Raw genomic sequence first — 57671 nt, forward strand, 5'->3', positions numbered from 1 at the left:
ACTCCCGTCTCGAGTGACGACTCATGGCAACCCTCCTCCATCTCCCTGGATTCGGGTTACACCTAAAACGGCGCGACGGGTTACATCCTTAAATGTCTCGACAGCCTCTCATCAGTTACATTTAACATGTCTCCATACGCAGGCTTGCGCGCAAAATCAGATTGGGCGTAGGATGCATGTCGGCCAGCAGGCCCGTCGCGAGCGGGGAGAATCGAATGAACAGACGGAATGCCGACAACCATGGAGTGATGCGCCTGGCGCTGGCTCTCATGTTCATCGCCGTTTTCATTCCGAGTCAGAGCGGGACGCTTGAGGCCCAGCAGTGGCCGTACTACGGCGGCGATCCGGGAGGCTCGAAATACTCGCCGCTCAAGCAGGTGAACCGGGAAAACGTCAGCAGGCTGCGCTTAGCCTGGGCTTACCATACCGGCGACGTCAGCGACGGGACAGGGAACCCGGTCCGGTCATCGTTTGAATGCACGCCGCTGGTGATCGGCGGCATTATGTACATCACCACGCCCTTTGCGCGCGTGATTGCACTTGAAGCGGAAACCGGCAGGCAGTTGTGGGCGTTCGATCCCAAGCTCGATAAGGAGAAGCCGTACAACCTTTTCATCAACCGCGGCGCGGCCATCTGGCAGCACGGCGATGACAAGCGTCTGTTTTTTGGCACGCTCGACGGCCGGCTTTTTGCGCTCGACGCCGGCACCGGCAAGCCCATTTCGGGTTTCGGCCAGGGAGGCTACATCGACCTGAGAAAAGGAACCGCGGATGATTTCCCTGACCGCTTGTCCGGCCTCTCGTCACCGCCGCTCGTCTATAAAGACCTGGTGATTGCCGGGTCGATCGTTTCCGACTCCGAACCGCAAGGCCCCAGCGGCGACGTGCGGGCGTTTGATGTCCACAGCGGAAAGCTGGTGTGGCGCTTCCATATGATTCAGCGGCCCGGCGAAGCTGGCCGGGAAACATGGCCGGGCCCCGCCTGGAAGCAGCGCGGCGGCGGCAACGCATGGTCAATGCTGAGTTGCGACGTGAAACGGGGGATCCTTTTCGTCCCTGGCACATCCCCTTCGTACGACTACTATGGCGGCGACCGCAAAGGAAAGGACCTGTTCGGCAACTCTCTGATCGCCCTCGACGCCGCCACTGGAAAATTGTTATGGTATTACCAGCTTGTGCATCATGACATATGGGATTATGACCTTCCAGCACAGCCCGTGCTGGTTACGGCACACCGTGACGGGCAGGAAATTCCGGCTGTCGCACAGGTCACCAAAATGGGTTTTGTATTCCTGTTCAACCGCGTTACAGGTAAACCTCTGTTCAAGATTGAAGAGCGCAAAGTCATGGCAAGCGCCATTCCCGGTGAGCAGACCTGGCCCACGCAGCCTTTTCCATTGCTGCCCGCGCCCGTCATCCGTCAGACGTTTTCTCCCGATGAATTGACCGACCTCACGCCCGAATCGCGCGCCGAATGCGAAAGGGTGATGGGCGATGCCGGCCCCGGGGGGCTCTATCATCCGTGGGGGTTGAAGAACACGATTATTTTCCCCGGCACCAACGGCGGGAGCAACTGGGGCGGAGCGTCATTTGACCCTGCCACCGAGACGCTCTACGTCAATGCCATGGCAGAGGGAGAAATCGGCAAGATGAAGAAGGCGCGAGCGGGATCAGCCATCGCTTATCGGCTGGCGGGCGGGCGCTTCCAGGATTCCAACCGCAATTTCTGCGAAAAGCCGCCCTGGGGCCTGCTGACGGCCATCGACTTGAACAGCGGTAAATTCCGCTGGCAGGAGCGCCTGGGCGTGGTGGATGCGCTGCTGGCCAAGGGGGTTCCGCCGACCGGCTCCGCGAACCTGGGCGGCTCCATTGTTACGGCGGGAGGCCTGCTCTTCATCGCGGCGACCAATGACGGACGATTTCGCGCCTTCGACAAGGATACCGGCAAGGAATTGTGGGAGACGCGCCTTCCCGCCAGCGGCTTTGCAACTCCCATGACTTTTCAGGGCGAGAAAACGGGCAGGCAGTTTATCGTGATTGCGGCAGGTGGCGGCAACAAGTACGACGCGCATTTCGCCGATGCACTGGTGGCCTATGCGCTGCCTTAATCACACTTGTCGAATGGTCTGATGGCACGAAACGCTCGAAACCGGGTGCGGATGCGGACGCGTTGTACCGTCGCGTTCTTCCTGGTTGCAGCGGTTGCTGAGGCTACCTCGGCAGGTGGCGCGCAGGCCGGACGTAATGCTCCTGGGCCGGTGTTGCAACCCATCCCTTTTAGCCACAAGCTGCATTGCGAAAAGAACATCCCTTGCGTGCTCTGCCACACGACGGCCACTACGGGCGAAACCGCCGGCCTGCCCACGGCGGAGGTCTGCATGGCCTGCCATCAATCTGTCGCCGCCGGAAGCCCAGCCATCCGCAAAGTCGCGAGCTACGCCCGGCAGCACAAACCGGTTCCCTGGGTGCGCGTTTACAAGATCCGGGACTTTGTATTCTTCAGCCACCAACGCCACGCCAGCGCGCGAGTAGGTTGCGCGGCATGCCACGGCAAAGTGTGTGAAAGTGACGTGCTGAAGCAGGAAATAAAATTGTCGATGATGTTCTGCGTCGGCTGCCACAAAACCGAAAAGGCAACGGTGAACTGCGATGCCTGCCACACGCTTTCCATGTGACATAAAGCGGTGCGAAAGGCACAAACATCTGCCCGCAGCGTCACAAGGGCTTCCGTGGCCGACCTACCGAAGGTTCTTGTAGCGCCGCCGTCTCGGCGGCATTTATCGAGGCCGGTCCCGCTTGGCGGGATCGGTGCTACGCGAAAACGTCACTATATTTTGCAATCCTCATTAAATCTTCATCTTCAGTAATCGCGCTGCGTTCTCGTAATAAACCTTGCGCAGAATGCTGTCGGGCAGGCCGATTCCGTAGATCTGCCAGCGGCCCTGCGGCGGCTTCGGCGCGGGAGCGTAATCGAAATATTCGTCCTCGGTTTCAAAGAACCGGCAGTATATCTGATAGAGCTTGTCGCCGAAAATCTGTTGAGGAGTGACGTCGCCGAAAGGCGGCGGCACGGCGTCGGTACCGAATATGATGCGGTCCTGATACTTGTCAAAAAACTTGCGGGAATTGCGCGGCTGGCGGCCCAGTTCGTTGATGCGCGCCGCCGTTTCCACGTGCACGTTGGGAAGCCGGTCGAGCAGCGCCGCGACTTCTGCAAGGTTCCCGGCGAGGCTCGCGACGTGGAGCGCCACAAATTGCGTCTGCGGATGGCGGGCGAAGACGCGGGTCCGCGCGTCCAGCAGTTCCCGCTTGCTGGGAAAGTCCTTGCCGTAAAAAGACCAGTCGGGGTGATTGTTCAGTTCTTCGTAGCGCTCGTTGAAGCGATTGGTGGGCAGGAAGAAGGCGTCGGGATCGGCGGTATGCATTACCACGGGCATCCCGAGGCTTCCGCAGGCTTCCCACATGGGATCAAAGCGCCGGTCGTCGATCTTGACCAGCGGACCCGAGGTGACGTTCTGACGCAAATAGAGGCCCAGGGTCTTAAGGACCTTCAATCCTCTGGCGCCGGCCTGGTGGGCCTTTTCAATGGCATCGGCCTGGAATTTCGGATAACCCGGTTGATTTGTTTTCGGGTACCACGGCTCGGTGAAAACGAGGAAGCGGTCCGGGTGCGGAGTGTGAAATTTCCGGACGGCATCCACCAGTCCCTGCCCGAATCCGCCGGTGACGTCCACAAGAGTGTGGATGTTGCAGCGGTCCATCACGGCGAGCAGATTGGCGGGCTCAGCCAGAAAGTGCAGCTTCTCGCTCATGGGCACGCCGTTGGTATTGACCGCGGCAAACGAAAGGTGCGTGTGAATATCGATCACCGGGAACTTGGCCCGCTCGACGTCAGTGGCCGGAACGGTCAACATGCTTTTCGGCTGAAACTCGCTGAGATAAATCTGCGAACCTTTGCCATGGGCGGGCTGTGACGTGTGAGATTGCGCGGCGCGGGCCGGAATTCCGGGCCTGCCCACCAGCGTGGCCCCCATCATTCCAAGCCATTGTCTTCGATCCATAATGCCTGTGGTCTCTCCTATGGTGTAGAATTCCGCTTCCAGAGTAATCTGAAGATTACTCTTGCCCAAGTCGCACGTCAACGAAGTAGTTGGTAAGCATCCGTAAACCCGGCAGGCCGTTTTCGATGCTCCATGCCGCACGGCCGAATGCCCCGCACTTCGCGCACAGGAGATGCTCTAATGACTCGCCACAGATCGCTTCCGCTCATCGCGCTGTTGCTGGCTGAAATTCTTTTCGTGCTGACCGCCGCCAACGCCCAACGTACAAACGGCACGTTGCAGGCGTGGGACGTGGGCCCTGACATGCGTCTCACTCCCGCCAGCGTGCAAACCGAGAGAGGCCCCGAGGCGAGCGCCGAAGCTTTCCGGAACGAAATCGTCTCCATGCAACTTGCCGTTCGCGCCGGTCAGACGCTCGGACCGTTCAAAGTAACTTGCGAAGCTTCGGACGACGCCGGCCCGAAGGCGCTTCCGTGCGGCTGGATGGAGATTCGCTATCCCGGGTACGTGCCGGTGGTCGAGCGCGGCGAACTGATGGCGGACCCGCTGCTCACCTCGCCACCTGCGGAAATCAAATCGAACTGGACACAGGGAATCTGGCTCACCATTTCCGTTCCTGCGGATGCCAATCCGGGTGATTACAAGGGCGCGCTCAAGGTCGAAGCGGGCGGCGAGAGCAAGCAGATTGACCTGTCCCTCCGCGTGCTCGATTTCACTCTGCCCGGCATGAAGAAGGGCGATTTTTATCTCAATATCTGGCAGGACCCGGCCGCCGTGGCGCGCGTCGCCAAGGTGCCCCTATGGTCGCCTGAGCACTGGAAACTGCTGGAAGCGTACACCCAGGACCTCGCCGCCCACGGGCAGTGGTCCATCTCCACCAGCATCGTCTATGATCCGTGGCGTTCGCAGACCGGCTTCGTCTATCCCTCCATGGTGGAGTGGCGTTTCCCGGGAGAATACCAGGCGGGGCAGGCGTCGAAATTTCGGTTCGACTTTTCCGTCTTTGACCGCTACGTGGAAATGATGATGAAGGCAGGCATCGACAAGTCCATCCAGTGCTTCTCGATGGTGGACGGCCCGGGCCCAACCTCGCTTTGCAACATTGGATACATTGACACCACCACCGGCAAGTTGCGAGTGTGTCCCACCCACGTTGGCGATGCGGCATACAAGGACGCCTGGGGAGCTTTTCTGCCGGCGCTGGTGAATCATCTCAGGCAGCATGGCTGGCTTGATCGAACCTACATCGGCTTCGACGAAAAGCCGCAAGCCATCATGAAAGGAATCTTCAGCGTCCTCAAGGCCAACGCGCCCGAACTCAAGATAGCGCTGGCGGGCGGAAGCTCGAGCGAGGAATCCGCCACGGCCGGCGACCTGATCCTTCATTACGGAGCGCTCTCGCGGCGCGATGCCGTCCGCAAGCTGCTGGAAGAGAGGCGCGGCGTGGGGCCAACCGCTTTCTACACGTCGTGCGACACGGCCTCGCCGAACACCTTCATCTACTCGCCGCAATGGGAATCCCGCCTGTTGCCGTGGATCACGTTCCAGCGCGGGCTTGCGGGCTATACGCGGTGGGCCTATCAGTCGTGGCCGGATGACGTATGGCAGCATCCTGAAAGCCGCTGGCATTCCGGCGACAGCTTCCTCGTTTATCCGGGTAAGAACGGCCCCATTGACAGCACACGCTGGGAGCTGCTGCGCCAGGGAATCGAAGATTACGACGCTCTAGCGATACTGAAACAGAAAATTGCAGATTTGCGCCAGACTTCAGGCCATTCCGAAGAGGCAGCAAGGCTGGAAGAACGCATGATGGGAGCAATCCGCGGGGCAGTCTACCTGAACAGGTGCCAGGGCGTCGCCAGCCCCGGGCTTTCGCGGCTCGAAGTCGATGCTCTTTTAAGCGAGTCTGAAGGGAGACAAAGCATGAATTATACGAGCAACGCCCGGATCACTTCAAAATTTTCGCCCGAAGATTTTGTCCCCGACGGCAATCTCGATAAACAGGCGTGGAAGACGGTCGATTGGGTGGTGATGGACCATGATGCGTCCGGCCAGAAGCATTACCCGCAGTCCGCAACCGAAATCGCCACGCTGTGGACGCCGTATTACGTCTACTTCGCCTATCGCTGCAAATACGAAACTCTGAATATCTACAAGGACGCGAACCCGGCGGCCGAAAAGTGGGGACTCTGGAACCGCGATGTGGTGGAGGTTTTCATCAACGCCCAGCCCGAGCGCGTGAACCATTACTACGAGTTTGAGGTGTCACCCAACAACCTCTGGATCGACCTCGAGATCAACAAGGACCACTCGCCTTTCAACGACGCCAACTGGGACTCCGGTTATGACCACGCCACGCGCGTCGATGCCGAGCGCCACATCTGGACCTGCGAGTTGCGCATTCCTGTTGCAGCACTGGGAGCAAAGGGAATCGTTGCCGGTGCGGAGTGGCGCCTCAACCTGTTCCGTGCTGACGGGCAGGGGGAAGACCACCAAAGACGCTTCCTCTCCTGGAGCAGTATTCCGGGGGGCGGCACCTTCCACGTCCCAACGCGGTTTGGCATCATTCAATTTGTTAAATAGGGATGCTGGACGTGGAGACGCCCCGCCGGGGGTGTCTCCACAAAGTCTATGCCCAGCAGACGTGGTGTTGGTCAATGTCCAGGTGGCCGACGAGCCTTTTGGTCAGCGGCTCAGTAGAGGGCGACATCTGCTGCCGGATGCGGTCCATCACTTCTTCGTCCAGCCGCGTAAAGCGGCGCAGCAGCGACGCGTTGTGATCAATGTCCTCTACCTTCGGCATCCCAATCACTCCGGTAGTGACCGGCAGGCTCACCGAATAGCTGAGCAGTTCATTGATATTGGTCTTGCCGGGGCCGTCGCCCAGCAGAAATTCCTGCCCCGTGATCTTCATGGCAATGATGCCCAACTTCTTTTTCTGCGCCGCCGGCAGCGCCGTTGCTTCGAATTTCCCATTGCGCGCCGCATTCAATGCCATCTGCACGCAATCCAACGGATGCCGCTCGATCGCTTTGGTCATGGTGGGGCCGTCGGTGTGGCTGGTCATTCCAATAAAGCGGGTCATCTTCTGCTCTTTGGCCTCGATCAGGCCCTTCATAGCGCCGTTGGGAGACTCAATCTGTGCCAGGTCATCCGCAAAACCCAGGCTGTGGATGTGCACCAGGTCCACATGGTCCATGTCGAGGCGCTTGAGGCTGATTTCCAAATCTCGCATGAAGCCGTCGCGGGTCCGTTGCTCGATTTTCGTGGCCAGAAAGATTCCCTTGCGCCGCGTCTTCAGGACCTTGCCAATGCGCCGCTCGCTTTCACCAGCGGGGCTGCCATAGGCGTGGGCCGTGTCAACATAGGTGATCCCCAGATCAAGAGCGCGGTTCAGCGCCGCCAACGACGCCTCTTCGTCCTTGTACATGCCAAAGCGGCTGCCGCCGCCGAAAGCCAGGATTGAAACGCTTTCACCCGTCTGTCCGAGCATCCGGTGAGGGAGGCGCTCAACCGTAGCGCCTTCCGCCGTTCCGTGGAGGCCTGTCAGCATTCCTACGCCCGCTGCGCTGCCAATTGCAAGGCCTTCGAGGAATTTCCTGCGGGAAACATCCTTGCTCATAGTCTGCTCCTTTGCCGGAAAAATTTGCCTTCGGGAACCGCGAAGGCGAATCGGGTCCGCTGATCGTTCTCTCTGCCCCTATTGACCGCAGTTTACCTTAAGATTTTGGCATTTGCGATAGGAATTTCCAGATTATGCCGCATAATGCTGTGGCTCCTGAACTGCCTCATTCTGAGGTCAATCAGCAGGGCTGATCGCAGACATTACAAATCAATTTCTGCTCCACCCTACCATACTCTTTACTTGCCTTTGGGAGTGGCGACGGCGATAACCGAAATCTGTTCAGCGCCCGGCACACCCGTCTCGAAATTCTGCTGCAAGGTCGTGCGGGCCGGGAACATTCCCTGGAAGAATGTTTTGTAAAGGCCATTCATCTGGCCGTAGTCCGGCATTTCGCGCAGGTAGATCGTTGACCACACCACATTCGAGAAATCCATATCGGCTTCCTCCAAGCCGTCCAGCAGGTTCCTCATTGACTGCCGAAGTTGTAAATCGAATTCGCCGGTAACCAGACCCTGGCCCGGAATAAATCCATCCTTGGCGGAGAGATAAAGCGTATTGCCGTAAAGGATGCCCGGACTCGCCGTCGGACTCGGAGGCATATTGCGCGGCTTCACCGCCTTGCGCTTCGCGAGGTCTGCGCCGGCGATACAACTGAAAACGATGTGCCCACCTTCCGGAAGGCCCACAACGTTGATGGTGCCCCGACCGGGAGTATTGCCAAATTCAAAAGTGCTGGCGTAAACCTTGTTCATCGCACCATAAGCCTGCCTGCCGCCAGCCTCCATGTATGGATTGACCCACACAACATTCTGATAGCTCATGTTGGCTGCCTTCAGAACCTCGCCAACATTGTCGAGGGCCTGCTTGACTTCACCCGCAAAGTCCGAGGGACGATTGCCCGTCACCAGATTGCCGTCTCCCTGCGCTGACATGTAGAGGACATCTCCTGCGAGGATCGCCGGAGGATCGAGGTGCGGGCCGCGCTTCCATCCGGACGGCCAGATCTCACGCCGCTCCTGCGTGTCCGCAACGGCGATGCAATTGACTTCCACCTTTTGCCCGACAGGCAGCGCGGCAACTTGCAGGATGGTCCTCGCCGGAGGGTTCGCGCCGATGGTGTTCCAATAGGCCTGGTTCATGGCCGACAGGTTGCCCATGTCGGTGAGGTAGACGTTCAGCCACACGATATTTCCAAAGTCCATTCCCGCTCCGCGCAGCACATTCTGCAGGTTCTGAAGCGCCTGGCGGAACTGGCCGGGAAAATCCTCCGGCACGTGGCCCGCAGCGTCTAAAGAACCCTGGCCGGAAACGTACAGGGTGCCACCTGCCAGGACGGCGGGAGTGTAGGGCAGATTGTTGGACTTGTATCCGGCAGGATAAATGGTCTTCAGCACCTGATCCTGAGCAAAAAGTGAATGGTTAAAACCATGGGCAAAAAACAGGAGCAGCAGGACGCAGCTTCGCTTCAACAAGTTTCTCATTCGACGCTCCTCGTTCCAACTACAGTTGGGGAAATGAACTGCCAGCAAACTCCGGACGTGTACACGCGGGCGCTGCCGGACGGCCACCGTGGATCATTCATTGCTTATAAAGGCGCAAAAATGGTGGGCGATACAGGACTCGAACCTGTGGCTTCCACCGTGTGAAGGTGGCACTCTACCGCTGAGTTAATCGCCCGTGGTTATTCAAAATAGCAGATTTCGCCGCTGGGGTCTAGGGCGGCCCCATGAGGAGATAAGCAGCACGCCGTGGGGGCTTGACCTACAGGCTTTCCATGGAAAGTTGAGTTGCTATGATTAAGCACAGCGTGTCATACTATGAATTGAATGTATAATATCTATCATGTACACTTTTAGATCAAGCCAAGAAAAAAGCCCGCCGAGCTGCGACGGGCTTGACGCGACGGGAGTTGTTCCTGGCTCACATCAGCAGCGACTCTGCATCTACTGCTTCCCCAACGGGAGGCGACACCCGCTTGCGCAGCATATCGTTCGTGATGATGATTGACGGTATAACCTGGTCCCCGTACCTCCTCTCGGCACGCTGCACGAGGTCTTGGACGAGGCTGTGAAGCTTCGGTGACAGTTGGGCCGTTTGTCCGTAGAAGTTCTTTGAGCGATGCTTTTGATACTCTATGATGTGCCGGGTGCGATTGTACAGCAGGCCGTGGATCGTCGCTTCAGCCTCGCCATCCTTCATGGTGAGCGAGAATGAGATGCGGCCGCCCCTCTCTTTTGGAATTGTGAAGTCTTTCAGCAACAGTTCCATATCTTGATCCTCCGAAGTATCTGCGAATGACTTACACTTCAAGAATACATCATTGATATGGAACTGTCAAGAACTGTGTAATAACTTTACATAATATTCATTCTGCTGACTGTGACGGCCACAACGTCCGCGGGAAGCGAATTGTCCGTGTCTGGCGTTTTACGCCAGGCGGGGCAGGCACGGTGTAAACTTCCTCTAGGCCCCTCGATATTTAGAATTTCTCAAGAAGCGGGCGATCGCGGTCGAAGTTCATTGATGAGTATGGAAGAGACCCCGGCCAATCCAACAGTCGCCGAGTCAACGGAGCTGCTCTCCCGCGTGCGCGAGTCCGTTCAAAGTGTGATCCGCGGCAAGAATGAAGTTGTCCAGTTAGCGCTCGTGGCGCTCTTTGCCCGCGGGCACCTGCTGATTGAGGACGTTCCCGGCGTCGGCAAGACCACGCTGGCGCATTCGCTGGCGCGATCGTTTGACTGCTCATTCCAGCGGGTCCAGTTCACGTCTGACATGCTGCCTTCGGACGTTCTGGGCATCAGCATCTACAACCAGCAGACCGAGGCCTTCGAGTTCCGCCCGGGCCCGGTGTTTGCCAACATCGTTCTCGCCGATGAGATCAACCGCACCACGCCCAAGACCCAGAGCGCGCTGCTCGAGGCCATGAACGAATTCCAGGTGACGGTGGACAACCACACCTACCCGCTGCCGCAGCCCTTCATGGTGGTGGCCACGCAGAATCCCGTGGAGCACCACGGGACATACCCCTTGCCCGAGTCGCAGCTTGACCGCTTCCTGATGCGGCTGCGGATCGGCTATCCTTCAGCAGAAAGCGAAAAGGAGATTTTGACGAACTCCGCCCTGGCCGATCCGGTCTCCAAGATCCGTCCCAGCATGACAGACGTAGAGGTGGTGGAAGTCCAGCAGGCGGTGCGGCGGGTCATTGTTGACGACGCGCTCATCCATTATCTTCTGGCCATCGTTGAAAAGACCCGGCGTCATCCCGATCTGGCGCTCGGCGTCAGTCCGCGCGGCTCCATGATGCTGTATCGGGCCGCGCAGGCCATGGCGCTGGTGGAAGGGCGGAATTACTGCATCCCGGACGATTTCAAGCGCCTGGTGCTGCCCGTCTTCGCCCACCGCTCAATGGTGAGCTCCGATTACACTTCCACGCTGAAACGCTCGGACCACGCTGAAACCATTCTAAAGGAAATCGTGGAGAGCGTTGCGGTCCCTCTGTAACGCGGTGCGGGCTGGATGGTGCGGGTTTCAGGAGCCAGTGGACCGGGGAACGGTCCCTTTGGGTCGGCTTAACGCCTTCAGCCTTTTGCCGGAAGCGCGGTGGGCATCTCCTTGCGAGTTTGAACGCCAGCGCTCGGCCAGCTTTTCGGCAGGAACGCCGGTCCTGGCGGAAAGCAGTTGAAGTGAATCCACCTGGTCCAGTCTCACCATCTGAGCTAACTGCTTGATGTTGTTTTTCGATCGCATGCATTCCACCTTAATACGCCTGGCGGCGGCGTGTCAATCGTCAGGGCCATAATATGAACGCTGTGCAGACAAAAAAATCCCGCGGCAGCACAGGGGCAGCCGCGGGCCAAAAGACCATCAGGCAGGCTTTTGCGATTCAACTTGCAAATTGTTTTCCAGCCCGAAGTAGGTAGCTGCAAATCGTGCGTCAATCGCCGCCTTCTGGCGATCGACATTGCTGTTGACGACGCCTTCAAGGGCCACATTCCCGTTATTCACAATGATGTGGATAGGCGGGTTGGCCTGGTTTCCGTAATTGAAGAACGCCGGATCACCGTAAATCCGTCTTGCCACAGCAAGCCGGATGTGGTCATCAAATGAGGACAGCGGCAGCACCTGAATATCATTCTTCAGGTTTGTCACTCCTCGAATGTCGGCAAGAATATTGCCGAGATCAGACTTCTTGTAAGGCTGCGTAACCTGGCCCGCCACCGTCAACTCGTTTCCCTGCGTTGACAGCGTAATGTTGTCAAAGACCGTATAGTACGGGTAGGTCAGGACCTCATGCCGTGCCTTTTTAAGAATCTGCTGCGGACTGACATCGTCGCTCCTCACCTGGATATTGTTCACCACGCTGTTCACGCCATGCTGCTTCCGGGCGGCGCGAACCGCACGCATTTCCTGCCCGTAGCTGTCCACCGCGCCCGTCAGGGTCGCAACCCCGTTTGCGACCTGTACGTTCACTTCGCCGTGCTTGAAAATGCCGGCGTTGTACAAGCGGCCCTGGACGCCTGCGGTGATTTCGGCGCTCGAAGGCCCAACATCAGCCCGGCTGGCAGCAGGCGCGAACAGAAACAGCAGCGCAATCAGCGTGACCGAGCTCCCCATCGTAAATGTCTTCTGCAGAAGCTTTGATTGATACAGACCCCGCGTGGTCATGGTTGGCCACCTCGCTTTCTGTGGTGTACTCCCTATCCACCACACACCCTATTAGACGCAGGGACCTGGCCTGGCGTTTCAGGCTGTGGAATTGGCAGAAATCCTTTACGCACTTTTAACACTGCCGGTCAACTCAACTTGTTGCTGCATTGTGCCGTAGAATAAATCTCAGGTGGGTTGATGGCCGTAGATGTCCAATCCGGCAGGCTTGTACAGGGGCCCCGCCCGCGTCTGCGCAAATGGCTTGCAGGGGCCGGTCCCCCGGCATGGCGACGGTTCCTGGCGGCGCTTCTCGGGCTCCCGCTGGCGCTCTTCCTGGCCTTGTACGCCACCGGTCTCAGCCAGTCCGGGCAGTATAAGATGGCGGCGGCCGTGGCGGCCTTTTCGCTGCTGCTCACCGCACTGGTCGCCGTGCGCGTTGTGCCTGGCCTCGCCTGGCGGACAGCGCTTGAGCACTGGATGCCCGGCGTGGAATATGAATTCACACGCGAAGGCGTTCTTTACCTGGCCATGATCGCGATCATTACCGTGGCGGCCCTGAACACCGGAAACAACCTGTTGTTCATCATCCTTTCCTGCCTGCTTGCCGGCATCCTGGCATCGGGCGTGATGTCCAGAATTGTCCTGCAGGGTCTGGAGCTCGAGCTCAGCCTTCCCGAGCACCTGTTCGCCGAACAGGCTGTCCTTGCCGGGCTGCGGCTGAAAAACCAGAAGCAGGCGTTTCCCACGTTCTCCGTCACTGTTTCGGGGCGCGCCAGCCTCGGCCGCAAGCGGGGCCGGCGTCCGCTGCCATCTCAGCCGGCCATTCTTAACCAGGACGTTTATATTCCTTATCTTCCCCGCCGCTCCGCCGCCAGCCCGGACGTGACGCTCACTTTTCCCAGGCGAGGCAGCTACTCGCAGGAAAGCTTCCGGGTGAGCACACGGTTCCCCTTTGGCTTCGTCCGCAAGACGCGCAGCATTCCCTGCGGCCGGGAGGTGCTGGTGCTGCCGAGCGTTCAGCCCACTGAGAAATTTTTTGAAGTCCTGCCACAGCTCGGGAGTGAACTGGACAATTACCTCAAAGGGCGCAGCCACGACCTCTATGCCATCCGGGATTACCAGCCCAGCGATTCTGCCCGCCACGTTGACTGGAAAGCCACAGCAAGAGTAGGGCAACTGAAGGTCCGGGAATTCACCCGCGAGGATGAGCGCCGGCTGCGGCTGGTGTTTGATCCGTGGGTCCCAGACACCCGCCACGAGACGCTTGAAAGCTTTGAAAATTCCGTTACCCTCTGCGCCTGCATGGCCTGGTACTTCTGCGAAACGGGCGCCCACATGGCCTTCGCAACCGACGGCTTTGAGGCGCCGATGTCTCCCGCAGGCCAGATTCTCTACCCCGTGCTCGAAACGCTGGCTCGCGTCGAGCCCGCCCCGGCGCCAGCCCCTTCTTTCAATCGCCTCTTATCGGGTCCCTCCGCGCAGATGGATTATTTTCAGGTAATCATCACGCACCAGCCGCCGGAATCCGTCCCCGCCAGCCGGCGGCGCTCGTCGCACTTTATCTTTATGGGTCCGCTGTCGTAAGAAGGAATGCGCCGGTCATCGGCAGGCGACTTCGGACAGTCAGCGTCGCCGCTTACAACAGCCTTTGCCTGGCCAGAACGATGGCGCCCAATGCTCCGGCGTTGTCACCCAGCTTGCCTGGCACAATCCTTACCCGGTCACGGTCCGCTGCGCGCAGAAAGTACTCATAGGCCGTTTCGCGAATGGGATCGACGTACGTGCCCTTCAGTCTCTCGGCGATGCCGCCCCCGATCACGACGCATTCCGGGTCCAGCAGGTTCACGGCATTTGAAGCGAGAATGCCCAGGTGGAATTGGGCGCGGTGCAGCACTTCGTTCATCACCGGATCGTTTTTCTTCAAGGCCGCAACAATGATGCTGCTGGTCATGCGCTCCTTGTGCTTTTTCTTCATGATTTTCAGGACGCTGCTCTTGCGGCCGGCCTTGATTGCCGCGCGCACGTCGCGCTCCATCGCCGTGCGGCTTGCCAGCGCTTCCGCGCAGCCTCTCCGCCCGCATCCGCAGAGCGGGCCGTCAACCATCAGAACAGTGTGGCCAATTTCTCCTGCCCCGCCGCGGCTGCCCTCGTAAAGCTTGCCGTCCAGGATGAGCGCGCCGCCGATCCCTGTGCCGACAAAAATGCCCACCACGTTTTTGGCACCGCGCCCCGCGCCCAGCGCGTGCTCGCCCACCAGGCCCACGTTGACATCGTTCTCCACGAAAACCGGAACGCGCAACATCTGGCGAAGCTCCGAGCGCAGCGGGACCCGTCTCCACCCCAGGTTCGGCGCCTCTTCTACAAGGCCGCGGGAACGGTCAATCGGCCCCGGAGCGCCCACGCTGACCGCCCGCACCCGCGACCGGCTGATGCCCGCCTCCTTGAGCGTGCTCTCCACCAGGGCCGCAATCCGGTGAATCAGCCGCGCCGGCCCGCCCGTGGCAATCGTTCGGACCTTCTTCAGCCCCAGAGTTTGGTACTTATCATCCGCCACCAGAGCCCTGAGGCTCGTGCCGCCCAGATCAACTCCCACATAGCAAATCCCGGTTTCTGCCATCGTTCCCCGCCTTTACGGTTTTCCAGCCCCTGCGCAAAAAGTCTACCGCAACTGGGCTGGGCCGCAAAGAGATGTACGTTCTTACCGAAGGTTGCATAATCTAGTGACACCTTGTTTTTGTAGCGCCGCCGTCTCGGCGGCATTTATCGAGGTCGGTCCCGCTTGGCGGGACCGGCGCTACGCGAAAACAGTCACTATATTTTGCAATCCTCAATAGGAGGCACCGGCTCGTCGCATACCGCCGGGTGATCGCTGGCTCCGCACCCGTCACTCCAAGAAGCCCGGCCAGGGCGGGGGCAACGAGGAATCTGCTGTGCCCCTCCCGCCACGGGCTTCCGCTTCGGCAATCCCCGCCGAATTTGCTTGACAAGCACTGGCCTAGCATGGTAGTCTTCCTTCAGTGCCTGCGGGCCGTCAAGTTTTCCTGGGCAAAATGAGACAAATGGGACAGCAAAAACATGTTATTTTGAAAAACAAAGCGGAGAAGCTGCTGAAAACAAAGGGGAAGACTGCATGGATAGCTAAAAACAAACCGGAAAACAAAGCGGAGAAGTTGTTGAAAACACGTGCCTGTGGAAAAAACAAACCGGAACGAACCGAAAAACGAAGCTGGCCATGTCATTGAAAACAAACAGACTTCGAAAATGGGCTCAAGGAGCTGCTTCTCTGCTGCTCTTTCGTCGAGATCGCCTGGGAGTTGCGGGAAGGGCCCCTTGCAGATCTCCATTGATGCGTGCTGTCTAGCCTCTAAGCCTTGCCTGCATCGGCGCGCCGGAATTCGATCTATAATTAGGCTTCTCGATTTTCAAAGCGGCCCTGGGACCTCTGCACGGTATTAGTCGATGCATATTCCCGATGGATATCTCAGCCCTGCGACGTGCGCGGCCCTGTATGGCGGCGCGGCGCCATTCTGGTACCTGGCCCTGCGCAGGACGCGCAAACTCCTGCTGACGCGCCTGGTGCCGATGATTTCCGTCTTCGCGGCGTTTTCCTTTGTGCTCATGATGTTCAATATTCCCATCCCGGGCGGCACCACGGCGCACCCGCTGGGCGTGGGCATCGCCAGCATTGCGCTGGGTCCGTGGGCCTCTATTCTGGCTATTTCGACTGCGCTTTTCATCCAGGCTATTTTCTTTGGCGACGGCGGCGTTACGGCCCTGGGCGCAAATTGCTTCAACATGGCGATTGTGGGATCGCTTGTGGCCTGGCTCGTCTATCGCGCGTTAGCGGGCCGCTCTGCCATCACCTCCTCGCGGCGCGTAGTAGCGGCAGCGCTGGGCGGATATCTGGCCATCAATGGAGCGGCCCTCTGCGCCGCCATCGAACTGGGCATGCAGCCCCATTTCTTCAAGAGCGCCACGGGCGCGCCCCTTTACGCACCCTACCCGCTGGGCATCGCAATTCCGGCCATCATGATCGGCCATCTCACATTTGCCGGGCTCGCGGAACTGGTGGTCACAGGCGGCGTGGTGGCATATCTGCAGCGCGCGAATCCCGCGCTGCTGCGCTTCACCGCCCCTGGCATCCAGATGCCCCGCGCGGATGCGCGGCAGGCGGCGCCAATTATGGGCTGGCGGGCCGCACGTCCGCTCTGGACAGCCGTTGGACTGCTGATGGTGCTGGCGCCGCTGGGGCTGCTGGCAGCGGGCAAAGCGTGGGGCGAATGGGGTGTTCACGACTTCGCGGACCCCGCCGCCCGTCAGCAGATCGCCCGGTCCTCCCGGAACGCCGTGCCCCCGGTCGCGGCCCCCAGCGGCCTGGAGCGTCTCGCCAGGGTCTGGACTGCGCCCTTCCCTGGCTATTCGCCGTCGTTTGTACGCAGCCAGGCATTCGGTTACATTCTCTCAGCTCTATTTGGAACCGGTATGATCATCCTGCTCTTCATTCTGGCCGGAGGGATAGCGCAGAAGTTGCGCCCAGGGCTTGCCCGCGCTCCCGCCAACACGGAAGGAGGCTGAGAAATGCCCGCAAACGCCGGAAAACGGGGTTTCCTGGAGCGTAGCACGTCCAGTTTTGTTGACGCCATGGAACACGCCTTTTACGCCGAAAACACGGCGCGGGAGGACGGTCTGCTCCAGCGCCTTGATCCGCGCGCCAAGCTGCTGGGCATTCTCGCCCTGATTGTGCCCGCCGCGGCAGCTCAAAACTTTGGCGTGATTGTGGGACTTTTTGCAATCGCGGTCGTGCTCGCGGCGCTTTCGCGCGTGCCGTTCGGAGTGCTGCTGAAAAGAGTGTGGGTCCCGGTGCTGCTGTTCACGGGCGTGATCGCTTTGCCGGCTCCGTTTGTCACACCAGGGCGCGCGATCTATCATCTCCCCGCACTCGGATGGAGCGTCACCGCGCAGGGCCTCGCCAGCGCCGGCTATCTGGTGCTGCGGGCGGAAACTGCGGCCAGCTTTTGCGTGCTGCTCGTGCTCACCACGCCCTGGAACCACGTTCTCAAAGCGCTTCGAGTGCTCCATGTGCCGGCGGTGCTGGTCGCCATACTGGGCATGACGTACCGTTACCTTTTCCTCGTGCTCCAAAGCGCGCACGACATGTTTGAATCCCGGCGCAGCCGCATGATCGGCCAACTGACGGGCGGCGAACGGCGGCGCGTAGCCGCTTCGAGCGCCGGCGTGCTGATGTCGAAAACCTTCGACTTGAGCAGCGAGGTTTACCTGGCCATGCAGTCGCGCGGCTATCGAGCCGATGTCGCCACCTTGGATGAGTTCCAGGTCCTCGCTTTCGATTGGGCAATGCTGGGAGCATTTGCCGTGGTTTCAATCACCGCTTTCTGGCTGGGACGATGAGTGAAACAAAAACCAACGGCGCCGGGCAGGCCCCTGTTTATGAGCTCAGGGACGTCACCTATCGCTACCGCGATGTAACAGCGCTGGACCGCCTGGACCTGACGGTGAACGCGGGCCGCCGGGTGGTGCTGCTGGGAGCGAACGGCTCCGGCAAATCAACGCTGTTGCGCATCCTGGACGGACTCTGCTTCCCGGACGAAGGCACGGTGCGCTTCTGCGGCAAGCCGCTTACGGAAGAGAGCATCCAAAAGGACGGTTTCGGGATGGATTTCCGGCGCCGCGTCGGCCTGGTTTTCCAGAACCCGGACGTCCAGCTTTTTTGCCCGACCGTTTTTGACGAAGTAGCTTTTGGACCGCTCCAACTGCGGTGGCCGGCCGATCATGTGCGCAGAAAAATCGCGGAAGGTCTTGAGATGATGGAGATCACCCACCTGAAAGATCGCTCGCCGCACCACCTCTCCATGGGCGAGAAAAAGCGCGTTGCGCTGGCTTCGGTCCTTATTCTGGACCCCGAAATCCTGCTGCTCGATGAGCCTACGGCGGCGCTTGATCCCAGGAGCGCCAGCCAGATGATCGATTTCCTGGTGAAGGTAAAAGGCGGCGGCAAGACGGTGGTCACCACCACTCACGATCTCGACATCATCGAAGACATCGCCGATGAGTGCTTCGTTTTTCACGAAGGACGCATCGCGGCAGAGGGCCCTCCGTCGCGAATCCTGTGCGACGCGCCCCTGCTGAAAAGCACCGGGCTGCTTCATTCACATCTGCACGTGCACAAGTCGGGCGAGGTCCATGCCCATTCGCATCTGCATCGGCACGAACACTGAAAATGTACCTACTCCTTGAACTTCAGGCTTCGCGTGTCTTGCTCGCGCCCGGTCTTTTCGGTCAACGGGCGGTAAAGGTCGGGCCGGCGGGCCTTCAGATAAGCCTGGCCCACACTCGGGGATACCAGCGTGCCATCCAGATCGGCCATCACCATGTCGTCACCCGGCTTCGAAGTCTCCGCCAGAATTCTGCCGTTGGGATCGATGATCATGGCATTGCCGGTGCGGATTTCGTCGTCGTCAACGCCCACGCCATTGCTGAAAATCAGGAAGACGCCATTGTCGTGGGCGCGGGCTGGAAGCCATCGCATCAGCCAGCCCCGGCCTTTAGGGCCGCGGAATTCGTTCTCAATCGCCTCCGGATTCTGCGACCGCTCGTCCCACAGCCGCCGGTCGATGAGTCCCATCAGATGAGGATTGTGCGTGCGGCAACCGCCGGTCTGGTGCGGCGCCAGAAGGACCTCGGCCCCAGCGAGCGCCGTGATCCTGACGTTCTCAACCAGATTGTTGTCATAGCAGGTCAGAATGCCGGCGCGATATCCCTGCGGACTGTCGAATACGGTGTATTCCGATCCGCTCGAAATGTGCTCGCTGACAAATGCGTGGAGCTTGCGATGGCGGCGCGCCGAGCCGTCAGGCATGGCCACGACGTAGGTGTTGTAAAGAGCGCCATCCTCCGCCGCTTCCACGAGTCCCGCGCCCACGGCCATTCCGTGCCGCGCTGACAGGGCCATCAGTTCCTGCGATGATGGTCCGTCGAAAACCGGCTCGGCGAGCGCGACAAGCTGCTGGCGCGAAAGATGACGCAGAAACCAGTAGCCCGTGATGCAACACTCGGGGAACAGGATAAGATCGACCCGCTCGCGCGCCGCCCGCTCAACAAACGCGCGGACCTTCGCCAGGTTCGCCCGCTTGTCACCGGCGGCGTGTTCAAACTGTACTGCTGCGGCACGGATGTTTCGCATGAAAGGCGCTCCTCGGTTGATGGCGGCGCTCGCCGCGCGTCCTGAGTGTCAAGCTGCCAGTCGCGGGCCGACCACGCTCGCCACGGCACAGCCTGATTCACCGGCATTATATCGCAGAGCCGGCGCTCGCACCGTGGACCGCATGCCCGCTCGAAAAAGCTGCGCTCGAATCCGTTGGTTGACTCAAATTCTCTTCAAGTGGCAAGATATCCGGATGAGAACACCGGGGAAAATCGTCTGGTAATGGCCGAAAAGTTGACCAGACGCGATGTGCTGAGAGCCGGCGCGGGGATCTGCCTTCCCCTGCTCGCCAGCCGCATCGAATTTGCGGCCCCGGCCGCTCCGAAAACAGGTCCCATCCAGTTCCGCAACGTCGCCGCCGCCAGCGGAGTGAATTTCACGGTCCAGAACCATCCTACGCCGGAGAAACACCTGATCGAAACGATGCCAGGAGGCGTCGCGCTTTTTGACTATAACGGCGACGGCTTGCCGGACATCTTTTTCACCAACGGCGCATCGCTGCCCTCCATGAAGAAGGATGACCCCAAATACTTCAATCGCCTGTACCGTAACGACGGGGGGATGAAGTTCACCGACGTCACCCAGCAGGCGGGGCTTGAAGGCGCAGGCTATTCGATGGGCGCGGCGGCTGCCGATTACGACAATGACGGCCACACGGACCTTTTTGTCGCAGGAGTTTTCCATAACATCCTTTACCGGAACCGCGGCGACGGCACGTTTGAGGACGCCACCGAACGCGCCGGCATCAAGAGCGACAAATGGGCCGTGGGAGGCGGATGGTTTGATTACGACAATGATGGCTGGCTCGATCTGTTTGTGGTCAATTATTCAAAGTTCTCGCTCGAAAACAGCCGCTTTTGCGGGGACCGCGCCCGCAACCTGAGAACATACTGCCATCCAAAATATTTTGAAGGACTCACCTGCACACTTTACCGGAACCGCCATGACGGCACCTTCGAGGACACCACGGTCCAGGCCGGCTTCGGGAAGCACGTCGGGCGCGGAATGGCTGTCGCCTTTGCAGATTATGACAATGACGGCCACATCGACCTCTACGTTACCAACGACAATATGCCCAACTTCCTTTATCACAATCGCGGCAATGGCACCTTCGAGGAAGTGGGACTTTTTGCCGGCGCCGCGCTGCTCAACAACGGCGAGCCTGTTTCCAACATGGGGGTCGATTTCCGCGATTACAACAACGACGGCCTGCCCGATATTTTTGTCACCGATCTTTCCAACGAAACCTATCCGCTGTTTCGCAACATGGGCAAGGGCATGTTCGAAGACGCAACCTACAGCAGCGGGCTCAGCGTGTTGTCGGCCCCGCGCAGCGGCTGGGGCCTTGGCGTTTTCGACTTTAATAACGATGGCCTGAAGGACCTCTTCACGGCCAATTCCCACGTGGACAACAACGTCGAACTCTTTGAGGCAACCACTTACAAGCAGCCGAACAGCATTTTTGCCAACCTCGGGAACGGCGCGTTTGCCGATCTTTCGCGCGAGGCCGGAAAAGATTTTCAGGTGGCGCAGGCGCATCGCGGCGCGGCCTTCGCAGACCTGAACAGGGACGGCAGGATCGATGTGGTGACGTCCTCTCTCGAAGGACCCGCGGAGGTGTGGGAAAACATCAGCCCCGGCGACAATCACTGGCTGGTGCTGGACCTGGTGGGCCACAAGAGCAACCGCGACGGCATTGGAGCGCGCGTCCGCATCGGGAGCCAGCACAATAGCATGACCAGCGCCGTCGGCTACGCATCATCCAGCCACTTCGGCGTGCATTTCGGGCTGGGGGAAGCCGCGGTGGTGGATGAGATTGAAATTCGGTGGCCAAGCGGAATCGTTCAACGCCTCACGGGTATCAAGGCCAACCAGTTCCTGAAAGTGGACGAACCGTCTGGGTAGGATTGTGTGGCACACCGGACGACCGTACTCATCGGCCTATTTTAGCCCGGTCCGGGTGCAGTGATCTGGACTTCCTGCTGCAGGGTCTGTTGCTCGGCCTGCCGGGCGTTGTGAATCTGCTGGTATTGCTGAAGCATCGCCCGGGCCAGCTCCGACTGGCCGCTCGACTGGTAAGCGCGCGCAAGCTGGTAATGAATGCTGCCGTCCCTGTCAATCGGCAGGGCCGCCCTGAGATGCGGAATGGCCTGTTTCGGGTCGCCCATGGCCAGGTAGGCCTGCGCCAGCGAACTTTGCGTCGGCAGTGATTGGGGATCCATCCGCAATGATATTTCCAGGTAGTGTGCGGCGTCCCTGGGCTGCTTGAGGCTAAGAAGCGTGAAGCCATAAAGGTAATTTAACTCCGGGGATTGTGATCGCTCCTTTAGCAGAGTCTCCAGCAACTGCCTGGCCTCGGTGAAATTCTGTACCTGGAAAAGCGCAAGCACCAGTTGCGTTCCAATATCAGCGTCCTTCCCGGAGAGCTCATAAGCTTTTTGCCATTCCTGAACGGCCCCTGCAGATTGGTTTTCATCGGTTTTGATCTTGGCCAGCAGTTCGTGGAGTTGAGGAGAAGGCGGAAGCCGCCCCAGGTGGCCCAGGGCGTCAACCGCAAGTTTCTGGTAGGCCCTGGTCTTCCAGTAGTAAACCTCCGGCGCGTTGCCTGCCAGCCCGGCCAGTTCCCGATAATTCCCGGCGCGGAAAGCGCACTCGTTTTTTTCGACGGCGCAGTTCGGCTTGCCCAGGTTTTCTTCGCGCCGTTGTTCAGTCTTCGCCCAGTCAGGGTGACCTGATTTCTCATAAACTTCCGCAAGGGAGGCGTGGACGCCCCGCAGCCTGGGGTCCTTGGAGATTGCCTGGCGATATAAATAGAAGGCGCTGCTCAACTGCATGGCCTTGGCGCGGGAATCAGCCACCAATGCCAGCCAGTAGCCTGAGCCGGCCGCAGCCCTTTGGAGACCGTCAAAGCTTTCCTGCGACAACTCCTGGTAGCAAGCGCCCAGCCGGTACCACACCTGCGGGTTCCTCGGGTCTGACTGAGACAATTGCTCGAACTGGGCCGCGGCTCCCTGGAACTTCTTTACCGAGAAAAGTGCTTCCGCAAGGTTGCCCCTGGAGGCCGCGTCGGAGGGGTCCGCGCGCACCGCAATTTCCAAATGCGGGATGGCCCTGGCAGGCTCTCCCAAACTCAGATAGGCGTCGCCGAGGTAGAGGTGGGCGGGCACGCTGCGAGGTTCAAGCCTTAGGGCCCTGGTAAACTCGACGACGGCTTCCTGCTCGCGACCGGCCATATGGCAGGCCACGCCAAGGTTCGTGATCAGCCCGGCGTTGCCGGGCACGGATTTCACCAGCTCGCGATAAATGGGGATGGCTTCCTCATATCGCCCGGATGCCATCAGGTCTCTGGCCTGGTTGGATTGCTCAGCCAGCTTTGCAGACTGCGAAAAGAGAGCAGGACTGAACGCTGTGAGAAAGGCGACCAGTAGCAATAAGCGTCGAATATTGCATGCCATCGCTTCAATTGTAGCAGCCGAGGTTGCCTGTAGCCAGACTCGGGTTCAAGCGAGCTGGCCGATCCATCGGGCATATCACACCGTGCGGAAAAAAACGGGCGGAGACCATTCAGTCCCCGCCCGCTGTCATCAGTGAATCAGGTTAGGCCGCAGCACGTCGCAGGGGAAGTCGATTGAATCGGCCCCTGCGGCATGCTTGCGGCAGTCAAGGTTAGAAGTCTATCTGAGCTCCCAACTGGAAGATCCTTTGTCCAAATGCGGTGGTGATCTGCCCAAAGCTCCCGCCGCAGACATCCGGACCACTCGCGGGGGTAACGATTGAGCAGCTTGTGCTCGGGTTATTCCAGTGAGGAGTGTTGGTGGAGTTCAGCATCTCAGCCCGAATCCGCAAATTAAACTTCTCGGTGAGCTTGAAGTTGCGGAAGAGACTCGCATCAAGTTGCGCCAAACCGGGGCCTCTGAACCACGAGTTGCCCCGTCCGCCGTCTCCGATTCTGACGGTCTCCACGGGGGTGAAGGCCGTCGTGTTAAACCACTGCTGTCTTGGCCCCCTCCCCTTGATCATCTGGAGGTTGCCGGCAAAGTCTGCAACCTGGCTGGTTCCTGGAGTGTTCAGATACTTGCTGGTCTGAGTCGGGTACATCGGGGAGCCGTTAACGCCCGTGATGATGCCGTTGACTGACCAGCCGCCAAGAATTGCACTGGCAGCCCCTGTGGTTGCGAACCTCTGGCCTGCACCGAAGGGCAGAGTATAGATGAACGCCATCTTCAGCACATGCGTGCGGTCGAAGGTGAGCGTGTGCCGGTTCAGCGACTGGCAGCCTTGCGGCATCAGGCTACTGGCCGGGCAGTTGAAGCGCAGGCCGTTCTCCCAGCCCTCGTCATCCATGTATCCGATCACCTTCGAGTAGGTGTAAGCGCCCTGAAGGAAGAGGCCATTGGTGACGTGGCGGTTAATCGAAACCTGCAGTGAGTTGTAGTGAGAATCGAGGTAGCCGTCAAACAGGTAGGTCCCGCTTGATTGCGGACGCCCGAAGGCGGCAAATAGCGGGGACCCTGCGGCACCAAGTCCCAGGGGAGCAGCGTCGGCATCACGTCCGTTGAATTGATGAACCAGGTGATTGCCAACGTAGCCGACGTTCAGGAGCGTGTTAAACGGAAGCTTGCGTTCCACCGTAAAGTTCCAGAACTCCACATAGCCCCTCTTGAACTCGCCCGGGGCCAGGGTTCCGATGGTGACGTTCGTGGGAGGAGTGATGATGCCGCTCGCGAACCCTGTGGGGGCCTGAATGAGCGGAACGCCCTCCGCCAAACCCGAATAACCGTTTACGGCGTTGCTCGTGGCGTTAAAGTTTGAATAGGGCAGGAACGTAGTGACGTTGCTGTTCCCGACCATCTGGTTATCTGCGCCGATCGTGTAAGGCCAGAAACCACGCAGGGGACGCTCAAGCGGCAGCGTGTCATTCGTCATCCCGAATGCGGCGCGAACCACGGTCTTATCGTTAAGCTGGTAAGCAAGTCCGAGTCGGGGAGCAAACAGCTTCTTGCTGCTGGTCACTCCAACTGGCGTGTTGCCGAGGTGCGTGTCATGATTTCCGAGCCCGCCCAGATAGAGCTGGTTGGTCGCGGTGTCATAGACCTCGAATTTACTCACGCCGTCACGGGTAATCAGTGGGAAGTACTCCCAGCGAACTCCGGCATCCACGGTGAGTTTGGGTGTCAGGCGGAAGGTATCGCCGACGTAGAGAGCTTCCTGCCAATCCTTGTTGGTGGCCTTGATGAATTGCTGGCCGTTCTGGACTTCGCTCGCCAGGCCGAGGTTGAATTCCGCAATGTTATTCCAGGGGTTTGAGGTGAAGCCGATCGCTTTGTGGCTGACATCGTAGAACTGCGTTTGAGGACCGATGCCCAGAGCGTCGGCTGCCGTATTCAGGAACGTGTTATCCGCTCCCATCAGCACATTACCACGCGGGCAGCAGACAATTTCCGGCTGCCAGTGGTTCATGTGGTTGTGAGCAGCGTCAAATCCGAACACGATTGAGTGCTTCCCTTTGATCCACGTGGCATTTTCGTCGAGAGTCAACTGCCAGTCGTTCCGCTGCACGGGTTCCCACGATTGGTCGGTGCCCAGGGTTGTGAAGCCACCGTTGAATGTGATTCCGGGCATTCCGGTGTACCTTTCGTCACCCGACGGCGTGTTGCTATTGACCAGACCAAGAACAGACTGGCCGTAGGGCTTGCCGAAGTCCTCTGTCTGGTTTTGCTCGCCCATGCGGGTAAATCCGATGTGGCCGGTCAAGACCAGATTGGACTTTGCGGTCCAGGTGTGCCCGATGGTTACGGTTTGCGCCGTGTCATCAGTAATGCCCGTGCCGCCGCCCTGCCCGGCAATGCCGTAGTCACTTCCGTCGTTCAGAAGCGCCTTCTGGAGAGTATACTTGCCCCAGATGGTCTGCCGGTCGCTGAGGTTATAGTCCACCTTGCCCGTGTAGATGTTTCGATTCCAGTTCGAGTTTCGCAGGCGAATGTCATTCGTCGCTGTGTTTGCGCCAAACGGTTGGCCCAACGTGTTATTCGGAGTGAAGGGCGCCATCAACTGCCAGAAGGCGGTTGCGCCCTGATACATCCGGCTGGCGGGGATGATGTTGCCCTGGAAAGCGCAACGGCCCTGACCGGTTGCAGTGTTTCCGGTGGCCGGGTCAAAAATCATGCCTTCCTGCAAGGGAACCAATGGCCCCGCTCCTGCGCCTGCGGCGTTGCTGGAGCAAACCATGGGCCGGGTCCCGGCGGCATTATAGAGCGGTTGACCTAAGTAGGCAGAAAAGTCTCCGCCTCGCATGTCGAGCGGAGCTATGAGGTTCGAGGCATCTGCAGCATTCTGGCGCTGGAAGAATCCGTCCCAGTTGCCGAAGAAGAACACTTTGTTCTTCATAATCGGCCCGCCAATAGCAGCGCCGTCGTTGTTCTGGATGTTCTTGGGCTTTTTCCCATTCGGTGTATGAACCAGAGCATTCTGGGCATCGAGCGCCGAGTCCGTGTGGAAGCCATAGATGTTGCCATGGAACTGGTTCGTTCCGGACTTGGTGATCACATCGGTGGCAGCTCCGGCGGTAAGACCTTTTTGCACGTTGAAGTTGGACGTCTGGACGTTGACTTCCTGAACGCTAGCCGCCGGAGGGATGATCACCATGTGGTCGGGCAGCCAGAGAAACACGTCCGTGGCTCCATCGACACGCGAGGTGTTGATATGCTGCGGCAACCCGTTGGTATTGATGGCAAGCGAGCGGTCAGGCGTGTCGGCAAGCGAATTGGGATAGCTTCCCGTTATGGCCGACAAAGAAACCACGCCCGGAGAGAGCAGTTCAACGCTCTGGAAGTTGTGGTAAATGTTCAGCGGCAGGTTCTGCACCGCGTAATTCGAGATCGTCGTGTGAACATTGGCCTCTTGCGTTTGAAGGACAGCAGCAGCGCCGGAAACCGTGACCTCTTGGGTGACAGCTCCCACGGCCAACTGGACATTTTGCTGGTTGATCGAACCCACGGTAACGTTGATGCCCGTCTGCTTGACTGGCTTGAAGCCTTGTGCTGTGGCAGTAAGTGTGTAGGTGCCGGCAGGAAGGTCAGTGAAGCGGTAATCGCCGGCAGACGCCGAAGTCGTGTTACGGGTGAAACCCGTGTTGTCGTTGACAATCGTGATTGCAGCTCCAGGCACTACCGCACCCGTCTGGTCGGAAACGGTCCCGGCTACGGAACCATAGAGGATCTGCGCATTCAGACGCTGAGCCGAGCAGAGTCCCAGAACGGATACTGCGACGAGCCATAGAGCGAGTCGAGATACAGCCCGAAATCGCATGTGAAACACCTCCATAATTTGCACGCTTGATGAGGGACCCAAAGAATGACGCAAGGTTCAGCCAGTGATTGCAACCGAGTCAGGCCTAACCACAATCAGCAGTATTACAATGTGAAAAACTCATGTGCTACCGACGGCCATAGAGTCTAACCGGAATTTGAGAAAGGTGTCAACGCTTTTTTTCAGATTTTTCAAAGGTATAATTTCAAGGTATATACTAGTTAAATAAGGCTTTGATAGTTTGAACCTACTAAATTCTCTTAGCCGCTACCGCATGAGAAAAGCAGGGGAGATGGCTGCTTTTGCGATCTACTTGGAAATAATAGCTTTATAAGAGGAGGGCTGCGAAGCGATCCTGAAGCGCCGTGGACGGACCCAAAAGTTCATCCATCGACGCTTCAGGGAAATGTAGGATGGAAACCAGCACCAGCCGTCGAACTCAGGCTTGAATCAGAAGCCGATCAATGCGGTTGCTGACGTCTCGCAAATAGGCCTCGTCGCCGCTTTCCAGTTCGCAGATCGCCGACCCGGAATAGCCAATATCAATCAGCGCCTGCCGAACGGCCGGCCACATGACCTGGCCGTCCCCGAGATTGACCCACTCATAGCAGCTATGCTCAAGCTTGAAGTCTTTCAGGTGGAGCTTGACGATCTGCTTCCCTAGAGTGTGGATCCAGTCCTGAGGATAGCCATAAAGGACCACGTTGCCTACATCGAACCAGGCCCTTATCCATGGACTGTGAAATTCGTTGATGTAAGTCCTCATCTCGAGCGGGCTCAATAGGAACTTGTTCCAGACTTCTTCGATGGCGATCACGACTTTCAATTCTTCGGCAAGTGGAATCAGCTTTCGAATTTCTTTCTGCGATCGCACCCAGGCATCGTGATAGCTGGTTTGAGGATTCACTACCGCGGGCACCAACAGTACGGCGTCAGATCCCCACAGCTTTGCGTTGTGCAAAGAGGTCCGCATCCCATCCATGCTTTTCGCCACAACGGAAGGATCGGAAGAAGAAAGCGGATAACGCCAATGGGCCATGTTCATCACCGAGTCAATCCGCACACCCGCCGCGTCGGACGCCTTCTTGAGTTCTTCCGCCTCGTTTTGGTCCGGCGTGGTCGGCGCCTGCACCACCTTGAAACCCGTGTCACGCGCCAGCTTGAAGCGGTCTGCGACGCTCATGCCTTTGGGGAGCATGGTGTAGACCATCCCCTTGTCGAGTGACAGTTTACCGCCGCCCTGGGCTGGCGTTGCGCCGAGTGAGGCCGGCAGCGCGCCAACAGCGGCCGTACCCGCGACTGCCAGCTTCAGAAACTCCCGCCTCGATGTTTCATTGTTCATCGGTTTTCCCTCTCCGCCGTTTCTCAGGCAAACTGCGTCAGGTCAATATCGACGGCCCACTTCTCGCCCGAATTGGCCATTTGTTCGTAACTGACCTCCTCGCCAGTATAGGCCGCGCGGCGGCCCATCATGCAGCTCAGGGCTGATTCCACGCCCTGCTGCGCCTGGTTGTGGAACTGGTTGTTCAGAATGCTTTCCACGAAGGATTTCTTCTTCTCCGGGTCCGCCTGGTCAAGATTGCCATGGAACACTCCGGCGGCGGAGAATTTCCCTCCGCCCGCCTCAGAAGACGCTTCTCCATATTTCCAGGCGTTCTCGCCGTAAATGGCCACCGGCCCGTTATAATGCGTTTCGGAAACGCCCTTGGTGCCGAAGAACTGCCATCCCACATCCCACCAGCCCTTGTTGAACTGTGTAGAACCAAACGTCATGCTCACGCGGTTGGGATATTCAAAAACGACGCTGTAATTGTTATAGCAATCGCCAGGGTCAGGCCTGTGGAGCTTACTGCCCGAAGCTGAGGCCTTGATGGGGTGCCCCTGCAGGACCCAATTGCAGACGTCAATCACGTGAATGTTCTGTTCAACAATGATATCGCCCGACAGGGTGCGGTAGTGGACCCAGTTGCGCAGCCGATGTTCATCCGGCGACGCGCCCGGCCAGGAGGGCCGGTCAATGTAGCCTGAAAAATAATGTCCAGCCCCGGACACAATATCGCCCAGGGCGCCGGAGTGAATCCGCTTGACCTGCTCCACATACGGCGGAGCGTTCCGGAGCTGGAATCCAACCTCCAGGCTCAATCGTCCTTCCGCCCTCCTTCCGGAATCCAGGACAGAGATGCAACCGGCAGGGTCCACGGCAACCGGCTTTTCGCAATAAACGTGCTTGCCCGCCGTCACCACTTCTGCCAGATGCTGGGGATGGAAGAAGGGAGGCGTTGTAATAATCACGACATCCACATCTTTCGAGTTGGCGATCTGCTGATATGCCATTGGCCCCTTAAACATTAACTTGCGGTCGATTGCCGCATAGCCTTTGGACTGCTGAAATTTGTCGAAATGCGCCTTCGCTTTGTCCAACTGGTCCTGGAAGATATCGGCCAGGGCCACCAGGCGGGCCTTGCCAGTTTCGATCGTGTATTGGGCGTCCGCAGTCCCGCGACCGCCGCAGCCCAGCAGGCCAACCCGAAGCGTCGAGTTTGCCTCCGTCCCGCGCACCAACTGTGGCGCCATGATCATAAAGCTCGCAGCGGCTGCAGCCGTGCCCATAAATTCCCTTCTTCCTACTTTCTTGCCAGAATCTTCGCTCACGTTCATTCCCTCCTTAATAAATTCCTTGCCTGTGCAGCGTCTCGAACCCTCTCTTAGGACTCGATCAGCTTTTTCAAATAGTCCCTCTCCTGCTTTACGTCTTCCATTTGCTGAGGGCCTGAAATCTCCCGCTCGATCGTGATGGGACCCTGATAATTCAGTTCCTTCAGCTTTGCGATGATCTTCGGGAAATCGACCTTCCCATGCGGGATGGCGACCTCTTTCCCCAAGTCGCGTGGGTTGGTGGGATACAATCCATCCTTAGCATGCGTGTTTTTCACGTAGGGACCGATGACGTCCAGAGCGTCCAGCGGGTTCGCCTTGCCATACAGGATCAGGTTTGCTGTATCCAGGTTCACGCCCTGGTTGCTGAGATCGCCGTCCAGCCCGATGTCCTTCATTGCCCGCAGCAGCGCAATGGGGGTTTCTGTACCCGTTTCGTACAGGAAATCCTGCCCGTTCCGCTTGCAGTGGCTGACCACATCCTTGAGCGCCTCGATGGATTCCCAATATAACTCAACGTTGGGGTCCTCAGGGATAAACCCCGCATGAATGCGAATGGCGGGCACATTCAGCTTCTTGACCTGGTCCGAATACTTCTTCAACTTCTCCAGGCGCTGTCCACGGTAAGTGCGCGGAATCAGGCCCAGAGTAAGAGGCCCATCGTAGAAATTGTAAATGTAAGGCCCCGGCCCGTCCGTCCCCATCGCCGTCACCACAATATTGTACTTGTTGAGCGCTTCGCCCAGCCGCTCGATCATCTCATCGCTCAGAAGGTCCGAATCGATCTGGCAGGTGTGCATGTCGAGGCTGTGGACCTTGGCCATCGCCGCTTCCGGATCATTCCCAATCCCGGTCATAATCCCCAGCGCGAAAGGTTCAAATTTGCGTGGCGGAGGGGGCGCCGGCGCCGCGGAACCCGCGGGCATTGGCAAAGCTCCTGCTGCGGCCAGGGCCTTCTCAGCACCGCCCAATCCGGCCGCCGTCATGGCGGCTGCCGTCGATAGTTTCAGAAAATCCCTGCGATTGTTCTTTGTCATTCCTGTGTCCTTTTGTGTTATTAAAATCTCTGTTCCAGAGAATCGTACCGCATCCAGCGGGACCCTTTCGGTTAGGGAAGCGTCCGGATTTCAATATCCTTAAACCGGATTTTGAATCCGTGCATGCCAGTGTGAATCTGCAAACCGATTTGCCCGTCTGTGTACTTTGCCGGCTCATACGTATAATCCACAATTTTCACACCGTTCAGGCGGGTCACAATGTGGTTTCCTTCAACGAGAGTGTCCATGCTGTTCCATTGGCCAACCGGCTTAATCGCCTTTTCGCCTTCATCCGTGGGAAGGGCCACCCAGCCGCGCCCGCCGCTCTCGTAGATTCCGCCGGTGTGACGCGCGGGATCGATCTCCGCCTGAAGGCCCTCGATATCCGGTCCAGATTTGGGGTTCTCGCCCGTAATCTTCGAGTGGAAGAAGAGCCCACTGTTCCCTTCCGATGTGCAATTAAATTTCAGTCTGATCTCGAAGTTCTTGTAGTCTTTCCTGGTCATCAGGTAGCCGTACTTATCGGTGACGCTTTCGCCCAAAATCGTTCCATGATCGGCTACCCATCTCTCCGTCCCAAATGCTTGCCAGCCGTCCAAATTCTTCCCGTTAAATAGCGGCGTCCACTTGCCCGCGCTCTGGGGGGCGGCGTAGGTCCTTACTCCCCAAGCCGTGCCCAGCATGCACGCCAGTACTAATCCGCATCCAATCACACGTGTTCGCTTCATCTTTTTGATGACCTCTGGTTAGCGTTACCTGCAAAATCAACCTGCAAACCTATCACAACCATTATTCTTAAGGGAAGAATTTCTTGAGTTTGGTTCCGGTTTTTTTCGATACGAGAACGATCTCATGCCCGACGCGGTCCGCAGGGAGCACCAAAGTCGCACCCTTCACAAAGCCCGTCGTTTTTCGCGGAACCCCTTTGCGTCAAGGATAGTCCAAGCAAATCCAAGCTAATGAAAATCGTGCGAAGGTGAAATAACGCTGCTTAGCTGAAGGCCGTTTGAAGAATATGGAGAACGTCGTTTGGGTTAAAGCGGAAAGCACGATGGAGAGCGAGACCCCAAGCGGACCCAGAGAAATGCGGCAGTAGGCCATGAGAGGCTCTCTGCGCAGCCAGGGCGGCTGCATCTGGGTTGGGCGCCACTGCGATTCGCGCTTCCAAACCTGTCCGGACGCAAGGTTAGGCGGTCTCGGCGGTCTGCTCTATGGCGGTGGCTTTTGGAGTCATCTGCCGGACCTCCAGAGGATATCCTTTCCCCTTCCAGGCTGGCAGCCCTCCGGCCAGCGGACGCACGCGCGTAATACCGCGGCGCTTCAGCATCAGCGCCACACGGGCGCTGGTCGCCTCGTTCGGTCAAGTGCAGTAAAGGATAATCTCACGGTCGGTAGGGATTTCCCGGTAGCGCTTCTCAAGTTCCTCTGACGGCAGCGCATAAGCACCTGGAATCGAGTTCGGATCGGCCTCAAAGTCCATCGAGTGCCGCAGATCGACAACCGCGACATCCTCGCCGGCATCAATTCTTTGTTTCAATTCTTCCGGAGTAATGCGGCGCACCCGCAGCGTGCGGAGGAACCGCTGCCGCTGAAAGTATTTCCAGGCGATGTAGAGGAACAGGCTACCCGCCGCCAGCACCAGAAGCCCCGCGCCGAGTCCCAGCGCAATTTGCGCCACCTTCTCCAGTTGATGGCTGAACGCGTAGCCAAAAAAGATAAACACGCCGTTATAAAACAGGGCGCCTGCCCCGTCGAAAACCAGGAAGCGTGTAAAGCGCATTCCAAACATGCCGGCGAGCGGAGGCGCTGCCGTGCTGAGCCCGGGAACAAATTTCGCTATCATCAGGGCTTTGGCGCCACTCCGGGCAAACCGGTTTTCCGTATTTCTGATGCAGGAATCCGGCTCCAGAGAAATTCTGCAAAGGAGGTTCAGAACTTTTGCGCCCCGGTACTTGCCAAGCTCATACCAGATCACGTCCGCCAGGAGCGCCCCTAATGTGGGGAAAAGGACCACCAGGCCAAGCTTCAAGTCCCCGCTGCCAGCCAGGGCCCCGGCGGCCAGCAGTCCGGCCATGGACGGGACCGGCAGCCCCATCTGCTCGGCAAACACCCAGGCGACGAGCACCACGTAACCGTGGTGCAGAAGAAATCGAATCGTCTCATCCATTCGGGAACACTTTCCAGGCCCTTAACAGCGATGTATAAAACTATTCTCTCCCACTTTCAGCGTGAAGAACAGGCAGTTGATGCTTGACCCCCGCCCGACATGGCGCAGCTTCTTTTTGGATGAAGCTGCCAGGCATCAGGGTACAACTTTGTTTCGCGGATGAGAACCTTGGAGGAAGATCAGGACTCATGTATCCTGTTGGGCGATGTCGAAAGCAGCAAAAAGCCGATTTAAAGTAGGCTTGGTCCAGATGGCGTGCGGCGCCGACCCCGGCAAGAACCTTCGTCGGGCCATCAAGGGCATCCATGAGGCGGCCAAGAAGGGCGCGGCTGTCGTCTGCCTTCCGGAGCTCTTTGCTTCCAACTATTTTTGCCAGCGCGAAGATGCAAGCGTCTTTGACCTGGCCGAACCCATCCCCGGCCCCATCACCACGGCCCTCGGTCCGGTGGCGCGGAAAGCCCGCCTGGCAGTGGTCGCTCCCATTTTTGAGCGCCGGGCGGCCGGCGTTTATCACAACAGCGTGGCTGTCATCGGCAGCGACGGCAGAGTCGCCGGGATTTATCGCAAGATGCACATCCCCGACGATCCCGGCTACTACGAGAAGTTCTATTTCACGCCTGGCGATCTGGGATTCCGCGCTATCAATACCAACGTGGGTCCGGTCGCGCCACTCATCTGCTGGGACCAATGGTTTCCTGAAGCTGCGCGTCTGGTGGCGCTCGAAGGAGCCAACGTCATCTTCTATCCCACCGCCATCGGCTGGCATCCCCACGAGAAGGAGCGCTACGGCGCGGCCCAACTCGATGCCTGGAAAACCATCCAGCGCGGCCACGCCATTGCCAACGGTGTGTACGTGGCAGTGGCGAATCGCATCGGGCATGAGAACACCGGCGAGGGCGCGGGCATCGAATTCTGGGGATCCTCGTTTGTCGCTGACCCCCAAGGGGTCGTGGTCGCCGAAGGTTCGCCGGACCGGGAAGAAGTCCTCGTCGCCGAAGTCGATCTCAAGCACCTTGAGGACGTTCGCCGCAACTGGCCCTTTCTCCGCGACCGCCGCATTGACGCCTACCACGGCATCGGCCACAGGTTTCTCGGGAAGCCGGGAAGGGGCAAAACAAAATAGTGACCGCCACGCCCCAATCGCTCGGATATCGTCTTCCCGCGGAATGGGAGCCTCACGAGGCCACCTGGATCGGCTGGCCACATAATGTTACGGACTGGCCGGGGCGGTTCACGCCCATTCCGTGGGTCTACAGTGAGATCGTCCGCAAACTCACGCCCGGAGAAATTGTTCGCATCCTGGTCCGATCGAAGGTCCACGAATCACACGCCCGGAAGGTCCTCCTGCGCGCGGGCGCCGATCTCGCCTGCGTGGAATTTTTCCGCTTCCCCACAGATCGCGGCTGGACACGAGATTTCGGTCCTATTTTCCTGAAGAAAACCGCACCGCGTGGAGAGATCGCAATCGTCCGTTTCCGCTTCAACGCCTGGGCCAAATATCCCGACTGGCGCAAAGATGATGCCATACCCGGCCGCGTGGCCCGCGCGCTCAAGCTGCCCCTGATTCAGGCCGGCATCGCGGGCCGTGACTTTGTGCTGGAAGGCGGCGCCATCGACGTCAACGGCCAGGGCACCCTTTTGACCACGGAAGAGTGCCTGCTCGATCCGGAGGTTCAGGTGCGGAATCCCGGCCTCGGCAAAGGCGGAATTGAGGCCGCCCTGCGACAGAATCTGGGCGTGCAGAACATTCTGTGGCTCGGGCGCGGCATCGCGGGTGACGACACTCACGGCCACGTGGACGATGTGTGCCGCTTTGTCAATGCGAAGACGGTTGTTCTCTGCTGCGAGGAAAATCCCGCCGACCCCAATAACGCCGTGCTGCAGGAAAATCGCGAGCGGCTGGAAGGAATGCGCCTGGAGGATGGCAGCAGGATCGAGGTGGTTGCGCTTCCCATGCCCGCCCCGCTCCACTTCGAAGGCCAGCGCCTGCCGGCAAGCTACGCAAATTTTTATATTGCCAATGCGGCGGTGCTGGCGCCCACCTTTAACGATCCGAAGGACCGCATCGCCCTCGGAACGCTGGCCGAACTGTTCACGGACCGGCCGGTGATCGGCATCCACTCCGTCGATCTGGTCTGGGGCCTCGGGACCCTTCACTGCCTCACCCAGCAGCAGCCGGCTGTGGATTGAGCCGTAGCCGCCTTCGTGTCCTCTGTGGCCCGCGGAGCGTTTCCCGTCAATGCCGGGAAGTATCTCTTTGCGCTCTGCATTAAGGATTGGGGGGTCAGAAGTGCGCAGGGCCTGCCGTGAATGCGGCGGCGCTCACGCTTTACCTTCACCCCCGCAGCCGCTCTCTAATCTGCTGCACCAGCTTCCCAACATCGAGCGGGCGGTAGAAAACCCTTTCAAAGCCCCTGCCGTCGAGCGATTCGGCTTCAGCGCTGCCGTGCCCAGCCAGGACCCAGATCGGGGCCAGTTTCGCCCATCGCGAGAGCAACACGGCATCTTCCGCCGGATGCGCGCTCTCGAACAGGTCCGCTACCACCAGCGCAGGCATCGTTTTGCTGGCCCATGGGAGACGGACCACTTCTTGCACGGCTTCGCAAGCTTCCACCTCAAAGCCTTCTTCAATCAACTGGGCGCGCAGCAGCGCCCGCGAGGTCCAGTCGCTTCCACTGATCAGAATCTTCGCCATAATGGCTCTCAGTATAGCTTCAGCAATGGGCAGGGTTTTCGTCTCGCTCATTCCCGGCCCTCGGCGCTTCCTGGCGGGATGGCGCGTGAGCACAGGCGGCTGCTGGCCGGAGGATTCGATTTCGAGTTTCGCGATTTTGAACCGCCTTCGCCACGTGCTCCATTAATCCTAGCGTAGATGTCTCATCGTAAACTTTGTTTTTGGCTACATTCGTATACCCAATCCCTGCAGTAATTTCCCATAGGGTGTATACTAGTAGTGCGTGCTGAGTGTTTGATGAAAGTAAACGTCTTATTTTTCGGATTCATACACGATTTAACGGGGCTTCGGGAAGAGCAGGTGGAACTTGGAGAGGGTGAAACGCTCCAGGGGCTGCGTCGCCTTTACGAAAATCGGTTCCCGCGCATAGGCGAACTGGCCGGCTCTCTTCTTTTCGCGGTTAACCAGCAGATCGCAGGGCCCCTGGCGGTGCTGCACGAAGGCGACGAAGTTGCTTTCATGCCTCCGGTCAGCGGCGGGATGGACGATAGTTGCTATCGCATCACCGGCGAAAAAATCTCAACCTCCGACTTCGCAAACTCACTCCACAGCCCTTCCGACGGCGCGGTGGTCACTTTTGAGGGCATTGTCCGCAACCATTCAAACCGGCGAAATACTCTTTATCTGGAGTACGAAGCTTACGAGCCGATGGCCGTCCGCAAAATGCAGGAGATTGGGTCGGAAGCCAGGCAGAAATTCAACATCCACTCCATCGGCATCGTCCATCGCACAGGAAAGCTGGAAATCGGCGAAACGAGCGTCGCCATCGTGGTGACGGCGGCGCATCGGCGGCCGGCGTTCGAAGCCTGCCAGTACCTCATTGACCGCCTGAAAATAGTAGTGCCGGTATGGAAAAAGGAGTATTTTGAAGACGGCTCGGTATGGGCAGAGGGCGAGGGACAGACCCGCGTGCTGGCAGGGGCACGAGGCTGACGGAGCGCCGATATTCCTGCTGTTTTCTGATACGAGAGGATTGGCTTTAAATCGAAGGTCTCACTCATTATGGATAATTACCTCGACGTTGCACTCGAAATCGCCCGCGAATCGGGCGCGTTGCTCGCTCAACTTGCCGGCCAGCCGCACGAGATCTCTTACAAACGCAAGTCAGACATCGTGACGGAGGCCGACCGGCGTTCCGAGGCCATGATTCTCGAGCGCCTTCGGGGCCACTTTCCGGGCCACTCGATCGTCGCAGAGGAAAGCGGCGGCAAGGACACCGGCTCTGAATACTGCTGGTACGTTGATCCGCTGGACGGCACAACCAATTTTGCCCACGGGTTCCCGGTTTATTGCGTCACCCTGGCGCTGGCTTACCGCGATGAAGTGATTGCCGGCGTAGTTTACGATCCGAACCGCGAAGAGATGTTTGCGGCCGAGCGCGGCGCCGGCGCCACGCTGAACGGCAGGCGGATAACGGTTTCGCACACTGCAGATCTTGCTGAAAGCCTCCTGGGCACGGGCTTTCCGCCCTTCGCTTCCAATCACGATCTGAACATTCAATTGTTCTTCAGGCTCACCCAGCTTTCTCACGGAATTCGACGGGCGGGCGCCGCGGCGCTGGACCTGTGCTCGGTGGCTGCGGGACGCTTTGAAGGTTTTTGGGAGCTGAAACTGAATCCCTGGGACAAGGCGGCCGGTTCTTTACTGGTTGCCGAAGCTGGCGGCCGGGTCAGCGATCTCTCGGGCGGCCCTTTCTCGTTGCATCGGGACGAGATTTGCGCGTCGAACGGGTTGGTCCATGAGGGCTTGTTGGAAGTATTTTCGGAGGTCCTGGAAGAGCACGGAAATGTCAAGTGCAGCCAGGGCTGATTTTTGCTGGGGCCTTTGAGGCCTTTGATTAATTGGTAGTAACTCAGATGAATTCTCGCATGGGCTTCTTGCTCCCGCCTGGGCGGGGCCAGGATGGCCGTGCCACGGAACGAAACTAGGTCATCACCGATTAATTGCGTCGGGAAGCATTATGAGAACACACCTGGTATCAAGGCGTCTGGCAAGGCGCCGCCGAGGGATCATCACGCTCTCGCTCTCGGACCACCCACCACTTTCCCCGCCGCCGGCTTCGCCCGATCCGGAAATCACAGAGATAGACATCCACGTCCGCCGGCTTGGCGCAGGCTATGACGGTCTGAAGATTGTTCAGCTCACCGACATCCACCACAGCCTCTATACGCCCCTTGAAGACGTCGAACGCGCTGTGAGAATGGCCAATCAGCTCCAGCCCGACCTGATCGCGCTCACCGGAGATTATGTGACGTTTTCTCCCCATTACATCCGGCCGGTTGCCCAGGTGCTGGGGCAACTGCGGGCCAGGCTCGGAGTTTTCGCCGTTCTTGGCAATCACGACTTTCAGGTAGACGCCGACGAAATGACCAGGGCCCTCGAAGCCCAGCACATCCACGTCTTGCGCAACTCCCACTTTGCGCTCGCCTCCCGGCGCGACCGCCTCTGGATGCTCGGCGTTGACGACCACTGGTGGAGCGCCGACGACCTCGAGGCCGCCATGCGGCACGTCCCGCCGCACGATCCCAAAATCCTGCTGTGCCACAATCCGGTCGGAATTCACATGGCCGCGGAACAACACATCGACCTGGTCCTTTCCGGCCATACTCACGGCGGACAGGTCCGTTTGCCCGTGGTGGGCGGCCTTTATACCAGGTCCAAACTGGGCAAGAGATTCATCGCCGGATGGAACCGGCTGGACGGCACGCAAATCTACGTCAGCCGCGGGATCGGCAAGGTGCTGGTTCCCCTCAGGGTCAACTGCCCTCCGGAAATCGCCTGCCTCAACCTGCGCGCCGGCAATCCCACAAGAACGCACGAGGTATCCTGATTCAGGCTTGTTTTGCAGGTCCGTGCTTCGGCCCTGCAATGGCGGCAGGCCAGACGGCTGTCTTGCTTGACATGGCCGCCTGACGCTTTCTATAATTTTTTGGTAAGTTGAGCGTGTCCGATTAAAAGCGGGAATAACTCAGTGGTAGAGTGCGACCTTGCCAAGGTCGAAGTCGCGGGTTCGAATCCCGTTTCCCGCTCCAATCTTCCGGCGCGGTACCCAAGTGGTAAGGGAGAGGTCTGCAAAACCTTTATGCGGGAGTTCGATTCTCCCCCGCGCCTCCAGATTTTTCGAGGCATTGAAGGCCGTATCGGTAGATTACGCTTGATAGCAGAGTTCACTGCGACCTGGCTGGGTAGATCAGCTCGAAGCGGAACTTGGCGGATATAATGGCCCGCCAAGTTGCGGCGTTACGCTATCGGCCTAATCTGGCAGAGCGAATGCATACATTGTGTCGGCGGCTGTCGTTATGATGTATTGTTTCCCATGTACCGCGTAACTCATAGGGCCACTCCCCATTCCTTCCGCAGTGTCGCCCACGTTCACATGCCACAGCGGCTTGCCCGTTTCCGCATCAAGTGCGACAAAGATGCCGTCCTTCCCTCCCCCGAACACTACTCCGCCAGCAGTGGAGAGCACGCCGGACTCGGTGTAGTTGACCATCTTGAACTCCCACTTTTTTTCTCCAGTCTGCGGATCGAGGGCGAGGATGGAGCCATAGCCTTCGGCCGGGGTCTTGTATTCGGCATTCCCGCGCAATGACATAGCCGGGACGTGCGGCCGGGGAGGAGGGGGCGGCCAGTTAGCCGGGGGTGACGATTGCCCAAACCCGGGCCACCAACCGTCTCCGGTATACATGTGCATTTGCTTCCATGGAAGAACGGGCCGTTTGTCCGAAAAACCTTCGTAGTTTTGCCAGGTCGATACATAGAATAGCCCTGTTTGCGGATCGTAAGATGGGGGATAATAATTGGTTCCCCCTTGCGAGCCTGGCCACACGAGAGTTCCGCCCATAGGTTTCGGCCAATGCTTTGGATCTCGAATCGGCCGGCCATTCCTATCGAGGCCTTTCGCCCAATTCAGCTTCGTGAAAGCTGTGCCCATAAGGAATTTGCCGGTCCCCCGGTCGAGGACATAGAAGAAGCCATTGCGATTGGCCCAGAGCATAACCTTACGCTTTTCGCCCTGCCAGCTGATATCCGCTAATACGGGGATCTGGGTGGCATCATAGTCGTACTCATCGCCTGGCGTGAATTGGAAATACCACCTGATCTTCCCCGTATCGGCATCGAACGCAATGACGCAATCGGAGTAGAGATTGTCGAATTTGCTGCCGGGCGATCGCTGATCGCCGTTCGAGACCGGATTCGGATTGCCGGTGCCGTAGAACACCAAGTTCGTCTCAGGATCGTAAGAACCTTCGTTCCAGACCGGGGCGCCGCCGTGTTTCCAGGTGTCGCCCGCCCACGTCTTGGCGGCGGGATCATCTGCGGAATTCGGACTTGTGTAGGTTTTCCAGATTAACTTCCCGGTGTGAATGTTAAAAGCAGCGATAAAGCAATTTGCACCCATATCGTCGGTCGCAGGTCCGACGATGAGCTCGTCCTTTACCACCAGGGGCGGCATGTTCAACTGGTAGCCTTTATTCCAATCGTCGACCTTAACTTCCCATTTCAGGTGACCGGTTCTGGCATCAATGGCGAGCAGATGATCGTCCCACCCCGTCGTCCAAAATAGCGTGTTCCCCTCGATCGCCACTCCCTTGTTGACCATGTACATGCGTTGCCCGGGGAAGTCGTCCGGATTAAACGAACGCGTGAACTCCCAGTAGCGCCGGCCCGTAGCAGCATCGAGCGCCACCACTGACGTCAGGCTCGTGGCATACAACACGCCGTTCACAACAATTGGAGTGCACTCCATCTTCTCGTCAGCGGGCGTGGTGGTGGGCCGCCAGACCCACTTTAGCTGCAGATTCTTGACATTCTCCCGGTTGATTTGCGTCAAGAGGCTGTAGCGGTCGCTTGCATACGTTCCACCGTAGGTGAGCCAATTTTGAGGTTCCTGTTTGGAGTGAAGTAGCCGGTCGAAAGTAACTTGCGCCTTCAAGGGCCCCGTCACTAAGACAAACATCAGCAACACGCTTAGCTTCATATCCCTCTCCCTGCAAAATGGGCCTAACCATCAACTCCTCTACTTGCCGCCGCGCTTGGCAAGGGGCACCAGTACGAGGTTCCGGAACTCCGCGGCGGTCTCATCACCCTGCAACTCGATCGGACCTGACCGACCTTCGAACGCATCAATGGCAATGCCGTTCAGGCCGACGATAACTGCCCTCTTGTAGAGAGTCTGCCCATTCAGGACCGCAGTGATTTCGCGGCCAACCAGGCGGATATCGACGTTGTTCCACTCACCCGCGGGCCTGGCCGCGTTCACTCTCGGTAAAATTCTCGTGTAGAGCGCACCGGTGCCGTGCATGCCCGGAGGAGTTCCATAATCCGACGCGATCTGAAACTCATAGCGGCCGCGCAAGCCGATACCATTGTTGCTCCGTTTACCGACCGGAAATTTGTATTCGACATGCAGTTTAAAGTTCCAGAATTTCTTGACTGTGATCAGATCGTCCGAGCTATCCGCGCACTCCAGAAGGCCATTCTCTACGGACCAACCCTTCATCTTGGGGGAATTGACGCCCGTCCATCCCTCGAGGTCCTTACCGTTAAATAACTTGATCGGCTTACCCGCCACCCAGGAACCGTCATCGTGTTCATCAATTTTGGCTGAGGGATACCCAGTGAAAGTCAGGTGGGTCGCAGGAGTTGTCGCGGGACTCGTCATCGTACCCTGCAGGAGCCCGCGGGCAAAGCTCACCTCATATTCGGCATACTCGTTCGGACCCGGAGTGTGCCCGAAACGCGCTTTGGCTTTCCAGGTGAAGTGCAGTACCCCGTTCTGGATTTTTGCGACGGTTATATCGTCCAGACCGCCGTCCGGAGACCCCACGAATTGGATCTTCAGATGGGGCGTTCCCGCACCGGTGATATCCAGCCACCATGCGGCCGTCGTAGTGAACTGCACAAAGGCGGCGGGTTTGGCGTGCACCTGAATATCCCACTGGCCATTGAAGTCCTGATCCGCGGCCAGAAGAGCGGTTGGCGCCAGAGCGAGCATCGCAAAAAGCGCCAACAGCACGAAGAGCGATCTAGCTATACTCATCTTTTGCCATCTCCCATCTGCTAGTACATCCTGACTCGGTACCATCAGTCCGTATCTGGGCTTGGTTGCCGCACTGCAGGGGTTCACCCCACAAATGCCTCTATTATTGCTGACTTGTGCCCCTCAAGGTCTCCAAATACTTGACAAGAAGAGAAAGATCTTGAGGCGTCAATTTATTGGCGTAAGAGGGCATCGAGTTTGCGGTAATAATCGTGAACTCCCGCAGATCTGCCTTTTGGAAAGACAGAAGATGACCGGGCGCGTCGATAAGCTGAACGGTGAATCCATCTTGATTGAGCAGCTTTCCAACTACCGTGTTCCCATCGAGAGTCACCAGCCGAACCGAACGATTTTGCGGCGCTAGTTCTTCGCTCGGAGAGACCAGCGAGGCGCGTATCTGCTTGGCACTGTTGTTTGCGCCTACATCGCCTAAATAGGGGCCTGCAAATGATCCTTGGCCATCCATTTGATGACAGGACAGGCAGTCATTGGATTTAATAAGCTGTTTGGCCCGCGCTATTTGAGAATCATCCAGGGCCGGCACCGGTGGCGCCTTTGCGGGAGCCGAACCTTCTCCCGACGCGGCCTTTTTAGGCGCTGGCGTGCCGATGCCGAAATTCGCGGTGAGATAACCCACGATCTGTTCCTGCTCCTCTGGCGTTGCCTTCGCTCCTCGCGAAATCATATTGTCAACCACGTTTTCCCACCCGGCGTGGCTTAGCCGGTGAGATGTGATACGACTGGTGCGATGGCAAGGGCTACAAGTTCTTTGAAACGTCGCTCTCCCTTGTTCTTTGGACACAGACTGGGCATGGCTGGCTAAAGCAAAGGCAAGACCAACGATCGGGCCTACGGTCAAAAGCCTTCTCCATCTGTATCTCAAGTGATGCATCGCTATGTTTTGCTCCTGCATGTGCTGGCGGCGCTCATCGGAATCTGGCCCAGTTCCGGAAAGGCGCAGTTTTTAGCACTGCCCATGAGTTTCGTTTGCTTTTCCTTCGGAAGCATACATTGGAAGTCGCGAATCCGCTACATGATTTGACCGGCAAGTTCAATCCTCGTGGTCTCCAGACAAAACCGAAAAAAGGTCCGCGTGAGCAGCAGGATGCGCGCGGACCCTGTCGGGCTACAGGTATAGAAGCAACGCGCTGATCACCTTTTGAATCGGGGCCCATGGATCAGGGCCGCCGTCGGTCTCGATCGAGAACCAGCCTTTAAAACCCATTTCCTTCGAAAGCGGGATCGCGGTTGCGAGGTTGGACCGGAGGTTAACGTGCTGGACGGTAATCGCGAGCGGATACAGAAGCCGCAACCCATCTGCCGTTGCGATCTGGGGATTGGAGTGAGCCCCACTGCCTCTTATGAGATCCACCAACTGGTCCAGCCGCTCTCCACGAGGTTCCAGAATGACAGCGACACCTTTCGGCTTTCCGTATTCGACCAGGGCTTTTAGTCCCTCGATGCATGGCGCCAGGTCTTCTAGTAAGTAGCGGACCCCTTGATTGGGCATGATACTGGGAGACCCAAGCACTGCCGCAATATCGATCCACTTCTTCGTCTCTCCGATTGCATGAGCGCGAATTTCAGGATTGGGAGAACAGACGCTGATATAGCCCCGATAGGCTGTTGCGGGCGGGTCGAGTTCCACGATCAGGTCCACCACCCTCGACTTGGCCTTGTGCAGCCGCTCTTTGAATTCCCCGATATACGAAGGCCCCATCGAGAGCAGATTGATGTTGCACACCTCCAGATTGTGGAGGTGGAGATGGTCTGCGACCGCGTCAGGGAGATCCATCATGTCCAGCTTTTTCGGTGCCACCGATTTGCTTCGATCCCAAATTTCCGGCAGAGTGTCCGAGAAATCGTTGGTCAGTAGACTGATGCGAGCGAGCTTGGCGAGAGTTGCGGAGTCTTGCGCCAGCGCCAGGCGGCTCAAGGCGGACGCGGCCACAGTCGCGGTCGTGCCGAACAAAAAATCGCGGCGGCTCATGCCGAAAAAGCCGCGCTGAAAATCACAGAACCTCATATTCACACCCTCCTTTTTTTCAAACCCGCCACTTGCATTTTTGCTCAGAGAAGTCAAAACCACTTTGAGAACCCGATCTCACCGCAATCACCCCGTAAAATCAGCGAGTATTTAATGCCGTTGATCTGGGTCCTCCCTTCATTGAGTTGGGTTGGCTGCTTCAGCAACAGCAACCGCGTCTACAGAAGGGAATGCCGATAACGGAAAGCTATCCTCCTGAAATACGATGGGATACCCGGCCGAATGACAAGGTCTGCAAAACCTTTATGCGGGAGTTCGATTCTCCCCCGCGCCTCCAATCTTTTACGGCACCTTTTCAACCCACAAAGAAATAAGTTGAAAGTTCCGCCCGGCCCGTTGAATTCCAGTCACGGATTGTGTTCTGTGTGGCGGCCCTCGGGCCGACCGGAGTTCCGGACCTGCGGATCAACTGCCCCTGCCAGTACTACTTCGCTCGCCAGGGAGAATACCATTGGGAAAAGCGCACGGGAGCCGGATTGACGATGTCGCCCGCCCTGGGATGCTTGACGTGCGCGCTGCCCGGCCCATGGCAGTCCTCACAACCTACGTTCCATTCGGTAACTTCCCGCGTCTGAATATTGTAATTGACGGAGTGGCAGCCGTTGCACGTCGGCCCAGTCGGACGTTCGCGGTCATCGGCCGGATAATATTGCGCCCACCAGTCCTACTTCACAAGATAGGGGACCCACTTGCGATGCTTGATGTCCCATTTTCCCGGCAGAGGATAATACTCCCCGCCCACTTTGGTGAAATAATTCTGTTTCCAAATGCTTCCTTAGACGAAGGCGATCTGATCCTGACCGAAATTGATATACGAGGGTGCGTTTGAGAAATCCGCAAGGATGGCGTCCGGATATTCCTTCGCATCACGCACCACGTTGGCCATCGGCGTCCGTTTCCAGCGCGAATAGATCGAGGCATGGCACGGCTCGCATGATTTGGAACCGACGTACTGAAGGTTTGCCGCCGAGGCCGCCGGTTTTTCCGCCACTGGTCCGGGCGCTCGCCGGATCGCGCCGTTCACCCCGAATCCGTACCGGCTGACCATCTCTGCTCCACGATCAGTTCCAAGAACCATAAATACGGAGAGGATGAGCAATCCGGCCAGCAGAGCCAACCTCTTCTCTTGCGTACCCGAGAAGTACGCCCACGCCGAAAGTCCAACGGCGAGAAGGTAGCTGGTCAGCATCAGTTCCTTGTGGGTATGGAGAATGTTTCCGACGCCGCTTGGGACCTTGCTTCCAGCATCAAGGCCCGTGGCCACGGCAAAAGTGACGGCGATCGTGCCAAGCCAGAGGAGCCACACGGAGGCGCGATGAATAGGCTCGCTGCGCCGCCAGACCGCAACGATTTCAAAAAGTAAAGCCGCAAGCCAAAACGCGATTGGAAAATGGATAAACGCGGTGTGATGATTGAGCGCCGAATCCCAGCCGGGAAGCAAGCTAGCGATCGGCGTGCCGTTGGTCCCAAAATTAAGAAACACACTCACCCCTGAAAAACATGCATTTTACTGCAGAGGCACGCTTCCCGTCTGCCGCACAAAGCGTGGGTTAGGAAGCACGCCCCGGGTCTGCTCGTCGGGTTTAGGATTAAGGCCGATTTCCGGTTCCTGGAACACAGTACCTGAAATCTGAGAAGATTGCGTGCCATCTCATCGGCACCGGCGGCAGCGGTTTGCCTGGGGCCTGAATGCAACCACCCACAAGCACGCCCACAGTCTAGCACAAGGACTGATTGAGCCGGTTTGCGCGAGGACCTCAGCCTTCCGCGGCCGGTTCGGGCCGGCTGAGGCCATCAGCCCGGTCCCGGTTGGCCCAACAGAGAGGGCTGATGCTTACGTGCCGGATTCGGACCTGGCGCGGGTACTGGACCGCGGGGGCGGGTGCAGCGCCGCACCCGGCCCATGGTCTGTTTTGTCAACGTGGCAGCGTGGATCGCACCATCTATGCCATCTTCAACGGCTACAACGAAAGGTTGGAATGGCCAGACCCCACCCTCCGCCTTTTTACACAAGCAGCTTGACATCACCATCGCGCGAATTTGTTTGACTTTTGTCGGCTAGCGTGATAGCCTGAATAGGTTGCATCCTGGCAAGGCGCGGGGCCGGTGCGCGTCTTGCCGAGAGGCGGGCAAAACCAGCCAGGTTAAACAGCGAAGGCTGCGGTGCAGGATCAGAGAATGAAGCGCGGTGTTTGTAGCGCACGATCAATGCTTGGCCCGGCGGTTTTTGCGGCGGCGGGCGACGAATGCGTGTCGATAAGGAGCGATTTTTGCAGTCCCCAAAAGCCATTTTTCGCGCTGGTTTTAAGGCAAATGGGACAAAAAAACACGTTTTTTGAAAAACGAAGCGGAGAAGTTGCTGAAAACAAACAGAAATAGTCCAAAAACAAACCGGAACGAACCGGAAAACAAAGCGGAGAAGTTGTTGAAAACACGTAGCTGTGGAAAAAACGAACCGGAACGAACCGGAAAACGAAGCTGCCGATCTCATTGAAAACATTAGAGGGTCAATAAACGGACCGAAGAGTCGCCCAGATCCGCATCGCTTTCCGCGAAGCGCTTTCATGGGGCAACATCTCTTTCTTCTTTGGAGCCAGATTTGGCACCCTGGGGGTGCAAATGCAAGGTTTGCGGTACGAGAGTCTCACCCCCGGTTCGGTTAAGTAAAACATGGCCAGCATGGCCGTGCCACAAAGTGGCAACCAAACTGAGCCACCACCAGGTGCACGAGCGGGGCTGAATACCTTCTGACATCCTGCTAAAATAGTTCACTAAACCTCCGGGGAATTTGGGGCAATGCTTTCTACTTTTACCGAAAAGTACGATGTGGTCGTTGTGGGCGCGGGACACGCCGGCGCGGAAGCTGCCATGGCCGCGGCGCGCATGGGCCTGAAGACCGCGCTCTGCACCATCAACCTCGATCTCATCTGTCAGATGTCGTGCAATCCTGCCGTGGGCGGCATTGCCAAGGGCCACCTGGTGCGCGAAGTGGACGCGCTCGGCGGCGTGATGGGCGAAGTGATTGACGCCGTGGGCATCCAGTTCCGTCTGCTAAACACCAGCCGCGGCCCGGCCGTCTGGTCGCCGCGCGCCCAGGCCGACAAAAAGCTTTACCGCGTCAAAATGCGCCAGGTGCTTGAGCAGGAGCCGAACCTGCGCATCAAGCAGGCAGAAGTCATTGACCTGGTGCTGGAAGATTTGCACTCCGCGCCGCCCGAGGCCGATGGCGGCACGCCGCGCCAGCGCGTTCGCGCTGTGCTGCTGCGCGATGGTCGGACCATCGAAGCCGGCGCCGTGGTGGTCACCACCGGAACTTTTCTGAACGGCCTCATCCATTGCGGCGAACAGAGATACGCGGCCGGGCGCTCGGGCGAGCCGCCGGCCGTGATGCTCGGCGAAGCGTTGCGGCGCATGGGTTTTGATGTGGGCCGCCTGAAGACCGGAACGCCGCCGCGCCTCGATCGCCGCACCATCGATTTTTCACAATTTAAGGTGCAGCCCGGCGATCCTGTGCCCACGCCCTTCAGCTTCCGCACTCACGCCATCACCCAGGAACAAACCGTCTGCTGGATTGCCTTCACCAATGACGAAACCCATCGCGTAATCCGGGATAACATCCACCGCTCGCCGCTTTATTCCGGGCAGATCAAGGGCATCGGCCCTCGCTATTGCCCGTCGATTGAAGACAAGATTGTGAAGTTTCCGGACAAGCCGCACCACCAGCTTTTCCTGGAACCCGAAGGCCTGGACACCAACGAAATCTACGTAAACGGCATGTCAACCTCCATGCCCATTGATGTTCAGGCGGCCATGGTGAAGTCGATTCCGGGGCTGGAAAACGCGGAGATGATCAGGCCGGGCTACGCCATCGAGTATGACATGATCCAGCCGACGGAACTCCGGCCGTGGCTCGAAACCAAGAAGATCCAGGACCTGTTTCTGGCCGGGCAGATCAATGGCACCACCGGGTACGAGGAGGCCGCCTGCCAGGGCATCATGGCGGGCATCAACGCCGGGCTGCGCGTCCAGTGCCGCGAGCCGCTGGTGATCGGGCGCACGCAGGGCTATACGGGGATTTTGATCGATGACCTGGTCAACAAGGGCGTCGATGAACCTTACCGCATGTTCACCTCGCGCGCCGAGTTTCGTCTGCATCTGCGCATCGACAATGCCGACGAGCGCCTGATGCCCATCGGCTACCAGGCCGGCACCATCAAACAGAATGTTTACGACGATTTTCTCCGCAAACAGCAGCGGATTTCCGCCGCCACGCGCCTGCTGCTGGAAACCCGGCTCGACCCACAGTCAAAAACAGGCGGCGAAATTTACACGCGGCTCGGCCTGATGTCCAACGGTCAATTCGCCGGCCCTGCACCGCTCACTGGCGCGCAACTGCTGAGGCGTCCGGAACTGAACATCGACGATTTGATGGAATGGATTGACGCGGGCCTGCGCCGGGCCGGCAACGAGTCCATCTCGACCTGCAACGGCGACGGGCCGGCGTCATTGATGGCACGCGAGGAAGCTCGCCGCATTGAGACCGACCTCAAGTATGAAGGCTATCTCGCCCAGCAGGAAAAGCACATCGAACACATGAAGCGCGCGGAACAGCGCCGCATACCGGACGGGTTCGATTATGGCAGGATCTCCGGCCTGTCGCGTGAAGTGGTGGAAAAGTTCACCCGCGTCCGCCCGCTCACGCTCGGCCAGGCGCTGCGCATTCCCGGCGTCACGCCCGCGGCCGTTTCGCTGGTCAACGTCTATATCGAGATCTTCCAGCGCCGCGGCGCGGAACAAACCCAGGCATAGCGGCAAGCAAGCCGGTGCCATGAAGCAGCCGCAGCATAGTGTTCGCCGTTCAGCCATTATGGCTTTGATTGAGGCAGCATGCTGCGGCGGGGTAGTGCCAGTCTGTGTAACGCGTTTGACGGCCTCTGGTAATTGTAAGAAAATCGGAATGTCGGGAAAATGCCATGGCAAAGACAAAAGCTGTAATTGAAGAATCGGTCCGCGTTGGCGCTAAGCATCAAGTGACCATCCCTCGTCGCATTTCGAAAGCGCTCAGACTCAGGAAGGGCGATCACATGCTGGTGCGCCTGGTGGATAATACCCTGGAATTAGTGCCAGCCCAGGCGGTTCCCAAGGACCAGCGATGGTTCTGGACTCCCGAGTGGCAGGCCACAGAACGCCAGGCGGACGAAGACATTGCTCACGGAAGGGTAAAGGACTTCGAGTCCGTTGAGGACCTGTTAAAGGATCTAAAATCCTGAATATCCTCAAAAGCCCCAAGAGCCAAAGACGTCAATCGAGTTCGCCTGCGGCCGATACCCCACCCAAAATTTCTCGCCCAGAGTCTTTCGCGCGAGATTTCAAGTCCCTTCCCAAAGAAATACAATCACGCGCGGAAAAGGCAATCCTGCGGCTGGTTCAAAATCCGGTGCACCCGTCTCTCCGTGTTAAAAAGATGAAAGGGCTGAAGGATATTTGGGAGGCCAGCGTGACGATGGCTTACCGATGACATTTCATCGCGCAGGAAACACGATCATTTTGCGGCGAATCGGCACGCACGAAATCTTCCAAAAAGAAACCAGGTGACTGCTCTGTGGCCAACTGAGGCTCTAATTCCTGTTTGGCGCCCATTTCTTGAAGAACTCAAGAAACGAGTCGTAGGAAATGACTCGGGCGTTGGCAAACTGGCCCTGGCTCTGGGCGTAGAGCACTTTTCCGCGGGGATTCAGGACGGAGATGGCGGGGATTCCCTTGTTGATGGGCACGCCGTATTTCTCCGCGACGTCGAGGTTCTTGTCAAAACGTTCCACGTCAACTTTGACCACCACAAAGTCGCGCGCGATCAGGCGGGCCAGCCCCGGTTTATGCATCTGCGCATCCAGCGCATGACAATCCGGTCACCAGTTGGCGCCGAAAATCAGCACCACGTTCCGGCCTGTCTTTGATGCTCGGGCTATGGCGGTGGCAATATCGCGGCGCGCGTCGGCCTGCTCGTCATAAATCGGCTGGCTGGCCGACCTCGCCAGCGCGGCTGCCATCATCAGGCTGAACACCGCCAACGCGGCGGCTGCACGGCTTTTCACGAATCTGTGGGCTAGGTACTTCATTGCTTCATCTTAAGGGAAGAACCGCAATAAGGACAGTGTGTTGAAGTCAGCCCAACAATCGCCTGATACAAGTTCATTTGCTGGGAGGGCTCTGGCACCGTGGCGCGGTTCACCACGGCCCGGTCCCCGCAGAACGTGATGAGCATCGAAGGGCTCAAAGAAATGGTCAACGCCATTGTTTGAACTCGACGATTCACAGGAGGACTGCGTGCTTTGCTCGAAAAACGCAAACCCGTATGGGAGAACCGGTAAGTGCGCAAATCCCCTTGACTTTGGCACGCCAACCGCCTAGGGTTTAGGCGTATGGATTACCGCGAGATCATTTCAATCGAGCCTGGCAAGCGCGGCGGGAAACCTTGCATCCGTGGGCTGCGGATCACCGTCTATGACGTGCTTGATTACCTTGCCTCCGGCATGACAGAGCAAGAAATTCTGCGCGACTTCCCGGAACTCACCTCTGACGACATCAAAGCGTGCCTGGCCTTTGCCGCCGACCGCGAACGCAAACTGATTTCCGCGCTGCCGTGAAATTACTCTTCGATCAGAACCTGTCTTATCAAATCGTCGAAAACCTCGTTGTCCTGTATCCGGGATCCTCTCATGTGCGGATGGCGGGTTTCGATGAGGCTGACGATGAGACGATCTGGAATTTTGCTCGGGATAATGATTACGCAATTATTTCGAAGGATGCTGACTTTCACCAGCGGAGCTTCGTGCGAGGCTTTCCACCCAAAGTCATTTGGGTCCGTTGCGGCAACAGTTCGACCAGCCAAATTGAAAAGCTTCTGAAAGAAAACTATACGGCCATTCAAAATTTCTGCGACGATCCTGTTTACTCATTTCTCATAATCGGTTAAATGGCGCTCTGTTTGAAAAACGCAAACCTGCGTGGAAGAACCGGTGAAAGCGCGACCTTGCAGGAGCCAACGTGCATCTGTCCGATACACCAACAGCAGAAGGCCTGAGCTTTGATTACCTTCTCCGCAAGGGAAGGTTGGACCACGGAAACGCGCTCAAGATTATCCAGATGGTGGGCATTCCGATGGAGTAACGCCACCCGCCATCCTTAGCCGAATCACTGGTGTTCATGCCGGCTGATCGAAGAACGGCTCGCCAGCTTTGCGGTACTTGAAGGCGATGTGTTCGTCGAGTTCGATGCCGAGGCCGGGCCGGTCGGTGACTTCGACGTATCCTTTTTCAATCAGCGGCTTTTTGCGGCCCTTGATCAGCTCGTCGAAGAAGGGAACGGATTCGGCGTGCCATTCGAGGGCCAGGAAGTTCGGCATGGCGGCGCAAAGGTGCACCGACGCCATGGTGCCGATGGGGCTTGAGATGTTGTGCGGGGCTACGGCAACGTAATGCACTTCCGCCATGTCGGCAATGCGCCGGCCTTCGAGCAGTCCGCCCACTTTCTGGTAGTCCGGCGCCAGGATGTCCACCGCTCCTCGTTCCAGCAGCTCGCGGAAGTGGTGCCGCTGATAGTGGTTCTCACCGGTGGCGATGGGCGTCGAAGTGGCCTCCGTCACACGGCGCATGGCATCGGTGTTTTCCGGTGGGACGGGGTCCTCCAGCCACAGCAGGTCAAACTCCTCGCAGGCGCGCGCCAGTTTGATGGCATCGTTCACGCCGTAATTCCAGTGGCAGTCGATGGCGAGATCGACTTCGGGACCGAGCGCCTTGCGAAGCGTCCCCACCAGCCCCGCCATCAGGTTGATCTCCTTGCGCGTGAGAGAGCGATTGTAATCGTCCAGCGAGAACTCGCTGGGAACGTCCACGTCGAACTTCAAAGCCGTAAAGCCACGCCGCTTCATGGCTACGGCGTGCCGGGCGTAATCCTCGGCGCGAATCTGGCGCGCCTCAGACTTCTGGCCACCGTGGTACTTGGGACTCAGCTCGGTCCGCTCGCGTCTGGCCTTGCCGGGCTTCTGCGCCCAGCCAGGCGTGCGCGGCAGCAGCACGGGCGACAGGCTGGAAAGCCCTTTGCCCGCGTGGCAGTCGGCATAGATACGGACGCGGTCGCGATACTTGCCGCCCAGGAACTGATAGACCGGCAGACCCGAAGCTTTGCCCACAAGGTCCCACAGGGCCGTCTCGACCCCGCTGATGGCGTGGAAGCCCATGCCGGCCGTCCCCGTGGCTCCCATGGCCGTGCGCATCAGGCGCGTCAGGCGGTCCACGTCGCGAGGGTCTTCGCCGGGCAGAAATTCGTTGAATTCGCGGATCACGCCCGTCAGCCCCGGTGCGAAGAAAGCCTCTCCCCATCCTGTGATGGACTTGTCCGTGCTGACCTTTACAATCGTCCAGTCATAGTTCGCTTCAAGAACTGCAGTTTCGATCTTCGTGATCCGCATACAGGAATTCAGTCACCTTTCAGGTTTCAGATCGGCGCCAACAATTTCACGCAGCCGAGCACCGGCGGAGATGCGCCCGCGCAAATGCCCTGCATGAAATACGGAAGGATATCAAGGGGCCGGACGAAATGCTACCTGATCGCGTCGAGGTCTTTCCGGAGGTTCGTGATGGCGTCCTTGGAAAGCTCTGCCGGCACAAGGTCAGTAGACCGCCGCGCATAAACGTTGCCACCCACCTGGGAAATCTGCACGGTCTGGGTCTTCTTATCGTCGCCATACTGGACCTGAACGGTGTACTCCGGCTTGGTCAGCCCGTAAGCAGCCAGGTCGGTGGGACTCTTCTTCGGGAACGATTGCGCGCTCAGGTCGCGGAGGTCCTGCAGCAACGCCTGCATCTTGTCATTCGAAATCTCCATGCTGGCCGGCTCCGTCTGCTCCCATTTGTCGTTCGAATGCTGCACAAACTCCCGCCGTCCCTTGGGGCTCTGCAGCGAAACCTGCTTCGCCTCGTAGGTGGAAAAGGTAAACAGGTCTTTGGAGCGCAGGTCGGAAGGCTGCTTCTGGAACTGCGAGAGGAAGTCTGGCGCCAGCGTGAAGACAGGACCCGCGCCAGTGGTCATGGCATAGTAGTTGGCGCCGTCTTTCTTGCCCAGCACCAGCGTCTCTTCGCCTGAGTCGCCTGTGAGATGGATCGTGATTGTGGGATTCGAGAAGCCGTAACGCCCAAGATCTTTCTTGTTTTCCGCAACGATGCTCTGCATGGAGGCGTTGCCGAGCTCATCCACCAGGCTCTCGACGGCAAAGTGGTCCGCACGCACGGGCGGCGGCAGCATCAGGTCCCAGATGCCGTCGGCATTTTTCACGAGCTGGTAATTGTCCTTCATCGATGAAACGTCGAGGCGATGAATGCCGTCCCGCGCCAGCGTCATCACTTTCTTGTTCCGGAAATCGAACAGCTTCTTCTCAAGCGAATCCTTCAAATAGCTGGCGAGGGTGAAGACACGCTTCTGGCCGGCGACCTGCGCATAGATGCCGTTGTTGGTAGGCGTGGAGCTTCCCAACTGCAGGATGAACTCCTGCGGGGTGGCATTCGTTTTCACTTTGATGATCGTCGCTGGTGGGTCCAGGCCAAAACTTTGCAGGCTGCCGGGCTGGTCGCTGATCACTTCGTCCGGCGCCGCGCTGGTCAGGCTGGTGAGGAAGCTGCTGACGGCTGAAGAATCGGCCGCCAGCTTCTCCGGTTCAGTGATCTGCCATCCACTGCCGTCGCGGGCGCAGGTGACGGGCTTGTCACCTGTCGCGGTTACAGTGAACGCGACAATCTGACTGTCCTTCACCGGAAGGATCTTTTTTGATTCCGCGCTGTTTGCCTCGGATTTCGGCGCGGACTTAGTGCGCCCGTAGTAAGTGAATATTCCCCACAGAGTTGCCAGGATTGCCAGTGCGATTAAGGTTTGAAGGTATTTTTTGTTCATCGCCGGCGCCGCCACCAAACTCCCGCACCCGCCAGAATTATGATCAGTGGCAGGCCAAATACACCCAGATAGAGCAATTGCCCCATTTGCCGCTGGTTCATGTTCAACGTCTGCTGCTCCTGGGTTTTGGGCCGGATGGAAATCAGGCTCTCCTCTGCCGAGAGCCAGTTGACCATGTTCATCACCAGGTCTTTGTTTCCCTGGAACCCGAGATAGGCGTTCGCGCCCAGAAGGGACGTTCCGGTCACCACCAGGCGGCCTTCGCCCTTTTTGCCGTCCGGAGCGCTGACGGTGTCCGATACGGCGACAGTGAGGGGGCCTTTAGCGTCCCCGGGCCGGGGCCGCGAAGAGATCTGTTGCATACTGGGATTGAAACCCTCCACGCCAAAGCTGTCGTCCGATGTCTGGCAGAGCATTTCTGGCGGCGTGCCATGGGCATCCTTGCTGATTTCCATCGACCGCGACAGAGGGAACAGAGTCGCTGTCCGCTGGAGCGGCTCAACGATGGGATTAGATCCGTACTTGATGATTAATGGCATGACGGGAGTGGTCCCGAACAGCCTGGCCACCGGATTCAAATCCACCACCAGATCGTCACGAAGCGTCACGCCCCACCCGGCCAGCAATTTATTCAGGTTGGGCAGCCTGACGCCCGGGTCCAGCATGAACAGAACGCGCCCGCCCCCTTTGATGTAGTTGCTGATGGTCTCGATCTCCGGCGGCAGGTAGTCGTGTTTTGGGCCCGCAATCACCAGCACTTCGCAATTTGCAGGGATCTCGTTTTTCTGCAGAAGCGTCAGCGTCTTGACTGAGTAGCTCTCATCGCTCAGTTCATTCTTCAGGTTCTGGAAGCCGTCGCGGCCGGTATCGCTGATACTGCGCTCGCCGTGTCCGTCCATAAAATAGATGGTCTTTTCTCCCATCAGAACGCGGATCAGGGCGTTGGTTACTCCTTCTTCATTGGTATTCTGCGCCGGGAAGTGCCGGGCGCCTGAAACCACTTCGATAGTTCCATAGCTCTGAATGCCATACTGCTTGGCCAGTTCGGGCTGGCGGTCAGGATCGACATAATGCACGGCAACGTGTTTCGACGCGCTCTCGTATTCTCCCAGCAGATCACGGCGCCGGGAAAACGCTTCCTTTCGGTCAAATGCATAGATCGTAACGTCCTGCCTCAGGCTTTTCAGAAGCTTGATGGTCTGAGGCGACAGGCTGTATTCCTGGTTGGGAGTCAGGTCCCAGCTCTTGTCGTGAAGGTTCACGAACCAGTTGACCAGCACGATGATCGCGATGCCAATCAGCGTGTAAAGGGCCAGATTTGCGCCCTGCAGAATCCGCTGCCTGCCTCCTCCTTTCGGTGGTTCTTTTTCCGGCATCGTCAGACCCTCCCCTTCAAAGCTTCAACCGAACGCGCGGTGAGAAATACCCCCAGTACAATCACTGAAAGGTAGTAAACCAGGTCCTTCAAGTCCACTACACCCTTGGCGAAGCCATCAAAGTGCGTGGTTATGGCCATGTAGGAAAGGACCTTGCTGACCGCCCCGCTCGAATAGGCTGTCACCCAGTTCAAAACGTAAATGAGAAGAAACGCCGCGAAGGACACGACCGCAGCGATAATCTGGTTCTTGGTAAATGTCGAAATCCACATGCCGAGCGCAAGCAGAGCGGCTCCAAACAGGAAGAGCCCCAGGGCCTGCGCAATCAGGGGCTTGGCTGATGGATTCCCGTATGCGAACAGCGTGCTGATGTAGATGAATGTAATCAAGATCATGGTGCCAAACAGCGCGAGTGCGCCCAGGAACTTCCCTGCGATGATTTGAAAGTCGGTGACCGGAGATGTCAGAAGAAGCTCGATGGTCCCGGAACGCTTTTCCTCGGCGTAGAGCCGCATGGTGATCAACGGAATCACCAGGAGCAGGACGATCGTCAGAACGCCCTGGAACAGGGGCCGAATAACGTAATCATTAATGGTCATGTTCGGCGCGCCCATGCCGCCCATCGCCTGCATACGGAAGGTCTGTACCACGTAGGTGGCGGCAAAGCTGTAAAAGAAGAAGCCACAGAGCACCGCGTAGACGGCCATCACCAGATAGGCAATCGGTGAATGAAAATAAGCGCGGAGTTCCTTGCCCGCCACTGCCATTATGTTACGCATTTCAATTTCCCCCTCAGGTCGTTGGCTGTTTCAAGTTGCTGCCGGGCCCCTCATCGAACGCGGACTTCGGCGTCAGTTGATCAGTTATGCTTCTCCTGCTTCCTTTTCCGGCTGCTGAACTTCGCCAGGCTTGGCTTCTGACTCCTGCACTTCTTCTCCCAGGTCGCGCCGGGTAAGTTTCAGGAAGATATCTTCCAGGCTCATTCCGCCGGTCTTGAGCTCAAACAAGCCCCATCCCGATTCAACGACGGCGCGGGCGAGATCCGACCTTACCTCGTGGTTCTTTTCGGTGTGGACCTCCAACGTCACGCGCGCACCGGAAGTCTCGACCGGCTCAACCAGGTTCACTCCAGGCAGAGTCTGCAGCTTGCCCATGATCTCCGGCGCGGGTCCTTCCACGGTTACAAGGACCGATCCGTACCCTTGCAGACGGGCCGTGAGTTCATCCGGAGCGCCCATCGCCACCACGGCGCCCTTGCTGATCACCACCACGCGTTGGCAGGTCTTTGAAACTTCCGGCAGGATGTGCGTGCTCAGAATCACCGTGTGCTGTCCGGCCAAACCTTTGATCAGTTCGCGCGTCTCGATAATCTGCTTGGGGTCCAGACCTGCCGTCGGTTCGTCGAGAATCAGAATGTCAGGATTGTGAATCAGGGCCTGGGCCAGTCCGACGCGCTGACGATAACCTTTGGAGAGTTTGCCGATCTGGCGGTCCTGCACATCGGCTATAGCACACTTCTCATTGACCTCTCCAACCCTCTTCTTCAGTTCGGCGCGTGGCAGGCCTTTGATGCGTCCCACGAACGCGAGGTATTCATTTACCGTCATGTCGGTATAGACGGGGGGATTTTCCGGGAGATAGCCGATGTGCCTCTTGGCCTCCAGCGGCGACTCGACCACGTCGATGCCCGCCACTCGCACGCGTCCCGCGCTGGGTGAAAGGAAACCCGTGATAATGCGCATCGTCGTGGTCTTTCCCGCGCCGTTTGGACCCAGGAAGCCAAGGATCTCACCTTTCTGCACCTGGAAGCTGACGTCAGAAACCGCCAGCGTCGGACCATACCGCTTTGTCAGATTCTCAACTTCAATCATACGAATACATCCTCAATCCCTGAGTGGAGTGGCCTGCATTGGTCTTGAAATTTGCCCTTGACAGACAAACCCGCGAACGCAGGTTCAACTAATAAGGATTACCAAAAAACAACAAAGGTTGCCAACCACTTTCTTTTGTGTTTACCTGAAAATGGTTTTTAACCGACTCTCATTTTAACAGCGGACAAGCATCTCACCGCGGAGGAGACCATGGTTCTTAAAGGTCAAGTCGCACTCATCACCGGCGCATCGAGCGGCATCGGCTATGCCACCGCCGTGGCAATGGCGCGCGAGGGCGCCCGCGTTGGAGTGAATTATCATAAGAACAAGGCCGGTGCCGAAAAGGCCGTGGCTGAAATCAGCAAGGCGGGCGGCGAGGCCCAAGCGATCCTCGCCGACGTCACATCAGCGGACGAGGTAGAGGCAATGGTGGAAAGCGTCCGCAGTCGCTGGGGGCGCATCGACATTCTGGTGAACAATGCCGGCGACCTTCTGGGCCGGCACATGCTCTCCGACATGACGGAGGATTACTGGGAGCAGATCATGGATCTGAACCTGAAGAGCGTATTCCTCTGCGTGAAAGAGGTGTGGGAAGAAATGGCTGACCGGAAGAGCGGGTCGATCATCAACGTCACCTCCATCGCCGGGCGCAATGGCGGGGGGCCGGGTTCCGGAGCCTATGCCTCGGCAAAAGGCGGCATGATCACTTACACCAAGGGCCTGGCCAAGGAACTGGCCCCCCAGGGCGTCCGGGTGAACGGCGTTGCGCCAGGGGTTATCGCCACGCCTTATCACGAACGGTACAGCCCTCCCGAAATCTTCCAGAAGTTTGTCGCTACCATCCCGCTTGGCCGTGCCGGAACATCAGACGAAGTTGCCAGCGTGATTGTCTTTCTGGCTTCCCCTGCCGCCAGCTACATCGTGGGGGAAACCATC

At 58.2% G+C, this 57671-nt stretch carries 51 protein-coding genes and 3 tRNA genes (1 of these 54 running past the window's edge); 23 read left to right on the plus strand and 31 right to left on the minus strand.

All coding sequences use genetic code 11. The features are described 5' to 3' along the window. Positions 1–215 precede the first annotated feature (215 nt). Together VFQ24_05030 and VFQ24_05035 are read left to right on the plus strand one after the other, a co-directional pair. On the plus strand, positions 216–2108 hold the full coding sequence (locus tag VFQ24_05030; protein ID HET9177706.1) for a pyrroloquinoline quinone-dependent dehydrogenase: 1893 nt from the start codon (positions 216–218) through the stop codon (positions 2106–2108). 21 nt (positions 2109–2129) lie between these two features. Beyond that, complete coding sequence (locus VFQ24_05035; GenBank protein HET9177707.1) at positions 2130–2675, plus strand: cytochrome c3 family protein; 546 nt, start codon at positions 2130–2132, stop codon at positions 2673–2675. Between the two features lie 171 nt (positions 2676–2846). Here VFQ24_05035 and VFQ24_05040 read toward each other — a convergent pair whose 3' ends face one another. Continuing rightward, a complete protein-coding gene (locus VFQ24_05040) occupies positions 2847–4061 on the minus strand; it encodes an amidohydrolase family protein (GenBank protein HET9177708.1) in 1215 nt (404 codons plus the stop codon). A gap of 180 nt (positions 4062–4241) precedes the next feature. Between VFQ24_05040 and VFQ24_05045 the strand changes: the two genes are divergently transcribed. Further along, positions 4242–6644, plus strand: a complete 2403-nt coding sequence (locus VFQ24_05045) for a glycoside hydrolase domain-containing protein (protein HET9177709.1) — start codon at positions 4242–4244, stop codon at positions 6642–6644. A gap of 46 nt (positions 6645–6690) precedes the next feature. Here the strand turns inward: VFQ24_05045 and VFQ24_05050 are convergent, their stop codons facing one another. From VFQ24_05050 to VFQ24_05065, 4 genes are all read right to left on the minus strand, one after another. Continuing rightward, entirely contained in the window at positions 6691–7683 is a 993-nt protein-coding gene (locus tag VFQ24_05050) for an aldo/keto reductase (GenBank protein ID HET9177710.1), read from the minus strand. 239 nt (positions 7684–7922) lie between these two features. Continuing rightward, positions 7923–9167 (minus strand): RidA family protein, encoded by a 1245-nt coding sequence (locus VFQ24_05055; GenBank protein ID HET9177711.1) that lies wholly within the window; start codon positions 9165–9167, stop codon positions 7923–7925. A 121-nt stretch (positions 9168–9288) separates the two neighbouring features. Beyond that, positions 9289–9363, minus strand: a tRNA-Val gene (locus VFQ24_05060). Between the two features lie 243 nt (positions 9364–9606). After that, positions 9607–9954, minus strand: coding sequence for a hypothetical protein (locus VFQ24_05065; GenBank protein ID HET9177712.1), 348 nt, complete (start codon positions 9952–9954; stop codon positions 9607–9609). Positions 9955–10209: 255 nt separating this feature from the next. Between VFQ24_05065 and VFQ24_05070 the strand changes: the two genes are divergently transcribed. Continuing rightward, complete coding sequence (locus VFQ24_05070; GenBank protein ID HET9177713.1) at positions 10210–11187, plus strand: MoxR family ATPase; 978 nt, start codon at positions 10210–10212, stop codon at positions 11185–11187. A gap of 27 nt (positions 11188–11214) precedes the next feature. Here the strand turns inward: VFQ24_05070 and VFQ24_05075 are convergent, their stop codons facing one another. Both VFQ24_05075 and VFQ24_05080 read right to left on the minus strand, forming a co-directional pair. Next, the gene (locus VFQ24_05075) at positions 11215–11433 is read right to left on the minus strand and encodes a hypothetical protein (GenBank protein HET9177714.1); all 219 of its coding nucleotides are present in this window, start codon (positions 11431–11433) and stop codon (positions 11215–11217) included. A 117-nt stretch (positions 11434–11550) separates the two neighbouring features. Then, a complete protein-coding gene (locus VFQ24_05080) occupies positions 11551–12351 on the minus strand; it encodes a BON domain-containing protein (protein HET9177715.1) in 801 nt (266 codons plus the stop codon). Positions 12352–12531: 180 nt separating this feature from the next. Between VFQ24_05080 and VFQ24_05085 the strand changes: the two genes are divergently transcribed. After that, positions 12532–13917, plus strand: a complete 1386-nt coding sequence (locus tag VFQ24_05085; protein HET9177716.1) for a DUF58 domain-containing protein — start codon at positions 12532–12534, stop codon at positions 13915–13917. 52 nt (positions 13918–13969) lie between these two features. On the opposite strand, the gene VFQ24_05090 is transcribed toward VFQ24_05085, so the two are convergent. Continuing rightward, a complete protein-coding gene (locus tag VFQ24_05090) occupies positions 13970–14950 on the minus strand; it encodes an ROK family protein (protein ID HET9177717.1) in 981 nt (326 codons plus the stop codon). Between the two features lie 442 nt (positions 14951–15392). On the opposite strand from VFQ24_05090, the gene VFQ24_05095 reads away from it, so the two are divergent. The 4 genes from VFQ24_05095 (at position 15393) to VFQ24_05110 (ending at position 18569) form a co-directional block, all read left to right on the plus strand. Next, positions 15393–15575, plus strand: coding sequence for a hypothetical protein (locus VFQ24_05095; GenBank protein HET9177718.1), 183 nt, complete (start codon positions 15393–15395; stop codon positions 15573–15575). A gap of 217 nt (positions 15576–15792) precedes the next feature. Next, complete coding sequence (cbiM, locus tag VFQ24_05100) at positions 15793–16908, plus strand: cobalt transporter CbiM (GenBank protein HET9177719.1); 1116 nt, start codon at positions 15793–15795, stop codon at positions 16906–16908. Positions 16909–16911: 3 nt separating this feature from the next. Further along, positions 16912–17742, plus strand: a complete 831-nt coding sequence (gene cbiQ / locus VFQ24_05105; protein ID HET9177720.1) for a cobalt ECF transporter T component CbiQ — start codon at positions 16912–16914, stop codon at positions 17740–17742. Then, positions 17739–18569, plus strand: coding sequence for an ABC transporter ATP-binding protein (locus VFQ24_05110; GenBank protein HET9177721.1), 831 nt, complete (start codon positions 17739–17741; stop codon positions 18567–18569). The genes cbiQ and VFQ24_05110 overlap by 4 nt, the downstream gene beginning before the upstream one ends. An 8-nt stretch (positions 18570–18577) precedes the next feature. Here the strand turns inward: VFQ24_05110 and VFQ24_05115 are convergent, their stop codons facing one another. After that, on the minus strand, positions 18578–19534 hold the full coding sequence (locus VFQ24_05115; GenBank protein ID HET9177722.1) for a nitrilase family protein: 957 nt from the start codon (positions 19532–19534) through the stop codon (positions 18578–18580). Positions 19535–19777: 243 nt separating this feature from the next. On the opposite strand from VFQ24_05115, the gene VFQ24_05120 reads away from it, so the two are divergent. Beyond that, positions 19778–21460, plus strand: a complete 1683-nt coding sequence (locus VFQ24_05120; GenBank protein ID HET9177723.1) for a CRTAC1 family protein — start codon at positions 19778–19780, stop codon at positions 21458–21460. A 41-nt stretch (positions 21461–21501) separates the two neighbouring features. Here VFQ24_05120 and VFQ24_05125 read toward each other — a convergent pair whose 3' ends face one another. From VFQ24_05125 to VFQ24_05160, 8 genes are all read right to left on the minus strand, one after another. Beyond that, entirely contained in the window at positions 21502–23010 is a 1509-nt protein-coding gene (locus VFQ24_05125; GenBank protein ID HET9177724.1) for a tetratricopeptide repeat protein, read from the minus strand. Positions 23011–23221: 211 nt separating this feature from the next. Next, complete coding sequence (locus VFQ24_05130; GenBank protein ID HET9177725.1) at positions 23222–26863, minus strand: TonB-dependent receptor; 3642 nt, start codon at positions 26861–26863, stop codon at positions 23222–23224. Positions 26864–27302: 439 nt separating this feature from the next. Then, the gene (locus VFQ24_05135; protein ID HET9177726.1) at positions 27303–28205 is read right to left on the minus strand and encodes a sugar phosphate isomerase/epimerase family protein; all 903 of its coding nucleotides are present in this window, start codon (positions 28203–28205) and stop codon (positions 27303–27305) included. A 23-nt stretch (positions 28206–28228) separates the two neighbouring features. Continuing rightward, positions 28229–29515 (minus strand): Gfo/Idh/MocA family oxidoreductase, encoded by a 1287-nt coding sequence (locus tag VFQ24_05140; GenBank protein HET9177727.1) that lies wholly within the window; start codon positions 29513–29515, stop codon positions 28229–28231. 53 nt (positions 29516–29568) lie between these two features. Further along, positions 29569–30555, minus strand: a complete 987-nt coding sequence (locus VFQ24_05145; GenBank protein ID HET9177728.1) for a sugar phosphate isomerase/epimerase family protein — start codon at positions 30553–30555, stop codon at positions 29569–29571. Positions 30556–30626: 71 nt separating this feature from the next. Then, positions 30627–31283, minus strand: a complete 657-nt coding sequence (locus VFQ24_05150; protein HET9177729.1) for a DUF1080 domain-containing protein — start codon at positions 31281–31283, stop codon at positions 30627–30629. A gap of 458 nt (positions 31284–31741) precedes the next feature. After that, a complete protein-coding gene (locus VFQ24_05155; protein ID HET9177730.1) occupies positions 31742–31882 on the minus strand; it encodes a hypothetical protein in 141 nt (46 codons plus the stop codon). Positions 31883–31915: 33 nt separating this feature from the next. Further along, positions 31916–32722: a VTT domain-containing protein gene (locus VFQ24_05160; GenBank protein ID HET9177731.1), complete on the minus strand. Its 807-nt coding sequence runs from the start codon at positions 32720–32722 to the stop codon at positions 31916–31918. A gap of 205 nt (positions 32723–32927) precedes the next feature. On the opposite strand from VFQ24_05160, the gene VFQ24_05165 reads away from it, so the two are divergent. Both VFQ24_05165 and VFQ24_05170 read left to right on the plus strand, forming a co-directional pair. Further along, on the plus strand, positions 32928–33845 hold the full coding sequence (locus tag VFQ24_05165) for a carbon-nitrogen hydrolase (GenBank protein ID HET9177732.1): 918 nt from the start codon (positions 32928–32930) through the stop codon (positions 33843–33845). Then, on the plus strand, positions 33845–34912 hold the full coding sequence (locus tag VFQ24_05170) for an agmatine deiminase family protein (GenBank protein HET9177733.1): 1068 nt from the start codon (positions 33845–33847) through the stop codon (positions 34910–34912). The genes VFQ24_05165 and VFQ24_05170 overlap by 1 nt, the downstream gene beginning before the upstream one ends. A 145-nt stretch (positions 34913–35057) precedes the next feature. Here VFQ24_05170 and VFQ24_05175 read toward each other — a convergent pair whose 3' ends face one another. Further along, the gene (locus VFQ24_05175) at positions 35058–35468 is read right to left on the minus strand and encodes a hypothetical protein (protein ID HET9177734.1); all 411 of its coding nucleotides are present in this window, start codon (positions 35466–35468) and stop codon (positions 35058–35060) included. Between the two features lie 225 nt (positions 35469–35693). On the opposite strand from VFQ24_05175, the gene VFQ24_05180 reads away from it, so the two are divergent. The 5 genes from VFQ24_05180 to VFQ24_05200 all read left to right on the plus strand — a co-directional run bounded on the left by VFQ24_05180 (position 35694) and on the right by VFQ24_05200 (position 38570). Continuing rightward, positions 35694–36389: a molybdenum cofactor biosynthesis protein MoaE gene (locus tag VFQ24_05180; protein HET9177735.1), complete on the plus strand. Its 696-nt coding sequence runs from the start codon at positions 35694–35696 to the stop codon at positions 36387–36389. A 69-nt stretch (positions 36390–36458) separates the two neighbouring features. Then, entirely contained in the window at positions 36459–37265 is an 807-nt protein-coding gene (locus VFQ24_05185; GenBank protein HET9177736.1) for an inositol monophosphatase family protein, read from the plus strand. 151 nt (positions 37266–37416) lie between these two features. Further along, positions 37417–38286 carry a metallophosphoesterase gene (locus VFQ24_05190; protein ID HET9177737.1) on the plus strand — a complete coding sequence of 290 codons (870 nt, stop codon included), beginning with the start codon at positions 37417–37419 and terminating at the stop codon, positions 38284–38286. Positions 38287–38413: 127 nt separating this feature from the next. Then, a tRNA-Gly gene (locus tag VFQ24_05195) sits at positions 38414–38488 on the plus strand. Positions 38489–38495: 7 nt separating this feature from the next. Beyond that, positions 38496–38570, plus strand: a tRNA-Cys gene (locus VFQ24_05200). Positions 38571–38709: 139 nt separating this feature from the next. Here the strand turns inward: VFQ24_05200 and VFQ24_05205 are convergent. The 6 genes from VFQ24_05205 to VFQ24_05230 form a co-directional block, all read right to left on the minus strand. Further along, complete coding sequence (locus VFQ24_05205; GenBank protein HET9177738.1) at positions 38710–40437, minus strand: PQQ-binding-like beta-propeller repeat protein; 1728 nt, start codon at positions 40435–40437, stop codon at positions 38710–38712. A 39-nt stretch (positions 40438–40476) separates the two neighbouring features. After that, the gene (locus VFQ24_05210; protein ID HET9177739.1) at positions 40477–41499 is read right to left on the minus strand and encodes a DUF1080 domain-containing protein; all 1023 of its coding nucleotides are present in this window, start codon (positions 41497–41499) and stop codon (positions 40477–40479) included. 103 nt (positions 41500–41602) lie between these two features. Next, positions 41603–42196: a c-type cytochrome gene (locus tag VFQ24_05215; GenBank protein ID HET9177740.1), complete on the minus strand. Its 594-nt coding sequence runs from the start codon at positions 42194–42196 to the stop codon at positions 41603–41605. 429 nt (positions 42197–42625) lie between these two features. Beyond that, positions 42626–43525: a TIM barrel protein gene (locus VFQ24_05220; protein ID HET9177741.1), complete on the minus strand. Its 900-nt coding sequence runs from the start codon at positions 43523–43525 to the stop codon at positions 42626–42628. A gap of 796 nt (positions 43526–44321) precedes the next feature. Beyond that, the gene (locus tag VFQ24_05225) at positions 44322–45029 is read right to left on the minus strand and encodes a DUF2231 domain-containing protein (GenBank protein ID HET9177742.1); all 708 of its coding nucleotides are present in this window, start codon (positions 45027–45029) and stop codon (positions 44322–44324) included. A 522-nt stretch (positions 45030–45551) separates the two neighbouring features. After that, positions 45552–46112 (minus strand): hypothetical protein, encoded by a 561-nt coding sequence (locus VFQ24_05230; GenBank protein ID HET9177743.1) that lies wholly within the window; start codon positions 46110–46112, stop codon positions 45552–45554. Between the two features lie 230 nt (positions 46113–46342). Here VFQ24_05230 and mnmG point away from each other — a divergent pair, with 230 nt between their 5' ends. Then, entirely contained in the window at positions 46343–48355 is a 2013-nt protein-coding gene (mnmG, locus tag VFQ24_05235) for a tRNA uridine-5-carboxymethylaminomethyl(34) synthesis enzyme MnmG (GenBank protein HET9177744.1), read from the plus strand. Between the two features lie 164 nt (positions 48356–48519). Next, positions 48520–48816 carry an AbrB/MazE/SpoVT family DNA-binding domain-containing protein gene (locus VFQ24_05240; protein HET9177745.1) on the plus strand — a complete coding sequence of 99 codons (297 nt, stop codon included), beginning with the start codon at positions 48520–48522 and terminating at the stop codon, positions 48814–48816. A 348-nt stretch (positions 48817–49164) separates the two neighbouring features. Here the strand turns inward: VFQ24_05240 and VFQ24_05245 are convergent, their stop codons facing one another. After that, entirely contained in the window at positions 49165–49425 is a 261-nt protein-coding gene (locus VFQ24_05245; GenBank protein HET9177746.1) for a hypothetical protein, read from the minus strand. Between the two features lie 27 nt (positions 49426–49452). Continuing rightward, the gene (locus VFQ24_05250; protein ID HET9177747.1) at positions 49453–49662 is read right to left on the minus strand and encodes a hypothetical protein; all 210 of its coding nucleotides are present in this window, start codon (positions 49660–49662) and stop codon (positions 49453–49455) included. Between the two features lie 303 nt (positions 49663–49965). On the opposite strand from VFQ24_05250, the gene VFQ24_05255 reads away from it, so the two are divergent. From VFQ24_05255 to VFQ24_05265, 3 genes are all read left to right on the plus strand, one after another. Then, entirely contained in the window at positions 49966–50190 is a 225-nt protein-coding gene (locus VFQ24_05255; GenBank protein HET9177748.1) for a DUF433 domain-containing protein, read from the plus strand. Then, complete coding sequence (locus tag VFQ24_05260; GenBank protein HET9177749.1) at positions 50187–50519, plus strand: DUF5615 family PIN-like protein; 333 nt, start codon at positions 50187–50189, stop codon at positions 50517–50519. The genes VFQ24_05255 and VFQ24_05260 overlap by 4 nt, the downstream gene beginning before the upstream one ends. A 71-nt stretch (positions 50520–50590) precedes the next feature. Beyond that, on the plus strand, positions 50591–50713 hold the full coding sequence (locus VFQ24_05265) for a hypothetical protein (GenBank protein ID HET9177750.1): 123 nt from the start codon (positions 50591–50593) through the stop codon (positions 50711–50713). A gap of 34 nt (positions 50714–50747) precedes the next feature. Here VFQ24_05265 and VFQ24_05270 read toward each other — a convergent pair whose 3' ends face one another. The 5 genes from VFQ24_05270 to VFQ24_05290 form a co-directional block, all read right to left on the minus strand. Continuing rightward, positions 50748–52013: a mandelate racemase/muconate lactonizing enzyme family protein gene (locus VFQ24_05270; GenBank protein ID HET9177751.1), complete on the minus strand. Its 1266-nt coding sequence runs from the start codon at positions 52011–52013 to the stop codon at positions 50748–50750. 131 nt (positions 52014–52144) lie between these two features. Beyond that, a complete protein-coding gene (locus tag VFQ24_05275; GenBank protein ID HET9177752.1) occupies positions 52145–53488 on the minus strand; it encodes a DUF4340 domain-containing protein in 1344 nt (447 codons plus the stop codon). Next, complete coding sequence (locus tag VFQ24_05280; GenBank protein ID HET9177753.1) at positions 53485–54864, minus strand: Gldg family protein; 1380 nt, start codon at positions 54862–54864, stop codon at positions 53485–53487. The genes VFQ24_05275 and VFQ24_05280 overlap by 4 nt, the downstream gene beginning before the upstream one ends. A 2-nt stretch (positions 54865–54866) precedes the next feature. Continuing rightward, positions 54867–55643, minus strand: a complete 777-nt coding sequence (locus tag VFQ24_05285) for an ABC transporter permease (protein ID HET9177754.1) — start codon at positions 55641–55643, stop codon at positions 54867–54869. 84 nt (positions 55644–55727) lie between these two features. After that, complete coding sequence (locus tag VFQ24_05290) at positions 55728–56735, minus strand: ATP-binding cassette domain-containing protein (protein ID HET9177755.1); 1008 nt, start codon at positions 56733–56735, stop codon at positions 55728–55730. A gap of 210 nt (positions 56736–56945) precedes the next feature. Between VFQ24_05290 and VFQ24_05295 the strand changes: the two genes are divergently transcribed. Further along, positions 56946–57671, plus strand: partial view of a 3-oxoacyl-ACP reductase family protein gene (locus VFQ24_05295; GenBank protein ID HET9177756.1) — the 5' portion only. 30 nt of this gene lie beyond the right edge of the window; the window shows 726 of its 756 coding nt (coding positions 1–726); its start codon is at positions 56946–56948; its stop codon lies beyond the right edge, outside the window.

This window comes from Terriglobia bacterium (genome assembly GCA_035712365.1).
In the GTDB taxonomy this organism is placed as follows: Bacteria; Acidobacteriota; Terriglobia; order UBA7540; family UBA7540; genus SCRD01.

What these genes read in the sequence shown, in the direction of transcription:
- VFQ24_05030 (HET9177706.1), top strand. Translation starts at nt 216, where the DNA reads ATGAACAGACGGAATGCCGACAACCATGGAGTGATGCGCCTGGCGCTG.
- VFQ24_05035 (HET9177707.1), top strand. Translation starts at nt 2,130, where the DNA reads ATGGCACGAAACGCTCGAAACCGGGTGCGGATGCGGACGCGTTGTACC.
- VFQ24_05040 (HET9177708.1), bottom strand. Translation starts at nt 4,061, where the DNA reads ATGGATCGAAGACAATGGCTTGGAATGATGGGGGCCACGCTGGTGGGC.
- VFQ24_05045 (HET9177709.1), top strand. Translation starts at nt 4,242, where the DNA reads ATGACTCGCCACAGATCGCTTCCGCTCATCGCGCTGTTGCTGGCTGAA.
- VFQ24_05050 (HET9177710.1), bottom strand. Translation starts at nt 7,683, where the DNA reads ATGAGCAAGGATGTTTCCCGCAGGAAATTCCTCGAAGGCCTTGCAATT.
- VFQ24_05055 (HET9177711.1), bottom strand. Translation starts at nt 9,167, where the DNA reads ATGAGAAACTTGTTGAAGCGAAGCTGCGTCCTGCTGCTCCTGTTTTTT.
- VFQ24_05065 (HET9177712.1), bottom strand. Translation starts at nt 9,954, where the DNA reads ATGGAACTGTTGCTGAAAGACTTCACAATTCCAAAAGAGAGGGGCGGC.
- VFQ24_05070 (HET9177713.1), top strand. Translation starts at nt 10,210, where the DNA reads ATGAGTATGGAAGAGACCCCGGCCAATCCAACAGTCGCCGAGTCAACG.
- VFQ24_05075 (HET9177714.1), bottom strand. Translation starts at nt 11,433, where the DNA reads ATGCGATCGAAAAACAACATCAAGCAGTTAGCTCAGATGGTGAGACTG.
- VFQ24_05080 (HET9177715.1), bottom strand. Translation starts at nt 12,351, where the DNA reads ATGACCACGCGGGGTCTGTATCAATCAAAGCTTCTGCAGAAGACATTT.
- VFQ24_05085 (HET9177716.1), top strand. Translation starts at nt 12,532, where the DNA reads ATGGCCGTAGATGTCCAATCCGGCAGGCTTGTACAGGGGCCCCGCCCG.
- VFQ24_05090 (HET9177717.1), bottom strand. Translation starts at nt 14,950, where the DNA reads ATGGCAGAAACCGGGATTTGCTATGTGGGAGTTGATCTGGGCGGCACG.
- VFQ24_05095 (HET9177718.1), top strand. Translation starts at nt 15,393, where the DNA reads ATGGGACAGCAAAAACATGTTATTTTGAAAAACAAAGCGGAGAAGCTG.
- cbiM (HET9177719.1), top strand. Translation starts at nt 15,793, where the DNA reads ATGCATATTCCCGATGGATATCTCAGCCCTGCGACGTGCGCGGCCCTG.
- cbiQ (HET9177720.1), top strand. Translation starts at nt 16,912, where the DNA reads ATGCCCGCAAACGCCGGAAAACGGGGTTTCCTGGAGCGTAGCACGTCC.
- VFQ24_05110 (HET9177721.1), top strand. Translation starts at nt 17,739, where the DNA reads ATGAGTGAAACAAAAACCAACGGCGCCGGGCAGGCCCCTGTTTATGAG.
- VFQ24_05115 (HET9177722.1), bottom strand. Translation starts at nt 19,534, where the DNA reads ATGCGAAACATCCGTGCCGCAGCAGTACAGTTTGAACACGCCGCCGGT.
- VFQ24_05120 (HET9177723.1), top strand. Translation starts at nt 19,778, where the DNA reads ATGGCCGAAAAGTTGACCAGACGCGATGTGCTGAGAGCCGGCGCGGGG.
- VFQ24_05125 (HET9177724.1), bottom strand. Translation starts at nt 23,010, where the DNA reads ATGGCATGCAATATTCGACGCTTATTGCTACTGGTCGCCTTTCTCACA.
- VFQ24_05130 (HET9177725.1), bottom strand. Translation starts at nt 26,863, where the DNA reads ATGCGATTTCGGGCTGTATCTCGACTCGCTCTATGGCTCGTCGCAGTA.
- VFQ24_05135 (HET9177726.1), bottom strand. Translation starts at nt 28,205, where the DNA reads ATGAACAATGAAACATCGAGGCGGGAGTTTCTGAAGCTGGCAGTCGCG.
- VFQ24_05145 (HET9177728.1), bottom strand. Translation starts at nt 30,555, where the DNA reads ATGACAAAGAACAATCGCAGGGATTTTCTGAAACTATCGACGGCAGCC.
- VFQ24_05150 (HET9177729.1), bottom strand. Translation starts at nt 31,283, where the DNA reads ATGAAGCGAACACGTGTGATTGGATGCGGATTAGTACTGGCGTGCATG.
- VFQ24_05155 (HET9177730.1), bottom strand. Translation starts at nt 31,882, where the DNA reads ATGCTGAAGCGCCGCGGTATTACGCGCGTGCGTCCGCTGGCCGGAGGG.
- VFQ24_05160 (HET9177731.1), bottom strand. Translation starts at nt 32,722, where the DNA reads ATGGATGAGACGATTCGATTTCTTCTGCACCACGGTTACGTGGTGCTC.
- VFQ24_05165 (HET9177732.1), top strand. Translation starts at nt 32,928, where the DNA reads ATGTCGAAAGCAGCAAAAAGCCGATTTAAAGTAGGCTTGGTCCAGATG.
- VFQ24_05175 (HET9177734.1), bottom strand. Translation starts at nt 35,468, where the DNA reads ATGAGCGAGACGAAAACCCTGCCCATTGCTGAAGCTATACTGAGAGCC.
- VFQ24_05180 (HET9177735.1), top strand. Translation starts at nt 35,694, where the DNA reads ATGAAAGTAAACGTCTTATTTTTCGGATTCATACACGATTTAACGGGG.
- VFQ24_05185 (HET9177736.1), top strand. Translation starts at nt 36,459, where the DNA reads ATGGATAATTACCTCGACGTTGCACTCGAAATCGCCCGCGAATCGGGC.
- VFQ24_05190 (HET9177737.1), top strand. Translation starts at nt 37,417, where the DNA reads ATGAGAACACACCTGGTATCAAGGCGTCTGGCAAGGCGCCGCCGAGGG.
- VFQ24_05205 (HET9177738.1), bottom strand. Translation starts at nt 40,437, where the DNA reads ATGAAGCTAAGCGTGTTGCTGATGTTTGTCTTAGTGACGGGGCCCTTG.
- VFQ24_05210 (HET9177739.1), bottom strand. Translation starts at nt 41,499, where the DNA reads ATGAGTATAGCTAGATCGCTCTTCGTGCTGTTGGCGCTTTTTGCGATG.
- VFQ24_05220 (HET9177741.1), bottom strand. Translation starts at nt 43,525, where the DNA reads ATGAGGTTCTGTGATTTTCAGCGCGGCTTTTTCGGCATGAGCCGCCGC.
- VFQ24_05230 (HET9177743.1), bottom strand. Translation starts at nt 46,112, where the DNA reads ATGAAAGCGCTTCGCGGAAAGCGATGCGGATCTGGGCGACTCTTCGGT.
- mnmG (HET9177744.1), top strand. Translation starts at nt 46,343, where the DNA reads ATGCTTTCTACTTTTACCGAAAAGTACGATGTGGTCGTTGTGGGCGCG.
- VFQ24_05240 (HET9177745.1), top strand. Translation starts at nt 48,520, where the DNA reads ATGGCAAAGACAAAAGCTGTAATTGAAGAATCGGTCCGCGTTGGCGCT.
- VFQ24_05245 (HET9177746.1), bottom strand. Translation starts at nt 49,425, where the DNA reads ATGCATAAACCGGGGCTGGCCCGCCTGATCGCGCGCGACTTTGTGGTG.
- VFQ24_05250 (HET9177747.1), bottom strand. Translation starts at nt 49,662, where the DNA reads ATGAAGTACCTAGCCCACAGATTCGTGAAAAGCCGTGCAGCCGCCGCG.
- VFQ24_05255 (HET9177748.1), top strand. Translation starts at nt 49,966, where the DNA reads ATGGATTACCGCGAGATCATTTCAATCGAGCCTGGCAAGCGCGGCGGG.
- VFQ24_05270 (HET9177751.1), bottom strand. Translation starts at nt 52,013, where the DNA reads ATGCGGATCACGAAGATCGAAACTGCAGTTCTTGAAGCGAACTATGAC.
- VFQ24_05275 (HET9177752.1), bottom strand. Translation starts at nt 53,488, where the DNA reads ATGAACAAAAAATACCTTCAAACCTTAATCGCACTGGCAATCCTGGCA.
- VFQ24_05280 (HET9177753.1), bottom strand. Translation starts at nt 54,864, where the DNA reads ATGCCGGAAAAAGAACCACCGAAAGGAGGAGGCAGGCAGCGGATTCTG.
- VFQ24_05285 (HET9177754.1), bottom strand. Translation starts at nt 55,643, where the DNA reads ATGCGTAACATAATGGCAGTGGCGGGCAAGGAACTCCGCGCTTATTTT.
- VFQ24_05290 (HET9177755.1), bottom strand. Translation starts at nt 56,735, where the DNA reads ATGATTGAAGTTGAGAATCTGACAAAGCGGTATGGTCCGACGCTGGCG.